The sequence below is a fragment of the Chryseobacterium endophyticum genome, assembly GCF_056333165.1.
On sequence record NZ_JBWGXE010000001.1, the window covers coordinates 769764 to 825918 of the forward strand.

General features: G+C 37.7%; 69 protein-coding genes (2 of these 69 only partly in view). 59 read left to right on the forward strand and 10 right to left on the reverse strand.

What is annotated here, in order from left to right:
• The 23 genes from rpsC to AC0N32_RS03785 all read left to right on the forward strand — a co-directional run.
• Nucleotides 1-678, forward strand: the 3' portion of a protein-coding gene (gene rpsC / locus AC0N32_RS03675) for a 30S ribosomal protein S3 (protein ID WP_476392507.1). 87 nt of this gene lie to the left of the window's left edge; 678 of the gene's 765 nt are visible here — the last part of the coding sequence; its start codon lies off the left edge, out of view; its stop codon occupies nt 676-678.
• Nucleotides 679-777: 99 nt separating this feature from the next.
• Complete coding sequence (gene rplP / locus AC0N32_RS03680) at nt 778-1203, forward strand: 50S ribosomal protein L16 (RefSeq protein ID WP_476392508.1); 426 nt, start codon at nt 778-780, stop codon at nt 1201-1203.
• A gap of 12 nt (nt 1204-1215) precedes the next feature.
• Nucleotides 1216-1401, forward strand: coding sequence for a 50S ribosomal protein L29 (rpmC, locus tag AC0N32_RS03685; RefSeq protein WP_027381309.1), 186 nt, complete (start codon nt 1216-1218; stop codon nt 1399-1401).
• A 12-nt stretch (nt 1402-1413) separates the two neighbouring features.
• Complete coding sequence (gene rpsQ, locus AC0N32_RS03690; RefSeq protein WP_042720938.1) at nt 1414-1668, forward strand: 30S ribosomal protein S17; 255 nt, start codon at nt 1414-1416, stop codon at nt 1666-1668.
• Nucleotides 1669-1670: 2 nt separating this feature from the next.
• On the forward strand, nt 1671-2039 hold the full coding sequence (rplN, locus tag AC0N32_RS03695; protein WP_007839504.1) for a 50S ribosomal protein L14: 369 nt from the start codon (nt 1671-1673) through the stop codon (nt 2037-2039).
• 19 nt (nt 2040-2058) lie between these two features.
• Nucleotides 2059-2385, forward strand: a complete 327-nt coding sequence (gene rplX / locus AC0N32_RS03700; RefSeq protein ID WP_476392509.1) for a 50S ribosomal protein L24 — start codon at nt 2059-2061, stop codon at nt 2383-2385.
• Nucleotides 2386-2398: 13 nt separating this feature from the next.
• Nucleotides 2399-2950 (forward strand): 50S ribosomal protein L5, encoded by a 552-nt coding sequence (gene rplE / locus AC0N32_RS03705; RefSeq protein ID WP_307462232.1) that lies wholly within the window; start codon nt 2399-2401, stop codon nt 2948-2950.
• Between the two features lie 3 nt (nt 2951-2953).
• Entirely contained in the window at nt 2954-3223 is a 270-nt protein-coding gene (gene rpsN / locus AC0N32_RS03710) for a 30S ribosomal protein S14 (RefSeq protein ID WP_027387207.1), read from the forward strand.
• Between the two features lie 143 nt (nt 3224-3366).
• Nucleotides 3367-3765 (forward strand): 30S ribosomal protein S8, encoded by a 399-nt coding sequence (gene rpsH, locus AC0N32_RS03715; RefSeq protein WP_039364085.1) that lies wholly within the window; start codon nt 3367-3369, stop codon nt 3763-3765.
• Between the two features lie 17 nt (nt 3766-3782).
• Nucleotides 3783-4328: a 50S ribosomal protein L6 gene (gene rplF / locus AC0N32_RS03720; RefSeq protein ID WP_476392510.1), complete on the forward strand. Its 546-nt coding sequence runs from the start codon at nt 3783-3785 to the stop codon at nt 4326-4328.
• A gap of 15 nt (nt 4329-4343) precedes the next feature.
• Entirely contained in the window at nt 4344-4697 is a 354-nt protein-coding gene (gene rplR / locus AC0N32_RS03725) for a 50S ribosomal protein L18 (protein ID WP_066434448.1), read from the forward strand.
• Nucleotides 4698-4716: 19 nt separating this feature from the next.
• Nucleotides 4717-5238, forward strand: a complete 522-nt coding sequence (rpsE, locus tag AC0N32_RS03730; RefSeq protein ID WP_149246717.1) for a 30S ribosomal protein S5 — start codon at nt 4717-4719, stop codon at nt 5236-5238.
• 11 nt (nt 5239-5249) lie between these two features.
• A complete protein-coding gene (rpmD, locus tag AC0N32_RS03735) occupies nt 5250-5426 on the forward strand; it encodes a 50S ribosomal protein L30 (RefSeq protein WP_007839493.1) in 177 nt (58 codons plus the stop codon).
• 19 nt (nt 5427-5445) lie between these two features.
• Nucleotides 5446-5895, forward strand: coding sequence for a 50S ribosomal protein L15 (gene rplO / locus AC0N32_RS03740; RefSeq protein WP_294202842.1), 450 nt, complete (start codon nt 5446-5448; stop codon nt 5893-5895).
• Nucleotides 5896-5904: 9 nt separating this feature from the next.
• The gene (gene secY / locus AC0N32_RS03745) at nt 5905-7284 is read left to right on the forward strand and encodes a preprotein translocase subunit SecY (RefSeq protein WP_066434454.1); all 1380 of its coding nucleotides are present in this window, start codon (nt 5905-5907) and stop codon (nt 7282-7284) included.
• Between the two features lie 3 nt (nt 7285-7287).
• Nucleotides 7288-7503 (forward strand): translation initiation factor IF-1, encoded by a 216-nt coding sequence (infA, locus tag AC0N32_RS03750; protein WP_029297754.1) that lies wholly within the window; start codon nt 7288-7290, stop codon nt 7501-7503.
• 65 nt (nt 7504-7568) lie between these two features.
• Nucleotides 7569-7685 (forward strand): 50S ribosomal protein L36, encoded by a 117-nt coding sequence (gene rpmJ, locus AC0N32_RS03755; protein WP_007839480.1) that lies wholly within the window; start codon nt 7569-7571, stop codon nt 7683-7685.
• 9 nt (nt 7686-7694) lie between these two features.
• Nucleotides 7695-8072: a 30S ribosomal protein S13 gene (gene rpsM / locus AC0N32_RS03760; protein ID WP_027381318.1), complete on the forward strand. Its 378-nt coding sequence runs from the start codon at nt 7695-7697 to the stop codon at nt 8070-8072.
• A gap of 12 nt (nt 8073-8084) precedes the next feature.
• Nucleotides 8085-8474 carry a 30S ribosomal protein S11 gene (gene rpsK / locus AC0N32_RS03765; protein ID WP_002983263.1) on the forward strand — a complete coding sequence of 130 codons (390 nt, stop codon included), beginning with the start codon at nt 8085-8087 and terminating at the stop codon, nt 8472-8474.
• 19 nt (nt 8475-8493) lie between these two features.
• Nucleotides 8494-9102, forward strand: a complete 609-nt coding sequence (rpsD, locus tag AC0N32_RS03770) for a 30S ribosomal protein S4 (RefSeq protein ID WP_169231317.1) — start codon at nt 8494-8496, stop codon at nt 9100-9102.
• Nucleotides 9103-9135: 33 nt separating this feature from the next.
• Nucleotides 9136-10131: a DNA-directed RNA polymerase subunit alpha gene (locus AC0N32_RS03775; RefSeq protein ID WP_476392511.1), complete on the forward strand. Its 996-nt coding sequence runs from the start codon at nt 9136-9138 to the stop codon at nt 10129-10131.
• 6 nt (nt 10132-10137) lie between these two features.
• On the forward strand, nt 10138-10662 hold the full coding sequence (rplQ, locus tag AC0N32_RS03780) for a 50S ribosomal protein L17 (RefSeq protein WP_476392512.1): 525 nt from the start codon (nt 10138-10140) through the stop codon (nt 10660-10662).
• A 66-nt stretch (nt 10663-10728) separates the two neighbouring features.
• Nucleotides 10729-12798, forward strand: a complete 2070-nt coding sequence (locus tag AC0N32_RS03785) for a T9SS type A sorting domain-containing protein (protein WP_476392513.1) — start codon at nt 10729-10731, stop codon at nt 12796-12798.
• Nucleotides 12799-12836: 38 nt separating this feature from the next.
• On the opposite strand, the gene AC0N32_RS03790 is transcribed toward AC0N32_RS03785, so the two are convergent.
• Complete coding sequence (locus AC0N32_RS03790) at nt 12837-13256, reverse strand: hypothetical protein (protein ID WP_476392514.1); 420 nt, start codon at nt 13254-13256, stop codon at nt 12837-12839.
• 183 nt (nt 13257-13439) lie between these two features.
• Between AC0N32_RS03790 and AC0N32_RS03795 the strand changes: the two genes are divergently transcribed.
• From AC0N32_RS03795 to AC0N32_RS03830, 8 genes are all read left to right on the forward strand, one after another.
• Nucleotides 13440-14072, forward strand: coding sequence for a response regulator (locus tag AC0N32_RS03795; RefSeq protein WP_476392515.1), 633 nt, complete (start codon nt 13440-13442; stop codon nt 14070-14072).
• A 7-nt stretch (nt 14073-14079) separates the two neighbouring features.
• A complete protein-coding gene (locus tag AC0N32_RS03800) occupies nt 14080-14892 on the forward strand; it encodes a hypothetical protein (RefSeq protein WP_476392516.1) in 813 nt (270 codons plus the stop codon).
• Between the two features lie 596 nt (nt 14893-15488).
• On the forward strand, nt 15489-16274 hold the full coding sequence (locus AC0N32_RS03805; protein WP_476392517.1) for a sensor histidine kinase: 786 nt from the start codon (nt 15489-15491) through the stop codon (nt 16272-16274).
• 102 nt (nt 16275-16376) lie between these two features.
• Nucleotides 16377-16577, forward strand: coding sequence for a hypothetical protein (locus AC0N32_RS03810; RefSeq protein WP_476392518.1), 201 nt, complete (start codon nt 16377-16379; stop codon nt 16575-16577).
• On the forward strand, nt 16574-17128 hold the full coding sequence (locus AC0N32_RS03815) for a hypothetical protein (protein WP_476392519.1): 555 nt from the start codon (nt 16574-16576) through the stop codon (nt 17126-17128). The genes AC0N32_RS03810 and AC0N32_RS03815 overlap by 4 nt, the downstream gene beginning before the upstream one ends.
• A 210-nt stretch (nt 17129-17338) precedes the next feature.
• Nucleotides 17339-18631 (forward strand): phosphopyruvate hydratase, encoded by a 1293-nt coding sequence (gene eno, locus AC0N32_RS03820; protein ID WP_476392520.1) that lies wholly within the window; start codon nt 17339-17341, stop codon nt 18629-18631.
• Nucleotides 18632-18717: 86 nt separating this feature from the next.
• On the forward strand, nt 18718-20004 hold the full coding sequence (locus AC0N32_RS03825) for a citrate synthase (RefSeq protein WP_476392521.1): 1287 nt from the start codon (nt 18718-18720) through the stop codon (nt 20002-20004).
• 109 nt (nt 20005-20113) lie between these two features.
• Nucleotides 20114-20548, forward strand: a complete 435-nt coding sequence (locus AC0N32_RS03830; RefSeq protein WP_476392522.1) for a hypothetical protein — start codon at nt 20114-20116, stop codon at nt 20546-20548.
• A gap of 35 nt (nt 20549-20583) precedes the next feature.
• Here AC0N32_RS03830 and AC0N32_RS03835 read toward each other — a convergent pair whose 3' ends face one another.
• Nucleotides 20584-20745 (reverse strand): hypothetical protein, encoded by a 162-nt coding sequence (locus tag AC0N32_RS03835; RefSeq protein WP_476392523.1) that lies wholly within the window; start codon nt 20743-20745, stop codon nt 20584-20586.
• A gap of 312 nt (nt 20746-21057) precedes the next feature.
• Between AC0N32_RS03835 and AC0N32_RS03840 the strand changes: the two genes are divergently transcribed.
• The 19 genes from AC0N32_RS03840 (at nt 21058) to AC0N32_RS03930 (ending at nt 38851) form a co-directional block, all read left to right on the forward strand.
• A complete protein-coding gene (locus tag AC0N32_RS03840) occupies nt 21058-21972 on the forward strand; it encodes a dimethylarginine dimethylaminohydrolase family protein (protein ID WP_476392524.1) in 915 nt (304 codons plus the stop codon).
• A gap of 94 nt (nt 21973-22066) precedes the next feature.
• The gene (locus AC0N32_RS03845; protein ID WP_476392525.1) at nt 22067-22465 is read left to right on the forward strand and encodes a four helix bundle protein; all 399 of its coding nucleotides are present in this window, start codon (nt 22067-22069) and stop codon (nt 22463-22465) included.
• Between the two features lie 101 nt (nt 22466-22566).
• A complete protein-coding gene (ctlX, locus tag AC0N32_RS03850) occupies nt 22567-23490 on the forward strand; it encodes a citrulline utilization hydrolase CtlX (RefSeq protein WP_476392526.1) in 924 nt (307 codons plus the stop codon).
• Between the two features lie 23 nt (nt 23491-23513).
• A complete protein-coding gene (locus tag AC0N32_RS03855) occupies nt 23514-23873 on the forward strand; it encodes an S-adenosylmethionine decarboxylase family protein (RefSeq protein WP_476392527.1) in 360 nt (119 codons plus the stop codon).
• A 41-nt stretch (nt 23874-23914) separates the two neighbouring features.
• Nucleotides 23915-25348 carry a DUF4178 domain-containing protein gene (locus tag AC0N32_RS03860; protein WP_476392528.1) on the forward strand — a complete coding sequence of 478 codons (1434 nt, stop codon included), beginning with the start codon at nt 23915-23917 and terminating at the stop codon, nt 25346-25348.
• A gap of 12 nt (nt 25349-25360) precedes the next feature.
• Nucleotides 25361-25549, forward strand: a complete 189-nt coding sequence (locus AC0N32_RS03865; RefSeq protein ID WP_476392529.1) for a hypothetical protein — start codon at nt 25361-25363, stop codon at nt 25547-25549.
• A gap of 8 nt (nt 25550-25557) precedes the next feature.
• Nucleotides 25558-25773, forward strand: coding sequence for a DUF350 domain-containing protein (locus AC0N32_RS03870; RefSeq protein ID WP_476392530.1), 216 nt, complete (start codon nt 25558-25560; stop codon nt 25771-25773).
• On the forward strand, nt 25766-27280 hold the full coding sequence (locus AC0N32_RS03875; protein ID WP_476392531.1) for a polyamine aminopropyltransferase: 1515 nt from the start codon (nt 25766-25768) through the stop codon (nt 27278-27280). Before AC0N32_RS03870 ends, AC0N32_RS03875 begins: the two co-directional genes overlap by 8 nt.
• Complete coding sequence (locus AC0N32_RS03880) at nt 27255-28844, forward strand: NAD(P)/FAD-dependent oxidoreductase (protein ID WP_476392532.1); 1590 nt, start codon at nt 27255-27257, stop codon at nt 28842-28844. The genes AC0N32_RS03875 and AC0N32_RS03880 overlap by 26 nt, the downstream gene beginning before the upstream one ends.
• Nucleotides 28841-29863: a hypothetical protein gene (locus AC0N32_RS03885; RefSeq protein ID WP_476392533.1), complete on the forward strand. Its 1023-nt coding sequence runs from the start codon at nt 28841-28843 to the stop codon at nt 29861-29863. The genes AC0N32_RS03880 and AC0N32_RS03885 overlap by 4 nt, the downstream gene beginning before the upstream one ends.
• Nucleotides 29864-29911: 48 nt before the next feature.
• A complete protein-coding gene (locus AC0N32_RS03890) occupies nt 29912-30268 on the forward strand; it encodes a hypothetical protein (protein WP_476392534.1) in 357 nt (118 codons plus the stop codon).
• 405 nt (nt 30269-30673) lie between these two features.
• The gene (locus AC0N32_RS03895) at nt 30674-31357 is read left to right on the forward strand and encodes a hypothetical protein (RefSeq protein ID WP_476392535.1); all 684 of its coding nucleotides are present in this window, start codon (nt 30674-30676) and stop codon (nt 31355-31357) included.
• 559 nt (nt 31358-31916) lie between these two features.
• On the forward strand, nt 31917-33659 hold the full coding sequence (locus AC0N32_RS03900) for a T9SS type A sorting domain-containing protein (RefSeq protein WP_476392536.1): 1743 nt from the start codon (nt 31917-31919) through the stop codon (nt 33657-33659).
• A 3-nt stretch (nt 33660-33662) separates the two neighbouring features.
• Nucleotides 33663-34082, forward strand: coding sequence for a hypothetical protein (locus AC0N32_RS03905; RefSeq protein ID WP_476392537.1), 420 nt, complete (start codon nt 33663-33665; stop codon nt 34080-34082).
• Between the two features lie 11 nt (nt 34083-34093).
• Complete coding sequence (locus AC0N32_RS03910) at nt 34094-35047, forward strand: RHS repeat domain-containing protein (protein ID WP_476392666.1); 954 nt, start codon at nt 34094-34096, stop codon at nt 35045-35047.
• Nucleotides 35048-35451: 404 nt separating this feature from the next.
• A complete protein-coding gene (locus AC0N32_RS03915) occupies nt 35452-35937 on the forward strand; it encodes a hypothetical protein (protein WP_476392538.1) in 486 nt (161 codons plus the stop codon).
• Nucleotides 35938-36211: 274 nt separating this feature from the next.
• Nucleotides 36212-36487 (forward strand): hypothetical protein, encoded by a 276-nt coding sequence (locus AC0N32_RS03920; protein ID WP_476392539.1) that lies wholly within the window; start codon nt 36212-36214, stop codon nt 36485-36487.
• A 121-nt stretch (nt 36488-36608) separates the two neighbouring features.
• On the forward strand, nt 36609-36902 hold the full coding sequence (locus AC0N32_RS03925; RefSeq protein ID WP_476392540.1) for a hypothetical protein: 294 nt from the start codon (nt 36609-36611) through the stop codon (nt 36900-36902).
• A gap of 191 nt (nt 36903-37093) precedes the next feature.
• A complete protein-coding gene (locus tag AC0N32_RS03930; RefSeq protein ID WP_476392541.1) occupies nt 37094-38851 on the forward strand; it encodes a discoidin domain-containing protein in 1758 nt (585 codons plus the stop codon).
• 36 nt (nt 38852-38887) lie between these two features.
• Here the strand turns inward: AC0N32_RS03930 and AC0N32_RS03935 are convergent, their stop codons facing one another.
• The 6 genes from AC0N32_RS03935 to AC0N32_RS03960 form a co-directional block, all read right to left on the reverse strand.
• On the reverse strand, nt 38888-39736 hold the full coding sequence (locus AC0N32_RS03935) for an alpha/beta fold hydrolase (protein WP_476392542.1): 849 nt from the start codon (nt 39734-39736) through the stop codon (nt 38888-38890).
• 103 nt (nt 39737-39839) lie between these two features.
• A complete protein-coding gene (locus AC0N32_RS03940; protein ID WP_476392543.1) occupies nt 39840-42125 on the reverse strand; it encodes a TonB-dependent receptor domain-containing protein in 2286 nt (761 codons plus the stop codon).
• A 319-nt stretch (nt 42126-42444) separates the two neighbouring features.
• Nucleotides 42445-42783, reverse strand: coding sequence for a DUF3817 domain-containing protein (locus AC0N32_RS03945; protein ID WP_476392544.1), 339 nt, complete (start codon nt 42781-42783; stop codon nt 42445-42447).
• A gap of 77 nt (nt 42784-42860) precedes the next feature.
• Nucleotides 42861-43448 carry a nicotinate (nicotinamide) nucleotide adenylyltransferase gene (gene nadD / locus AC0N32_RS03950; protein ID WP_476392545.1) on the reverse strand — a complete coding sequence of 196 codons (588 nt, stop codon included), beginning with the start codon at nt 43446-43448 and terminating at the stop codon, nt 42861-42863.
• A gap of 36 nt (nt 43449-43484) precedes the next feature.
• Nucleotides 43485-45197, reverse strand: a complete 1713-nt coding sequence (recJ, locus tag AC0N32_RS03955; RefSeq protein WP_476392546.1) for a single-stranded-DNA-specific exonuclease RecJ — start codon at nt 45195-45197, stop codon at nt 43485-43487.
• Between the two features lie 96 nt (nt 45198-45293).
• Nucleotides 45294-46916, reverse strand: a complete 1623-nt coding sequence (locus AC0N32_RS03960) for an ABC-F family ATP-binding cassette domain-containing protein (protein WP_476392547.1) — start codon at nt 46914-46916, stop codon at nt 45294-45296.
• Nucleotides 46917-47032: 116 nt separating this feature from the next.
• On the opposite strand from AC0N32_RS03960, the gene smpB reads away from it, so the two are divergent.
• The 5 genes from smpB (at nt 47033) to AC0N32_RS03985 (ending at nt 51741) form a co-directional block, all read left to right on the forward strand.
• Nucleotides 47033-47491 carry an SsrA-binding protein SmpB gene (gene smpB, locus AC0N32_RS03965; RefSeq protein WP_476392548.1) on the forward strand — a complete coding sequence of 153 codons (459 nt, stop codon included), beginning with the start codon at nt 47033-47035 and terminating at the stop codon, nt 47489-47491.
• A gap of 77 nt (nt 47492-47568) precedes the next feature.
• Entirely contained in the window at nt 47569-49053 is a 1485-nt protein-coding gene (locus tag AC0N32_RS03970; RefSeq protein WP_476392549.1) for an OmpA family protein, read from the forward strand.
• A gap of 94 nt (nt 49054-49147) precedes the next feature.
• On the forward strand, nt 49148-49888 hold the full coding sequence (locus tag AC0N32_RS03975; protein ID WP_042720057.1) for a YebC/PmpR family DNA-binding transcriptional regulator: 741 nt from the start codon (nt 49148-49150) through the stop codon (nt 49886-49888).
• Nucleotides 49889-49945: 57 nt separating this feature from the next.
• Nucleotides 49946-50773, forward strand: a complete 828-nt coding sequence (locus tag AC0N32_RS03980; RefSeq protein WP_476392550.1) for a UDP-2,3-diacylglucosamine diphosphatase — start codon at nt 49946-49948, stop codon at nt 50771-50773.
• Nucleotides 50770-51741: a glycosyltransferase family protein gene (locus tag AC0N32_RS03985; RefSeq protein ID WP_476392551.1), complete on the forward strand. Its 972-nt coding sequence runs from the start codon at nt 50770-50772 to the stop codon at nt 51739-51741. Before AC0N32_RS03980 ends, AC0N32_RS03985 begins: the two co-directional genes overlap by 4 nt.
• Here the strand turns inward: AC0N32_RS03985 and AC0N32_RS03990 are convergent.
• Together AC0N32_RS03990 and AC0N32_RS03995 are read right to left on the reverse strand one after the other, a co-directional pair.
• Nucleotides 51730-52020: a GNAT family N-acetyltransferase gene (locus AC0N32_RS03990; RefSeq protein WP_476392552.1), complete on the reverse strand. Its 291-nt coding sequence runs from the start codon at nt 52018-52020 to the stop codon at nt 51730-51732. The two genes, AC0N32_RS03985 and AC0N32_RS03990, sit on opposite strands and share 12 nt — an antisense overlap.
• Before the next feature lie 156 nt (nt 52021-52176).
• Complete coding sequence (locus AC0N32_RS03995) at nt 52177-52926, reverse strand: RDD family protein (protein WP_476392553.1); 750 nt, start codon at nt 52924-52926, stop codon at nt 52177-52179.
• Between the two features lie 26 nt (nt 52927-52952).
• Here AC0N32_RS03995 and AC0N32_RS04000 point away from each other — a divergent pair, with 26 nt between their 5' ends.
• The 4 genes in view from AC0N32_RS04000 to AC0N32_RS04015 are tightly spaced (at most 8 nt apart) and all read left to right on the forward strand, a layout consistent with a single transcriptional unit that may run on beyond the window.
• Nucleotides 52953-53936 carry a stage II sporulation protein M gene (locus tag AC0N32_RS04000; RefSeq protein ID WP_476392554.1) on the forward strand — a complete coding sequence of 328 codons (984 nt, stop codon included), beginning with the start codon at nt 52953-52955 and terminating at the stop codon, nt 53934-53936.
• The gene (locus AC0N32_RS04005; protein WP_476392555.1) at nt 53920-54882 is read left to right on the forward strand and encodes a DUF4013 domain-containing protein; all 963 of its coding nucleotides are present in this window, start codon (nt 53920-53922) and stop codon (nt 54880-54882) included. The genes AC0N32_RS04000 and AC0N32_RS04005 overlap by 17 nt, the downstream gene beginning before the upstream one ends.
• Nucleotides 54875-55675, forward strand: a complete 801-nt coding sequence (locus tag AC0N32_RS04010; protein ID WP_476392556.1) for a DUF4129 domain-containing protein — start codon at nt 54875-54877, stop codon at nt 55673-55675. The genes AC0N32_RS04005 and AC0N32_RS04010 overlap by 8 nt, the downstream gene beginning before the upstream one ends.
• Nucleotides 55676-55683: 8 nt before the next feature.
• Nucleotides 55684-56155 carry the 5' end (the start) of a hypothetical protein gene (locus tag AC0N32_RS04015; protein WP_476392557.1) on the forward strand. 689 nt of this gene lie beyond the right edge of the window, so 472 of the gene's 1161 nt are visible here — the first part of the coding sequence; it begins with the start codon at nt 55684-55686; its stop codon lies beyond the right edge, outside the window.

Below are 56155 nucleotides of genomic sequence, written 5' to 3' on the forward strand. Positions count from 1 at the left end.
GACAGAATCGCGGAAGACTACAAAATCAGAAGATACCTTGAAGCTAGATTATCTAAAGGTGGGATTTCAAGAATTTATATTGAAAGAACATTAAAATTAGTAACAGTTACAATTACGACCGCCAGACCGGGACTTATCATCGGTAAAGGGGGACAGGAAGTTGATAAACTGAAAGAAGAGTTGAAGAAATTAACTAAAAAGGATATTCAGATCAACATCTTCGAAATCAAAAGACCTGAGCTAGACGCAGTATTGGTTGCTGATAGCATTGCTAAGCAAATCGAAAACAGAATTTCTTACAGAAGAGCTGTTAAGATGGCGATGGCAGGTACCATGAGAATGGGTGCTGAAGGTATCAAAGTTCAGATCTCAGGTAGATTGAACGGTGCTGAAATGGCAAGATCGGAATCTTTCAAAGAAGGAAGAATTCCATTGTCTACTTTCAGAGCGGATATCGATTACCATATCGGTGAAGCATTAACTCAGTACGGAAAACTAGGGGTTAAAGTTTGGATCATGAAAGGGGAAGTTTACGGTAAAAGAGAACTTTCTCCATTAGTGGGACAGCAGAAGAAAGGAGGTCAGTCTGGAGACAGAGAAAGAAGAGACAACAGAGGAGGAGATAGGAGAGACAACAGAGGACCTAGAAGAAACAACAATAATAACAATAATAATTAAAAATTTTAGATTAGACCATTTTGAATTTTAAATTACCGTTACTTTTTTAAAATAAAAAAAATCTAAAATCTAAAATCTAAAATCTAAAATTTAGAAATTATGTTACAACCAAAAAGAACCAAATTCCGTAGAGTTCATAAGATGAAAATGAAGGGGAGTGCCCAGAGAGGTAGTCAACTTGCTTATGGAACTTTCGGGATTAAGGCGACAGAAGGTGCTTGGATCACTGCAAGACAAATTGAAGCTGCTCGTATCGCTGCGACAAGATATATGAAGAGAGAAGGTCAACTATGGATCAAAATCTTCCCGGATAAGCCAATTACCAAGAAACCAGCCGAAGTAAGGATGGGTAAAGGTAAAGGTGCCGTGGAATATTGGGTAGCTGTAGTTAAACCAGGTAAAATTATGTTCGAAATCGGAGGGGTTCCTTACGATGTAGCCAAAGAAGCTCTTAGGCTTGCGGCACAGAAATTACCGGTAGTTACCAAATTTATCGTTGCTAACGATTTTGTTAAACCTCTTTAATCTTTGAATACAATGAAAAAAGCTGATATTAAAAATTTAAGCGCGGGTGATATTCAAGCTCAATTAACTGAAGCAAAAGCTCAATATTCCAAATTGAAATTGGCTCATGCAATCAGCCCAATTGAAAACCCGATCCAAATCAGAGATTTGAGAAAAACAATCGCTAGACTAAACACTGAGTTAACTAACAAACAATAATTTCATTTTACAATGGATAGAAATTTAAGAAAAGAAAGAATCGGAGTGGTTTCCAGCAATAAAATGGAAAAAACTATTGTTGTTAGTGAAACTACAAGAGTAAAGCACCCGATGTACGGTAAATTCGTTTTGAAAACGAAAAAATATACTGCACACGACGAGAACAATGAATGCACAGAAGGTGATACGGTTCTGATCCAGGAAACAAGACCTTTGAGCAAGAACAAAAGATGGAGATTAGTAAGAATCATTGAAAAAGCTAAGTAATAATGTTACAAACAGAATCAAGATTAAAAGTTGCTGATAACACAGGTGCTAAAGAAGTATTGGTTATCAGAGTTCTGGGAGGAACCAGAAGAAGATATGCTTCAGTTGGTGATAAAATCGTTGTTACTATCAAAGATTCTACACCATCAGGAAACGCTAAGAAAGGTCAGGTATCTAAAGCTGTCGTAGTAAGAACAAAAAAAGCAGTGAGAAGAAAAGATGGTTCATACATCAAATTCGAAGACAATGCTTGTGTATTGCTAAACGCAGCGGGAGAAATGAGAGGAACGCGTGTTTTCGGACCGGTTGCTCGTGAGTTGAGAGACAAAGAATATATGAAAATCATTTCATTAGCTCCTGAAGTACTTTAATATTTAAAATTGTAAAAAAATGTCAAAGTTAAAAATAAAAAGAGGAGATAACGTAATCGTAACCACAGGTAAGAAAGGTCTTAAAGGCGGTACCGGTGAAGTTATTGAAGTGATCAAAAAAGAAGGAAAAGACCCTAGAGTAGTTGTTGCAGGACTTAACATCGTTAAAAAACACGTTAAGCCTTCAGCTTCAAACCCTCAAGGAGGAATCGTTGAAAGAGAAGCTTCTATTCATATCTCAAACGTTGCTTTAGTTGGTAAAGACGGAAAAGCGATCAAAGTAGGTTACAAGACCGAAGGAGATAAGAAAGTGAGAATCAACAAAAAAACGGGTGAAACTTTATAATTTTTAAGAACACATGGAATATATAGCAAGACCCAAAAAAGCATATCAAGAAACGATTGTTCCTGCAATGATGGAAGAATTCGGATACAAATCTGTAATGCAGGTTCCTAGATTAGAGAAAATCGTATTGTCTCAAGGTTTAGGAGATGCGACTGCAGATAAGAAAATTATCGATTATGCTGTTGAAGAACTAACGAACATCACTGGTCAGAAAGCTGTTGGTACCATCTCTAAGAAAGATGAGGCTGCTTTCAAACTAAGAAAAGGAATGCCTGTAGGTGCTAAAGTTACGCTGAGAGCTCACAAAATGTATGAGTTCCTAGACAGATTAACTTCTTCAGCATTGCCACGTATCAGAGATTTCTCTGGAATCAAGGCAGACGGTTTCGACGGTAGAGGTAACTACAACTTAGGGATCACTGAGCAGATCATCTTCCCTGAGATCGTAATCGACAAAGTGAAAAAAATCCAGGGGATGGACATCACTTTCGTTACTACTGCGAAAACAGACAAAGAAGCTAAAGCTTTATTAACTCACTTCGGTTTACCATTCAAAAAGAACTAAGAAATGGCTAAAGAATCAATGAAAGCGCGTGAGCGCAAAAGAGAAGCGTTAGTTGCTAAATACGCTGATAAAAGAAAAGCTTTAAAAGAAGCAGGTGATTATGAAGGACTTCAGAAATTACCAAAAAATGCTTCTCCTGTAAGATTACACAACAGATGTAAATTAACAGGAAGACCAAGAGGATACATGAGAACGTTCGGAATTTCCAGAGTAACTTTCAGAGAAATGGCAAACAACGGTCTTATCCCGGGAGTTAAAAAAGCAAGCTGGTAATTTATTACTAAAAAATCGGGACAATTAAGTTGTTCGGAAACTAAAGATAAAAATATCAGACCGAAATTTCTGAGGTCTGATATTTTACTCTTTAAGTCTTAGCAATACTGATTGTTCTTTAACCAATAATTTATAAAAGAAAAATGGTAACAGATCCAATTTCAGATTTCCTAACAAGAGTAAGGAACGCACAAAGCGCAGGCCACAAGGTGGTGGAAATTCCTGCATCGAAAATCAAAAAGGAGATTACTAAGATCTTATTCGATCAGGGGTATATCTTAAACTACAAGTTTGAGGATAGCGCTGTTCAGGGGACGATCAAAATCGCTTTAAAGTACGATAAGCAAACCAACAAACCGGCGATCAAGTCTATTCAGAGAGCTTCAAGACCAGGTTTGAGACAGTACAAAGGTTCTGCGGAACTTCCAAGAGTACTAAACGGTTTGGGTATTTCTATCATCTCTACTTCTAAAGGAGTAATGACTGACAAGAAAGCTAGAGAAGAAAAAGTAGGCGGTGAAGTAATCTGCTATGTTTATTAATTTTTAATCACAGGAAAATGTCAAGAATTGGTAAAGCAATTATAACAGTTCCAGCAGGAGTTACCATCACTGAAAACAATGGTGTGGTAACTGTAAAAGGTCCTAAAGGAGAACTTTCTCAGGAGCTTACAGGCGGAATTACTATAGAACAGAAAGATGGGGAACTGAACGTAAACAGACCATCTGATGCTAAACAACACAAAGCGCTTCACGGTTTATACAGAGCGTTAATCAACAACATGATTGTTGGTGTAAATACAGGTTTCGAAAAGAAACTGGAATTAGTAGGGGTAGGATACAGAGCTTCACACGCAGGTCAAAAACTTGAGTTGGCTTTAGGATTCTCTCACGGTATCGTATTGGAACTTCCAAGTGAAGTAAAAGTAGATACATTGACTGAAAAAGGTAAAAACCCAATTATTACTTTAACGTCTCACGACAACCAACTTCTAGGGATGGTCGCTGCAAAGATCCGTTCTTTCAGAAAGCCTGAACCATACAAAGGAAAAGGAGTAAGATTCGTAGGAGAAATTGTTAGACGTAAAGCTGGTAAATCTGCTTAATAAATTATAAGTATTATGGCATTAACTAAAGTAGAAAAAAGAATAAGAATCAAAAGAAGAGTAAGAGGAAAAATCTCTGGATCTTCTGAATTGCCAAGATTATCTGTATACAAAAGTAATAAGGAAATTTACGCTCAGTTAATCGACGATAACAGTGGAAAAACTTTGGCTTCTGCTTCTTCCAGAGAGAAAGGCGTTGAAGCTAATGGAACAAAGACTGAAGTTTCTGCTGCCGTAGGTAAGGCTATCGCTGCCAAAGCCATCGCTGCAGGAATCGAAAATATTGTATTTGATAGAAACGGATTCGTATATCACGGAAGAGTAAAAGCTCTTGCTGACGGTGCGAGAGAAGGCGGACTTAAATTCTAATCATTAAATTTCGGAAAATATGTTAGGACTAGATAATATAGAAAGAGTAAAACCGGGAGGATTAGAACTTAAAGATCGTCTCGTAGCTGTTAACAGAGTAACAAAAGTAACCAAAGGAGGTAGAGCTTTCGGATTTTCTGCAATCGTAGTTGTAGGAGACGAAGCGGGAACTATCGGTTTCGGTTTGGGAAAATCTAAGGAAGTTGCTTCTGCTATTGCTAAAGCGGTAGAAGATGCTAAGAAAAACTTAGTAAAAGTTCCTGTAATGAACCACACGATTCCTCACCAGACTTCTGCCAGATATGGTGGTGCTGATATCTTCTTAAGACCTGCTTCTCACGGTACAGGACTTATCGCCGGTGGTGCGGTAAGAGCGGTATTGGAGTCTGCTGGTGTACACGATATCCTTTCAAAATCTAAAGGATCTTCTAACCCTCACAACGTGGTGAAAGCTACTTTCAAAGCGTTATTGGATATCAGAAGACCTGAAGAAATCGCTAGAATGAGAGGAGTTTCTCTAAGTAAAGTGTTTAACGGTTAATATATAAAACAATGGCAACAATCAAAGTAAAGCAAGTAAGAAGCGCTATTGGAAGAACAAAAACCCAAAAGAGAACGCTTGAAGCATTAGGATTTAAGAAACTTCACCAAGTTGTAGAACACGAAGCTACGCCTTCTATCTTAGGAATGATAGCTGCAGTTAGTCACTTACTTGAAGTTCAAAAATAATTTTTAAAATAATTTTAAAATGAATTTAAACAACATAAAGCCAGCTGCAGGATCTACTTTCAATTCAAAAAGAATCGGTAGAGGACAAGGTAGCGGAAAAGGGGGTACTTCTACAAAAGGACATAAAGGACAGAAAGCAAGAGCCGGATACTCTCAGAAGATCGGTTTTGAAGGAGGTCAGATGCCTTTACAAAGAAGATTACCTAAATTCGGATTCAAAAACGTAAACAGAAAAGAGTTTAGAGGAATTAACCTGGATACGATCCAGACTTTAATTGAAAATAAATCCATCACAGGAGATATTACAAGAGAAGTACTTATCGAAAACGGTTTAATTACGAAAAACGAATTAGTGAAAATTATGGGTAGAGGAGAATTGAAATCTGCGGTTTCAATCTCTGCTGACAAATTCACTAAATCTGCAGAAGAGTTGATCTCTAAAGCAGGTGGAAAAGCAATTACCTTATAATAATAACTAATGAAAGAATTTATACAAACCCTCAAAAATATTTGGAGCCTTAAAGAATTACGGGATAAAATTATCTTTACTTTAGGGATTATTCTTGTGTATAGATTCGCATCTTATATCTCCCTGCCTGCAATTAACCTTGCAGAAGTGGGAGATCTCTTAGAGCATTATAAAAATCAAGGCGGTAACAAGCAAGGAGCAGGTCTCCTTGGCTTGCTTTCGTCGTTTACGGGGGGAGCTTTCAGCCACGCTTCCGTAATGGCGTTAGGTATAATGCCTTATATTTCTGCTTCTATTATTGTTCAGTTGATGGGGATGGCTATTCCTTATCTTCAGAAGCTTCAGAAAGATGGAGAGTCAGGTAGAAATACATTGAATCAAATCACCAGATGGTTAACGATCGGAGTTTGTCTTGTGCAGGCGCCTTCTTACTTAACGTCGATTACTCAATTATTCTTACCGTATGCTCAGTTCTCATCTGCATATTATGTAGAGCCAAATTCTATTATGTTCTGGTTGCCAAGTATTGTTATTTTGGTTGCCGGTTCAGTATTCGCAATGTGGTTGGGTGAAAAAATTACCGACAAAGGTATCGGGAACGGTATCTCTATCCTGATTATGGTGGGGATCCTTTCAAGATTGCCGGAAGCATTCGTACAGGAAATGGCAGTTCAGAACGGAAAAGGAGGAATGGGGTCGATCATGATCCTTATTGAAGTAATTTTCTGGATGCTGGTAGTTCTTTTAGCAGTGGTACTATCCGTTGCGGTAAGAAAAATCCCGATCCAGTATGTAAGCAGAGCTCAGGCAAGAGGAGGTGTAAACAGGAATCTTATGCAAGGAGCAAGACAGTGGATCCCACTGAAAGTTAATGCAGCCGGTGTAATGCCGATCATCTTTGCCCAGGCACTGATGTTCGTTCCGGGATTATTGACGAAAGTGGATGAATCAAACACTTTTCTTGCAGGTTTCAAGAATGTTTTTAGCTGGCAGTACAACGTATTGTTTGCGCTACTAATTATTATTTTCTCATTCTTCTATACTGCAATCACAATTCCGGTAAACCAAATGGCCGATGATCTGAAGAGAAACGGTGGTTTAGTACCTAAAGTGAGACCAGGAAAAGAGACCGCTGATTATTTAGATGATATTTTATCAAAAATTACCTTGCCAGGTGCAATTTTTTTATCTATCTTTGCAGTCCTTCCGGCAATTGTACACGGAAGCTTCGTTCAGACAGATGCGTTCGCCTTATTTTTCGGGGGAACATCACTATTGATTATGGTGGGCGTAATTTTAGATACTGTTCAACAGATTAATACCTATCTGCTGAATCATCATTATGATGGCTTAATGCAGTCTAAATTATCAAGAACGACTGGATATTAATTTATGGCAAAACAAAAACATATTGAACAGGACGGCGTTATCACGGAAGCACTTTCGAACGCTCAGTTCCGTGTTGAACTGGAAAATGGGCATGTTCTTATTGCTCATATCTCTGGTAAAATGCGTATGCATTATATTAAGTTATTACCTGGTGATAAGGTAAAATTGGAAATGTCTCCTTACGATCTATCGAAGGGGAGAATCACATTTAGATATTAAAAGCAATCTGCCAAATGGAGCGCATGTTCCATTTGGCTATTGTTAAAAAAAATAAATATTTTCAAATGAAAGTAAGAGCATCAATTAAAAAAAGAAGCGCTGATTGCAAGATCGTACGCAGAAAAGGTGTACTGTTCGTAATCAACAAGAAGAACCCAAAATTTAAACAAAGACAAGGCTAACATTAAATTATGGCGAGAATTTCAGGTATTGATTTACCAAAAAACAAAAGAGGTGTTATCGGTTTAACTTACATCTACGGAATTGGAAGAAGTACTTCTTCAGAAATCCTTAAAGCTGCCGGTATCAGCGAAGACAAGAAAGTCAACGAATGGAATGACGATGAATTGGCTGCAATCAGAAACTATATCTCTGAAAACATTAAAGTGGAAGGAGAATTGAGATCTGAAGTGCAATTGAACATTAAGCGATTAATGGACATAGGATGCCAACGAGGAATACGTCACAGACTTGGATTACCTTTAAGAGGCCAGAGAACGAAAAACAACTCTAGAACCCGAAAAGGAAAGAGAAAAACTGTTGCTAACAAGAAAAAAGCTAGTAAATAATCGTTAGGAATTATGGCAAAACAAACTAAAGTAGTTAAAAAAAGAAAAGTAAAAGTTGAAGCTATTGGTGAAGCGCATATTCAGGCTTCTTTCAATAACATCATCATTTCTTTAACAAATAAAAACGGAGAGGTTATCTCTTGGGCTTCTGCCGGTAAAATGGGTTTCAGAGGTTCTAAAAAGAATACTCCATTTGCTGCTCAGATGGCAGCTGAAAATTGCTCTGCTGTAGCTCACGAAGCTGGATTAAGAAGAGTAAAGGTGTTTGTGAAAGGACCAGGTGCAGGTAGAGAATCTGCCATCAGATCTATCCACAATTCAGGAATTGAAGTTAGCGAAATCATTGATGTGACCCCTATGCCACACAATGGATGTAGACCACCAAAAAGAAGAAGAGTTTAATTTTTAGAATTTATCCATTATGGCAAGATATATTGGTCCTAAAACTAAGATTGCAAGAAAGTTTGGTGCTGCAATCTACGGAGATGACAAAAACTTCGAGAAAAGAAAAAACCAACCACCGGGACAACATGGTCCTAACAAAAGAAGAGGTGCTAAAAAATCTGAATACGCAGTTCAGCTGGCTGAAAAACAAAAAGCTAAATATACGTACGGTATTTTAGAAAGACAGTTTGCTAACTTATTCGACAAAGCACACAGAAGTAAAGGGGTAACAGGTGAAGTTCTATTACAACTTTGCGAATCAAGATTAGATAATGTAGTATACAGATTAGGTTTTGCTAAAACAAGATCTGCTGCAAGACAATTGGTTTCTCACAGACACATCACCGTGAACGGGGAAATCCTGAACATTCCTTCATATTTGGTAAAAGCTGGTGACGTAATTGCTGTAAGAGAAAAATCTAAGTCTCTTGAAGTAGTTACCAATGCATTGGCTTCAAAAGCAAATTATGAGTGGTTACAATTCAACGATGAGAAGAAAGAAGGTACTTTCGTATCTGCCCCTGAGAGAATCCAGATTCCGGAGGACATCAAGGAACAGCTTATCGTCGAACTTTACTCTAAATAATTTTTTAATCAAATTTTTGCTCAACCCAATAATATGGCAATTTTACAATTCATAAAACCCGATAAAGTAATTTTACTTAACTCTGATGAATTTAGAGGTCAATTTGAATTCAGACCACTAGAACCAGGTTTCGGGCTTACAATCGGTAATGCTTTGAGAAGAGTGTTGCTTTCTTCTCTGGAAGGTTATGCTATTTCATCTATCAAAATAGAAGGTGTAGAGCACGAATTTTCAACTATTCCAGGAGTAATCGAAGATGTTACCGAAATTATTCTTAACCTGAAGCAGGTAAGATTAAAGGCTACGGCAGAAAACCAGTCGAACGAGCAGGTTGTTGCCAAAGTTTCAGGTCAGACGATTATTACTGCTGGAGATTTAGGAAAATCGATCAACGGATTCGAGGTACTAAACCCGGATTTGGTGATCTGTAACCTAAACAGTGATGTAACTTTCGAAATTACTTTCAACATTGAAAAAGGAAGAGGGTATGTGCCTTCTGAACAAAATAAGTCAAACAATGCACCTGTAGGTACTATTGCGATCGACTCTATTTTCACGCCAATCAAGAAAGTACAGTATAGCATTGAAAATTATCGTGTAGAGCAAAAAACAGACTACGAAAAACTTGTATTAGATATAGAAACTGACGGATCTATCAGTCCTCAGAATGCTTTAACAGAAGCTTCAAAGATATTGATTTATCACTTCATGCTGTTCTCTGATGAGAGAATCACGCTTGAAACAGAAGCCGTAAAAGCATCTATCCAATATGATGAAGAAACTCTTCATACAAGACAACTCCTTAAGTCTAAATTAGCAGATATGGATCTTTCCGTAAGAGCCTTAAACTGTCTGAAAGCAGCTGAAGTAGAGACCCTTGGAGAATTGGTTTCTTATAGTAAGTCTGATTTGATGAAATTCAGAAATTTTGGTAAAAAATCTTTGACAGAACTAGAAGAATTAGTGCATTCAAAAGGTCTAAACTTCGGTTTCGACGTTGCAAAATATAAATTAGACGCTGATAATTAATTAATAATGAGACACGGTAAAAAATTCAATCACTTAGGAAGAACGGCTTCTCACAGAAGCGCATTGCTTTCTAATATGGCTTGTTCTCTAATTGAGCATAAAAGAATCAACACTACTGTAGCTAAAGCTAAAGCTTTAAGAGTATATGTTGAGCCTCTATTAACAAAAGCAAAAGAAGATACTACACACAATAGAAGAATTGTTTTTTCATATCTTCAGAACAAAGAAGCAGTTACTGAACTTTTCAGAACAGTAGCTCCTAAAATCGCTGAGAGAAACGGTGGATATACAAGAATCATCAAAACAGGTTTCAGACCAGGTGATGCTGCTGATACTGCTCTTATCGAACTGGTAGACTTCAATGAGCTTTATAATCCTAATGCTGAAGAGAAAAAAGCGACAAGAAGAAGCAGAAGATCTACAACTGCTAAAAAAGAAGCTGTAGTTGCTGAAGCACCTGTAGTAGAAGAAAAAGCTGCTGAGCCAACGGCTGAAGCTGCTGATTCTACAGAGGAAAAAACTGAAGAATAAGAATATCACTTCAATAGATAGAAGAGCTTGTAGTAGTAACCACAAGCTCTTTTTTTTTAATTTATTATGAAAAAAACATTACTTTTTATTTTATTACAATTTTGCACATTCAATTTTGGACAGACTCAAAACTTAGACTGGCAGCTGGTAACCCCTTTTTTACGTCAGGAAGAAGTGCTGAAAATGGAAGTCTTGCCTGACGGTAGCTACCTTGTACGAAAAAAGAATAGCAATTATGATTTAATTATCACGGAGAACAATGGTAAAACCTGGAGACAAATCAATGATAACGGGAAGTCAGTGTATGATTTCACAATCTACAACAATAAAGCATACGCTGTAATTGGACCAGACTTTAGAGTGACAGATTCTAAGTTTTCCACACCGGGAGTTTCGTATCCATTCACAGGAAGTGCCCAGTCAATTTTTGTCTTGAACAATAATACGATATTCGTGGGTTCGGCAAATAGCAGAATGCACAAATCGACCAATGGTGGAGCGACATGGACCAGTTACACTGTTCCAACCGTATATCAGTCTAAAATTACGGGTGTATACTTTAAAGATGCCGATACAGGATTTTGCGTTTCAGATTCAACGATAGGAGATAGTTTTATTTTGAAAACAACGGATGGAGGTCAAACATGGACACAAGTATATACAAGCTCCGCAGAGTTCAGTAAGATTATTTTTAAAGATTCAATGAACGGAATTGCGACAAGGTCAGGTGGTGATCCGTTATATACGTTGGATGGCGGAAATACGTGGACAGTGGCCGCAGGAGTTGGAACTTTAAACGATATAAAACTGTATAATAACGAGTATATTGCCATAAGAAATCCAAATAAATTTTACAAGACGGCAACAGGAGAATCCTGGACAACTTCCGGAGATATGTATCCTTCGTCCTTTCACGTTTTTACCAGCCTGGCGGTTCATCCAGATTACGTTCTTGCGGGAACCAATAATGAGTCCGGAAGCAATATATTGCGTCATACCATTTTTAAGAGTACAGATTTGTTGACCTGGATTCCTTTAGATATGAAGTGGATTTATTGGGCAAATTATAAACAGGCTTATGCAGGTGATAATCTGGCGATTGTTCCTTTTAACTATTTTTCGATAGATAAAGGCATTTCGTGGGAAGAAGTAAGAAATGATTTTCCTGCAGGGCCTATGAGTATAAACCCGGATGGAAAGGGTATCGCACTAGGAAGAGGGATATCTCAATTTTGGAAAACAAATGATAATGGATTGACGTGGACTGAAGCTGTATCCCCAAATATAAGGTTAACAATTCCTGCAATGAAACCTAATGGCGATTTTGCAATTGCCAACCTTGGTACGAATGCCGACCAATTTACCGGATATATTTCTACATATTCTGCTGCAAATGGATGGACTCCGCCGGTAAACGTCGAATGGGAAGTCTCTGCGATGAAGTTTGTGGATAACAATGTGGGCTTTCTTGTAAACCGTGACAAAGTAAAAAAAACGGTAGATGGAGGATTAACCTGGACTAACACTACTTATCCCGGAGCAATAATCGATGCCAGAAATATTGTAGTTGGAAATTCAAAGGTATATATAGGAAAATATTACACTACAAATTTGGGCAGCACTTGGACGCAGGTGCCTTCACAAATGTTGAGCTTCAAAGATTATGATATTTTTGCAGACGGTCTCGGATATGCCGTAGATGGCGATAAAAATGTTTATAAGACCTTGAACTATGGATCTTCATGGCAAGAAATTATAAACACACAATTATTACTTACTCCTGGAAGTTTGATTAATAAAGTTAATTTTGCCAGAAATTATATGGTGGCAGTGGGATATTCAGGTTTCTATATTCTGGATTTTGTAACGGGTAATCTTTCTACAAATGATCCTAAAATGCAAGTGAATAGTAATAAGATAAAAATTTATCCAAATCCAACTTCTTCTACCCTGTTTTTCGATATTAAAGATGAGATAAAAAATATTATTATATTTGATATTTCTGGTCGAATTTTTAAAAATATAGAAAACCCCAAATCGAATTCAATTGATATTTCGGATTTAAAAAATGGAAATTATTTCGTAAAAATAATTGCTGAACATAAAACTTATCTCGAAAAAGTTATTAAAAAATAAAAAAAACCGTTCATCATGTTGAACGGTTTTTTTTTGGCTTATATTTTTGTCTTTACCAGCTGGATAATATTGTTTCCCTGATCCAGAATAAGGCTGTCTCCTCTTACGGTAGCTTTCATGTCCATCTTTTCGTAGACGGCTTCATTCCCTTCAGATTTTACTTTATTCAGAATAAAAGTCTTATTGTTACTTCTGATACTCATGGTCTTTTCGCCATAGTTGAACACGACTTTTGCCAGGCTGCCGTCGGTGGCTTTATACACATAATCCGTTTTTACGTACTTCTTGCCGTTAACGTCTGTTTCGTACTGAACGTTAGGATCGGCTTTTCCGTCATCGCTTAATACTACCCCGGAACTGTCTGATTTCAGCACATTTTTATTTCCGGTTTCACTTTTTTTGCAGCCTGTCAAGGATATAGAAACTATCGCGATGGCAATCAGGATCCCCTTTTTCATGATGTTAATTTTTTTTAATGTATTGGTTTGTTAAAATAAGTTCAGAAGTAAAATAAATTTTTTAAATTTAATAAAAACAAAAACTAAACCAATAAATGAAACTTAAACTTTTAAAAATTACCCGAAAGAGTAATTGACTTTCTTTTATTTTCTGGTGAAATTTGCCTTAAACAGATCATAAGCATGAGCATTTCCATAGCCATAGTAGAAGACGAAAAGAACTACAACAATGCGTTGAAGAAAGTCATCAATTATCAGGATGACATGAAGGTCGTTGCCCAGTTCTTCAATGGAAACGAAGCCTTACTACATCTTTCCGATACTTCTCCGGATGTTGTAATGATGGACATCCAGCTACAGGATATGCTTGGAATCGACATCATTGAAAAGTTGAAAAAATCTCTTCCCAATACCCAGTTTATCATGTGTACGAGTTTTGATGATGACGAAAAGGTATTCAATTCTCTCAAAGCCGGTGCCATGGGCTATCTGGTAAAAGGGGAAAGCATGGATAAGATTCTTGCTTCTATCCGTGATGTTTACAATGGGGGTGCTCCCATGAGCTTTTCAATTGCCAGGAAAGTCCTGAGCCATTTTGAAAGAAAGCTTCCCGAAATAAAAGGGTTTGATGAATTGACAGAGAGAGAAAAAGAAATTCTGGAACTTTTGTCTCAGGGACTACTTTACAAAGAAATAGCCGATAAGAAATTCATCACCATTGATACCGTAAAAAAACACGTAGGTAATATTTACAGAAAACTTCACGTCAATAATAAAGTGGAGGCTATTAATAAACTTAACCATTTTAAAAACTAAGAAAATTATGAGTGAGAATCAGGATTTAAAGAATCTAACGGGAAGAATACATCAACTTGTAGGGTATGGTATTTTTACAATTGACGAACTGAGTCAGATAAAATCCTTTTGCGATGAAGAAATTTCAAGGCTCGAATCGAGTGGATTTATAGAAAGAGAGGAAATTGATTGGCGAAAATATGAAATTAGAGAACAAAGTACCGGTGATGAAATTGATGCGGCTATGGCCAGAAGTATGACAGGCGAATTCAATAATTCAGATGATATTGCTGAAATTTACAAACAAAGGCTTGATATATCTTATGAAGTTTTAAAAGATTTATTTGAAAGTTATAAACAAATGAAAATCTTTATAGGCGCGAATGAGAAGAGACTATTTTTTTTATTCGAAGATGAAGCAGAGAAAAAATATTACACCTTAGATAACAATTTAAGAAAAGAGGAAATTACAAAAGGTGAATTTGATGATTACAAAAATGGGTATAACCAAGGACTTAAAACAGTACTAGATCAACATATTCGTTTGTATGACCCTACAACTTCAAATACCGAAACGTTTATGTTACGTAATACTTTTTATGATATACTTAATGAACAAAGGCCAAAATATCCTAATCTTGTTATCTCATTTAATCCTGCAATACATACGTCCGACGAAATGTTTGAAGTGTCTTGTACAAATGGATCTTCATTTAAAGCAAGTTATAAATATAGACTGACATTTATTATGATATTGGGATATTACCAGGGAAAAGACTTTGTCGGAATTCAAGGTAAAGGTTATTACGACAGAAACGGCCTTTGCCCTCCAGGATGCTAGATGAGCATACTCAACATAACATATTACGTCATCTTAGGTATGAACTTTATTTTTTCCATGATTTACAAAAGGTCATGGAAAAATCTTTTTCCGGTTTATTTTGCAACTACGATCATTGTAGAAGCATTGTTTGCAATCCGTGCGGGTTTTATGAAGGAAGTCGTCTATAATTATTTAGATGTCATCGGTATTGGCTATTTCGGATTTATCTATTTTAAAGAGACTCATAAAAATACCGTTATAAAGGTTGGCTGCTTACTTTTTTTAGTATTAAGTGGAATATTCATTTTTACCTCAAAAACAGATTATTCCATTGTTACAGGGTATTTGTATAGCCTTTTTTTAATTTTCATTTCTTTATTTTGGATGTATCAGAAAATAACAGAAGATCATCAGGAAGATAATATTTTAAACTTAAGTTTTTTCTGGCTGAGTATTTCACTGTTATTTTGGTCGGTATTTTACATTTTCAGAATGTTTCCGATGTATTATTTTAACAATGAAGATGAAGGATTTTTAAAAGAAATATCTAAAGTTTTTACTTTGATTAATATCATAACCTATTTATTATTCATGCGTAGCCTGTTTTGTAAAAGATGAAAAATCTCCCTATAGAAATAAAGATTGTATACATCACTGCGGCAATCGTAACGATGCTGTTTGTGGGCTTCATTGTTTTTGTCGTATTGATGTATAATCGGAAACAACTTCTAAACCTCAAAGAAAGGCAGCTCAAAGAATCCGAATACCAAAACCAGCTTCTCCAGAAAGAGCTTGAAAAACAAAAGTTAATCGAAAAAGAAAGAGAAAGAATTTCTCACGATATGCATGACGACCTCGGTGCAGGAATTTCCGCCCTAAAACTACAGGCTGAGTTTTTAAAGCAAAGAGCTGAAAATGATGATTTGAAAAACGATATCGACGAACTTCTCAAAACCTCCGAAGAAATGAATATTTCCATGAGAGAAATGCTGTGGAGCCTGAATTCCGGAAATGATACGTTGGGAAGCTTTATTGATTATGCTAAAATATACGCTCAGAGCTTTCTTAAAAAATCAAAAATTTTGATTATTACGGAAAGCCGGGATATAGCTGAAGAAACCGCGATCTCGACCGAACAAAGGAGAAATCTGTTCTTATGTTTAAAGGAAGCTTTAAATAATGCCTACAAGCACAGCAAGTCTGATCGGATTAAATTATCATTTACTCAGAAGGATAATGAATTCATCATGACGATTTCCGACAACGGGATTGGGATTAACGATGAAAAATCTGAAGGAAACGGACTTCGCAATATGAAACGCAGAATGCTTGAACAGAAAGGTCATTGCGAAATTACAACGGAAAACGGGACGCATCTGCTTTTCAGAATAGAATTATAGAAAAAGATTTTTAGTATGATTTTTTAAAATTAACTTTTGTAATAAATTGATTATTAAACTATTTTTTAAATAACTTTGATGTATATTAAAAACAAATTGATCATGAAAATAATTGTTGATTACTTATTAGAATGGAATATAACTTCAAAAAAAGGGAAAGTTATACTGAAGCTTCAAGACGCAGATCCGGAAATTATAAATAATCTGGATTTTCAGCAATTTTCTGCACTGGCTATGGTGCTTGAAAAAGGAAATGCAAGATTTGATACCGCAGATAATTCAATTTATAACGTAATGCCATGAAAATAGTTTTTTACCTAATCGTAATTTTTTCATTTGTGTCGTGTAATATACGGCATAAAGCGACATTGAAGGAACTTCCAAATAAGGGTTCAAATTATCAGATGTCCTACGATGCCACACGCAGGGGAGCGGTGGTAAGCCTTGATAATAACGGTAAAATTGATAAAATTTTGTCAGAAGTTCAACCCGATGCTGCTATAGCCACCACCACCGACATTACCAGCCAGCTGACGGCTAAATTGAAATCAGGAGCCGATGTATCTGCCGAACAAATCACCAAGATCGCCGAAACATTATCAAAATTGGGAGAAAGAACAGCTCCGGTGAATATGCTCAGGGATGCTTTGTACAGGCTTGAGGAACATTGTGTGAATTTTCCTGACCAGTGTAAAGATGATAAATATTTCAACAGTTTTAATAACGTCGTTAATGTAATAGTCGAGTTGCAGGGGAAAATTTCTGAAACTGCCGCCAGTGATGCTAGAGCGGAAGAAGCAAAGACTATAAGGGCACTCACTCCTGAAGAAAGAGCAAAATATAATTTAAAATAAAGAGCAATCACCAGCCGCATCCGTCAGATTTAGTGTATTACGTTCTTTAATTTTAAAATTATTAATTACATAACGTGTCTTTAAATTTAGATGAAATTTCAATTTAGATATTAACTAAAATTTAACTCTGAATAAACGTATAAATTCGTTCTTGTTTGCTTTCAAAAGTTAAAAATTGATTAAATTTGTCTAAACTATAAAAAAAGAACAATGAGTTACATTTCTTACATAGAAGCGAGACAAATTTTAGATTCAAGAGGAAATCCTACAGTAGAAGTAGATGTATTCACGGAAAGCGGTGCGATGGGTCGTGCAGCAGTACCTTCAGGAGCATCTACGGGAGAACATGAAGCGGTGGAATTGCGTGATGGCGGTTCGGAATATATGGGGAAAGGGGTTCTTAAAGCAGTAGAAAATGTAAGAGAAGTAATTGCTCCTGAATTGGTGGGACTTCCGGTTTACGACCAGAATCTTATCGACCAGATTATGATCGATCTTGACGGAACAAGCAATAAAGGAAATCTTGGTGCCAATGCAATCCTTGGTGTTTCTCTGGCTGCGGCTAAAGCTGCTGCTGCAGAACTGAAAATGCCTTTGTACAAATATGTTGGTGGTGTTAATGCCAACACTCTTCCTGTTCCGATGATGAATGTGATCAACGGAGGTTCTCACTCCGATGCTCCTATCGCGTTCCAGGAATTTATGATCATGCCGGTAAAAGCAGATTCTTTCTCTCATGCGCTGAGAAAAGGAACTGAAATTTTCCATAACCTGAAATCGATTCTTCATTCAAGAGGTCTTTCTACAGCGGTAGGAGACGAAGGTGGTTTCGCACCGACCTTTAAAGGAACGGAAGATGCTTTGGATACTTTGCTTCAGGCCATCGAAAAAGCAGGTTACAAACCAGGTGACGATATCATGTTGGCGCTTGACTGTGCTGCTTCCGAATTCTACAAAGACGGAATCTATGACTACAGAAAATTCCAGACTCCGGATGCTGCTCAGTTTACAAGCAGTGAGCAGGTTTCTTATCTGGCTGAATTAGCCGCGAAATATCCGATCATCTCTATCGAAGACGGGATGCAGGAAAACGATTGGGATGGCTGGAAAATGCTTACCGATAAAATCGGAGACAGAGTACAGTTGGTGGGAGACGATTTATTCGTAACCAATGTGGAAAGACTTTCAAGAGGAGTAAAAGAAGGAATCGCCAACTCAATCCTGGTAAAAGTAAACCAGATCGGTTCTCTTTCTGAAACCATGGCTGCCGTGCAAATGGCGCAGAACAACCGGTTCACATCCGTAATGTCGCACAGATCGGGAGAGACCGAAGATTCTACAATCGCTGATTTGGCAGTAGCAATGAACTGCGGACAGATCAAAACAGGATCTGCTTCAAGATCAGATCGTATGGCAAAATACAACCAGTTGTTGAGAATCGAGGAAGCTCTTGGTGAAACAGCAGTTTTCCCGGGGCTGGATGCCTTTAAAATCAAAAGATAATTAATCGAAATTATAAATAACGGCAAGCGAAATTTTTAGTTTGCCGTATTTTGTAATAAGTAGTATATTTAGAAAAAAAATAAATAATGTCAGACAAAAAAGTAATATTGAATTACGACGGTAATTCGTATGAATATCCAATTGTGGATAGTACTATCGGAGACAGAGGGATAGATATTTCAAAATTAAGAGACCAGACAGGTCTGATCACTCTTGATTTAGGCTACAAAAACACCGGCGCCACACTTAGTGAAATCACTTACTTAGACGGAGATAAAGGGGAATTGTTTTACAGAGGATATCCGATCGAGCAGATTGCGGATAAATCAAACTTCACAGAAGTGATGTACCTTTTATTAAACGGTGAATTGCCTACCCAAAATCAGTACGCTTCTTTCGAATCAAACATTAAAAAATATAATTTTGTAGCAGAGGAGATGAAAAAGATCATCGACGCTTTTCCTCGTTCTGCTCACCCGATGGGAGTTTTATCTTCTCTGACTTCTGCTTTAACGGCCTTCAACCCAAAAGCTGTTAATGTAAACTCTAAAGAAGAAATGGACCTTGCCGCAGAACTGATGATTGCTAAATTTTCTCATCTTTGTGCATGGACCTACAGAAAAACTCAGGGATTACCGCTTAATCACGGAGACAATAGCCTGAATTATGTGGAAAACTTCTACAAAATGACCTTCAGAATGCCAAACCAGGAATTCGAAATCGATCCTGTAGTGGTTCAGGCTTTGGATAAATTATTAATCCTTCACGCTGATCATGAACAAAACTGTTCCACTTCTACCGTAAGAATGGTAGGTTCTGCTCATACAGGTCTTTTCGCTTCTATCTCAGCAGGGGTTTCTGCTCTTTGGGGCCCACTTCACGGTGGTGCGAACCAGGCCGTAATCGAAATGCTTGAGCTGATCGAAAAAGATGGAGGAGATGTAAACAAATGGGTGGCTAAGGCGAAAGATAAAAATGACAGCTTCCGTTTAATGGGCTTCGGACACAGAGTATACAAAAACTTTGACCCAAGAGCAAAAATCATTAAAAAAGCGGCAGACGATATTCTTAGTGCATTAGGAATTCATGATAAAGCGTTAGATATCGCTATGCAGTTGGAAAAAGTAGCTTTGGAAGACGAGTACTTCGTAGAAAGAAAGCTATATCCGAACGTAGATTTCTATTCAGGAATCATCTACAGAGCATTGGGAATTCCTACGGAAATGTTCACCGTAATGTTCGCATTAGGAAGACTTCCGGGATGGATTTCTCAGTGGAAAGAGATGAGAATGAAAGGAGATCCTATCGGAAGACCAAGACAGGTATACCAAGGTGCTCAGAAAAGAGACTACATCGATATGGTAAACAGATAATTTTATATTACGATATATCAGTCCCAAAGCTTTGTTGCTTTGGGATTTTTTATTTCATGAAATTTTTTTAACTTAAAGTATGGAAAATGAGAAATTAAATTCACTGAAAATGACAATGAGAATAAATATTGTTCTTTATATTGTCTACGGACTTTTCCTGATGATTGAAACGTTCGATTTTCTTGAGATGCTGCATAGCAAACCTCCGGGTTATTCGCCGACATACAGTCTTGTGCACGTCATTTTCTATCAGATGGAAATGTTTATCTGTTTCTTATGTGCATTTACTTTGATCATTTTGGTCTCTACCCGGCAGTCGTTGAAAATGTTTTTTTTTATGAGTCTTGTGCTTTTAATTTTCAGAATCGGTACCGTTTATTACTTGTATTTTTATGAAACCGAAGAAAGATTTGTTCCGTTCATCTATAAAAGGGCTAATGATTTCAGTATGCTTTTCAGGAGAACTTTGGTTCCCGGCCAGCTCATCGTGGGCTTGTGGTCGCTGGTGTATTCAATAAAAGCGCGAAGAAAAGCCAAAAAATAAAACCCGCTTTTTCGCGGGCTCAGTGATTTTTTCGGTTATGGACATTGGCATCTGTCACACGTCCAGAGCGTACATGCGCCCGTTTCGAAGTCCCATTCGCAGCAGCGTCTTGCCGCTGAAGCTCCTCCGATAATTGATTTCTGTTCTTTCCTGTTTAGTTTTTGCGCTTTCTGAAGCACAGATTTTTTGGTGTTCATGATCGTTTGGTGTTTGATTGTGAATACTTTAAATTTTTAATTTCTCTTGAAATTATATCACTAAGATATGAATTTTAATTTAAATGTATTGAGTTTTTACAATAAATCATTCATAAACAGAATATTGTGAATAAATTATCTGATAAATCTGTTATTTTGAGTAAATAAGTACTTAAGTCTTGTCATCAACTGGAGTAAAACACCATCATCAGATCAATTACCAGATTAATGTAGTGCATGAAGCCTAAAAACACAACAAAAGTTTCCCAGATTCAGACCTTTACTTATATTTGTAGCATTGCATAAATCTTTATGAAACTAAATATAAAAAATGAAACCGGTAGGCTGAAATCAGTGGTTCTGGGACAACCCAATTCAATGGGCGGAATTCCCACACTTGAAGAAAGCTATGACGCAAAATCATATTATTCCATACAGCATAACATTTACCCTAAAGAAGCAGACATCATCAGTGAAATGAATGCCTTTGAATCGGTGCTGAAAAAATATGATGTGGAAGTTTTACGCCCAAGCATTATTAAAGATTACAATCAGGTGTTCGCAAGAGACGTTGCATTTGTTATCGATGACAAAATGATCATTTCCAACGTAATTGCCGACCGTGCAGATGAGCAGGATGCTTACAGGAATATTTTTGAAAAGGTAGAGTGGAGGAAGATCATCAACCTTCCGGAAACAGCCCATATTGAGGGCGGAGATGTGATCGTCTGGGACGATTTCCTTTTTGTCGGAACCTGCTTCAGTGAAGATTACAGAAGCTACAAGACCGCCAGGACCAACGAATACGCCATTGAAATTCTTAAAGAATATTTCCCTAAAAAAAGAATCATCGATCTTGAATTAAAGAAAAACGATAAAATTCCTTACGAGGGTATTCTGCATCTCGACTGTACCTTCAATCCGGTAGGTGAAGATAAATGCATCATTTACAAAGACGGCTTTGTGGATGAAAGCGACTACCGCCTCATCATCGATATTTTCGGGGAAGAAAACTGCTTCCACATCACAGCAGAGGAAATGTTTGAAATGAACCCGAATATCTTCTCAATCTCCCCTGAAATCGTTGTTTCAGACAAGACATTCACCAAGATGAACAACCACCTGAGAAATGAATGGGGAATGACCGTAGAAGAAATCCCTTACCGTGAAATTTCTAAAATGGGAGGGTTGCTGAGATGCTCTACGATGCCGCTTGTGAGAGAGTAAGTATGAGCGTTTAGAGTTGTAGAGTTTTAGAGTGTGAGTATAATTGTTTTTGTTTAAAAAAAAAATTATCTTTTTAAATTAAATACGAATGATTATGCCTACTATAAAATTTCATCAGGATTTAAAGGTTTTTCAGAAATCAGTAGAATTTGCAATGGCGATTTATGAACTTTCAAAATCCTTTCCAAAAGAAGAACTCTATGCTCTCACAGACCAAATCAGACGCTCATCAAGATCAGTTTCGGCTAATATAAGCGAAGCCTGGGGAAAAAGAAAATACGAAAAATCTTTCATTGCCAAGCTTACAGATTCAGAGGGCGAAGCAAGAGAAACTCAGACCTGGTTATTATTTGCCAGAAAATGTAATTATATAAATGAAGATCAATTTAGTATTCTAAACAATCAGTACAACCAGATAATAGGGATGTTAGTGAATATGATGAGTCAGTCAAAGAATTGGTGCACATTTTCTTCAATAAATAAAGAGAAATAATTTTGCACTAAAACACTAAAACACTAAAACACTAAAACACTAAAACACTAAAACACTCAGACTCTCAAACTCTCAAACCCAAAAACCCTCCAACACAAACTATGCAGACAACAGATACCGTATTAATGATAGAGCCGATTGCTTTTGGCTTTAACGAGGAAACCGCAAAAAACAATTATTTCCAGAACGAACAGAAAGGTTTTGATACACAGTTTAAAGCGCTATCAGAATTTAAAATGTTTGTTGAAAAACTGAGAAGCAAAGGAATTAATGTGATCACCATAAAAGATACATTAGATCCCCACACTCCGGATTCTATTTTCCCGAACAACTGGGTGAGTTTCCACAGGGACGGCCGGGTGGTTCTATACCCGATGTTCGCTTCTAACAGAAGAGTGGAAAGGAGGGATGATATTATTGAGACCATCAAAGAACAGGGATTCGAAGTTTCCGAAATCGATGACTGGTCTTTCCCGGAAACACAGGGCCATTATCTGGAGGGAACCGGCAGTATGATTTTCGATCACGACCATAAAATTGCTTACGGCTCGGTTTCCCTGAGGCTGGATGAAAATCTCTTCAGGGAATTTTGTGACAAATACGGATTTACGCCCGTGGTTTTTCATTCGTTCCAGACGGTTGGGGAAGAGCGGCTTCCGATCTACCACACCAATGTTATGATGTGCGTAGCCGATCAATTTGTGGTCATCTGCCTGGATTGTATCGACGATGAGCTGGAAAGAAATAAAGTCATCGAAACCATTAAAAATTCAGGAAAAGAAATCATTGAAATTTCTGAAGACCAGATGCATCAGTTTGCCGGAAATATGCTTCAGGTACAAAATAAACAAGGCGAAAAATTCATGATCATGAGCGAAACAGCTTATAAATCGCTGGAATCTCACCAGGTTTCTGCCATCGAAAAATACTGCGAAATTATTTACTCAGATCTCAATACGATAGAAGTGAATGGCGGTGGAAGTGCACGTTGTATGCTTGCGGAAGTTTTCCTGCCTAAAAAATAATATATTTGCTGAAAAATAATCATTTGGAATCATCAGCCAGTAAAGGTTTACATATTCTTCTGACTTTGGAAACGGAGTCAGAAGCTTTGTTAATAGACAGTGAGGGTTTTCTGAAATTTACAGAGAAAATTCTGGCCGGTAAAGAGGTGGAGATCGTAGGAATTACCAGTCATGTTTTTGATAATTACAGTTTTACTTCTGCGGTGTGCCTTAAAGAGTCTCATCTCTGTATCCATACATGGCCGGAGTTCAGACAGCTTACGTTTGATGTTTTCCTCTGCAATTATCTGCAGGACAATACCGCAAAAGTAGAAGAAATTGCTGATGAGATTGTAGAATATTTTAAAGCTAAAACCATCCGGAAACACAAAATTTACAGATAAAGATGTATTACACTTGCCCTTTATGCAAAACTGAGAACAAGATGGATGCAGATTTTCCAATCGGTGAATATGTTTGCCGCTCATGTTCAAACCTTATTGATATCCACAAAAATACATCCGTCAAAGTTGTTAAAAAACCTGTTGAAAATGTTGTTCTGGAAGTCGGTCAGAAAGGGATCATTGACCACACGGAATATATCGTGACGGGGATTATTATCAGGAAATATGGAACCAGTATTTTTTGGAGAGAATATTATCTGAAGGATAAAACGGGTAAAGATGCTTTTCTCAGTGAAAGCGACGGGCATTGGGTTCTGCTTCATTCTATTGATAAAATGGAAATCAAAAGAAAATCCTGGAATAGTATTGTTATTGAAGTGGGGGCGGTCAGTTTCAGAAGATATGAAACGACGGAATGCCATATTTATGCGGCAGCCGGTTTTTTTGAAGATAAATTAGATTTCGGCCTTTCCACCTACAAAGAATATGTTAATGGTACCCGAATGATTTCCGAAGAAAAGTCCGGGGAAAGCATACAGTACTTTTCCGGCAGCCATATTTCGAGATATAAAGTAAAGAAGGCTTTCGCGATTGATCATCTGCCCTATTATTCAGGAATAGGCATTGTGCAGCCTTTTTATGTTAATGCTAAACAGGCTGTTAATATTATGGCGGTTTCAGCTTTGCTCATTTGTCTTCTACAGCTGTATGTCGTGGTCACAAGAACCAATAAATATGTTTTTGAACAAGAGGTAAATTTTGATGATGTGCGGGGAAAGGAAATGGTTGGCAAAAGCTTTGAGCTATCCGGGGGTTCTGCACCTCTGAATGTACAGATGTATTCCGATGTTGACAACTCCTGGGCAAACGTGGGTTTAGGGCTTGTGAACGAAAAAACCAACGAAATTGTTTTCGCTTCCAAAGATATAGAAGAATATCATGGCTACGAAGATGGTGAAAACTGGAGCGAAGGAGGAAAAAGTGAAGATTTTAATTTTTGTGGCGTTGCTCCGGGAAAATATCATTTTGTGGTTTCAGCGGAAAGACAGGAAGCGGAAAAATCTCCAGTGCCGTCAAGCTACAGGTCTGCGGACGGCAATTTATTGCTGTACAGGGATAGCTATGGAAGCATTAGTGTGACAGATAATACCACCATGAAAACTGAATCTTTTGCGGATTCAAAATCAATACGACAGGATTCTGTGACTGATCTCGGCCGGCTTATTCACCAGACTTTAGGGAAAGCGGATATTGATTCTCTGCTAAATTCAGGAGTGTCCTCAGAAAATACAGTCGGCACTTATGAGAATAAATCAGTGAGGATTAAAGCAGAATGGCTTCCGGTTTCCTTCAGGAACTTTGTATTCGTTTTGCTTTTCATGATTGCGATGGTAATTGCGGTTATACTAGGTAAAAGATCATTTGAACGTTCCAAATGGTTCAACAGTTCCAATTCACCTTACACATATTCATAAACGATGGGAATCATGATTAATTACATAAAAGAAAACTGGATTCTCTGCCTGGCCGGAGCTTTTTTCCTGGGTTGGTTTACTTATCTCACTTTTGCGGGCAACCAGTTCTGCGACTGCGAAAAGACGGAAACTTACCGCGATGGGACCACCAGAAGCCATCATACTTCAGGCGTAGGTTTTTACAGATACTATCACAAATAAAATTAACTATGGATCAGATCAACTTCTTACCGGTAATCAACTCAGTAATTTATTCTTTTTTAGGAATTGGAATATTGCTGGTTTGCTACGTTATTATTGAAAAATTAACGCCGGAAAAAACATGGCACGAAATCTCACAGAATAAAAATACGGCATTGGCTATTATTTTCGGAGCTTTTATCATCGGAATTTCAATTATCATTAGCGCAACAATTCATGGATAAAAAGAGGATCCCTCTTGAGCTTTTGCTGATGTTTTCGGTGTTTATCATCGCTACATGCGGACTGATTTACGAATTGGTAGCGGGCGCATTGGCCAGTTATCTCCTGGGAGACTCCGTAAAACAGTTTTCTTTCATCATCGGGGTATATCTTTTTTCGATGGGAGTAGGATCGTATTTTGCCAAATTTATTAAAGGGAATTTAATCGACAAATTCATAGAAATTGAAATTCTCGTAGGGATTATCGGGGGAATCAGTTCGGTGGTTCTTTTTATCCTCTTTAATACTTTAGCGCATTTCGAGGCGGTTTTATATCTTTTCGTGTTTTTCACAGGCTGCCTGGTCGGTGTGGAAATTCCGATCCTAATGAATATTTTAAAAGACAGGGTACGGTTTAAAGACTTGGTATCAAATGTATTCGCTTTCGATTATATAGGGGCATTACTGGCTTCTATTCTGTTTCCGCTTGTACTGATTCCCAATCTGGGAATTGTAAAGACCCCTTTATTTTTCGGACTGATAAATATTTCAATCGCCATTTTTTTATGTTTTTATTTAAAGAAAGAGCTGTCTAAACCGGTTTCTTTGAAATTTAAATCCATCGGAGCATTTATTCTCCTTGTTGTCCTTTTTGTTTTTTCAGATAAAATTTTATCTTTTTCAGAGGAGAAGTTATATGGTGAGAATGTTGTTTATACCAAAAGCTCACCTTACCAAAGAATTGTTCTCACGAGAAACAGCCGCGAGTTCCGCTTATATCTTAATAATAACCTGCAGTTTTCTTCCGTTGATGAATACCGCTATCACGAAGCTTTGGTTCACCCCACCATGTCGATGGCTAAAAGCATTGATCATATTCTGATTTTGGGTGGCGGAGATGGTTTTGCCGTTCGTGAAGTTTTAAAATACAAAGATGTAAAAGATATTACCCTGGTAGATCTGGATGGAGAAATGACGAGTTTTTTTAAGAATAACCAAACGATGCGACAGCTTAATCACAATTCTTTATCAAGCCCAAAGCTTAAGATAATCAATAAAGATGCTTACATTTGGGTAAAGGAGAGCAAGAAAAAATATGATGTGATCATCATTGATTTTCCTGATCCTTCCAATTACAGTTTAGGGAAATTATATTCTTTACAGTTTTACAGAGAACTCGAGAAACTGACGACGCTGGATACAAAAGTAGTGGTACAGACCACTTCTCCATACTTTGCACCCAAATCTTTCTGGTGTATAGAGAAAACGATCCACCAGGTGTTTCCTTTTACTTCGGCATACCATACTTATGTTCCTTCCTTTGGGGAATGGGGATATTCGATGGCATCGTTTGAGCCGGTGAATAACAAAATATACCGGAAAATTCCTGATTTAAAATTTTACGATTATAACTTCCGGCAGCTTTCTTATTTTACAAAAGATATGAGAACCGGAGGTATTGAGGTCAATCGGTTAGATAACCAGATTCTAGTACGTTATTTTGATGAAGAGTGGGGGAAAGTACAGTAGAAAAGACTTTCTGAAAACCTTATTTTTAGGAAGTCTGATGATTCCTTTTTTACAGTATTGCCGTAAGAAAGGCAAAGTCTTATTGCTGAAGATTTCCGGGACGGATCATATTCTCGGGCACAAGCTTTGGGCAAAGGATTTTCCTGCTCCTGCAGAAGAAATTAATATAAAATATTTGATTGTCGGCGGAGGTATTTCCGGGCTCTCAGCCTGCCGGGCGTTCAGCCAGAATCATGAAAATGACTATTTACTGCTGGAAATGGAACATCATCTGGGTGGAAACTCTTCCAGCGGGAAAAATAAGTTTTCCAGATTTCCGCTGGGTGCGCATTATTTACCTTTACCCAACAAAGAAAATACAGACATTATTGAATTTTTAAAGGAATGTGAAATCTGTCAGGGCCATGATGAAAATGGAGAACCGATTCTCGACGAATACCAAATGACCTTTCCGCAGCAGGAAAGATTGTTTTTTAAAAATGCATGGCAGAACGATCTTGTTCCGCAAATTGGCATTTCCGGGGAAGCAAAAACGGAATTCGACCGGTTTTTTAAAATGATGGATGATTTCCGGGATAAAAAAGATGCAAAGGGAAAATACTGGTTTGCGATTCCTGTTCATGATTCCAGCCGTGAAAATGAAGCTTTACAATTGGAAAAGATTGTTTTTAAAGACTGGCTGAAAAAGGAAAGTTTTGCCTCGGAAGAATTGCTCTGGCTGCTGGATTACTCCTGTCGTGACGATTACGGTTTAGGAATCGACTACGTCTCAGCATGGGCAGGGATCCATTATTTTGCCGGAAGAAAAAACAACTGGAGCCAGAAATACAAAGACCAGGTTTTTACATGGCCCGAAGGAAATGCAAGGCTGGCCAGGCATTTTTTTAAATATACAAAAGGAAAATCATTACCCGATCATTTAGTTTTTGATGTGAAGATACATGATAACAATGTTGAGGTTTTGAGTTTCGACAATATATCGAAAAAGACCAGGAAAATTGTTGCTGAAAAAGTTCTATTGGCAACCCCGCAATTCGTCAATGAAAGAATTCTCAACAACAGAAAAGCGGGGAGATTCAATTATGTTCCATGGCTTTTAACAACCATTACGCTGAAAAATGATTTTGGAGGCGATGAAGAACTGGCCTGGGACAATGTCATATACGGTTCGGAAGGATTGGGTTATATTTATGACCAGCATCAGAATGTGGATCAGATTATAGGTGAGAAAGTGATTACTTACTACAGAAGTTTCTCAACGGCAGACTGTAAAAAAGCACGAAAACGGTTGTACGGTCTCAAAGAAGATCAGCTTAAAACCCTTGTCCTGGAAGACCTTCAGAAGGCACATCCGGAGATTGAAGATTTTATTGTCGAAATGCAGTTTCATAAAATAGGCCACGCCATGATCGCACCGGCTCCCAATCAGATTTTCGGATATTCAGAGGAAGGCAGACAGCCGGTAGACGGCCGGATTTTCTTTGCCCATTCCGATCTTTCAGGAATTTCTATTTTTGAAGAAGCATTTTACCAGGGGTTAAGAGCGGCAAAAGAAATGATATGAGGCAGCCGTGGATCCATAATGCGAAAACAGACGGCTGGTTTATGCTTTCACCGCCCTTGGTCATTCTTCTGGTGATTTTTCTTTTTCAGAATCAGATCCGGGGGCTGGAAGACCATTATTCATTTTACACATGGCTTTTTCTTATTGTTTTTGTTGATGTGGCGCATGTGTATTCCACACTGTTTAAAACCTATTTTGTAAAAGAGGAAATACGGAAGAGGAAACTCCTGTATTATGGGATTCCTGTATTAAGCTGGATTTTGGGACTCATTCTGTATCAGTTCGGAAGCCTGACTTTTTGGTCGGTGCTGGCACTCATTGCGGTGTTTCATTTTATCCGGCAGCAGTACGGCTTTATGAGAATTTATGCCCGGTATGAGCAGAATGGCTGGAGTAAGAGTTTGGATGGAATTGCCGTATATTCCGCTACCATTTTTCCGATGCTGTATTGGTTTAAAACGCCCAGGGCTTTCACCTGGTTTGTTGAAAATGAATTTGGCTGGTTTCGTCACGTACCGGATTACCTGCCTGCCATCACATTTCTGTACTTTTTGATTTTAATTGCCTGGCTTTCCAGGACCCTCTATGGAATAATCAGGACCGGCCGGATAAATATTCCGAAAACCGTTTTAATTTCGGGAACTTACCTGTCATGGTATTTTGGGATCGTTTATTTCAATAATGATCTGGTATTCACATTTCTTAATGTGATCTCCCATGGCATTCCATATATAGCGCTGATTTACATAAGAGAAATCCAACAAAAAAGAGTACATCAGCAAAGCAGCCTTTCGTTGTTTAAGTCCACTTCAGGAATATTTTTATTTATTTTCATCATCCTTGGGTTTGCCTTTTTCGAAGAATTTCTATGGGAAATTTTGATCTGGAACGAACATTTTTCACTGAACCTGAATGTTTCCTTACGCTGGTTTCAGTTTTTAGTCCCTTTACTCGTCGTTCCCCAGCTTACCCATTACCTGCTGGATGGTTTCATTTGGAGAAACTCAGGAAAGGAGTAGGATCCATACTCCGTAACATTCTGATCCAGGGAAGCAGACCGTTATCCAATGGAAGTAGACCGTTGCCATAGTGAAGTAGGCTATTACCCAAATGAAGCAAACCGTTACCGTAGTAAAGTAGAGCGTTACCGTTGTGAAGTAGACCATTACCATAGTGAAGTAAGCCGTTACCCAAGTGAAGTAGACCGTTACCCAAGTGAAGTAGAGTATTACCAAATGGAAGTAGACCATTACCATAGTGAAGTAAGCCGTTACCGCAGTGAAGTAGACTTTTACCCAAGTGAAGTAGAGTATTACCAAATGGGAGTAGACCATTACCATAGTGAAGTAAGCCGTTACCGGAGTGAAGTAAGCCGTTACCCAAGTGAAGTAGACCGTTACCCAAGTGAAGTAGAGTATTACTAAATGGAAGTAGACCATTACCATAGTGAAGTAGACCGTTACCCAAGTGAAGTACACCAATACCGGAGACAGCAGGAAGATTTCCTTGATTAAATTAGGTAATTTTGGATGAGAAATGGGGCCATATCAATAGGAATGAGCTTCAGCCCATTTTTTTTGTGAATAACGACCATAGGCTTCAGCCAAAATTTAACATAATATTGGCAGCCTGTTATATTCTGTAATTTCAAATCGGTCTTAAACCGTTGCAATTGATATTAAACTTACGATTTGATTTTTAGCATTTAAACAAAATCCTCATCCGAACTCAGGTTAAATTATCATCACGGGGTGAAAAAAAGTCATTGAAAATTTTTACGGGTGATCAAAAAAATATATATTTATCCCGTTTTTTAATAAAATACAGATATGAAATTACAACAAGAAGAGTACGTTCCGATGGCGGACGTTCTGTTAAGGAGCTTCAGTAGGGATTTGTCCGTTTTCGAAGCAGAAAATCATTTATTCAATTCCGAATACCTGCAGGCGATGCAGAATAAGACCGATGAGGTACGTGCGAAAGAGTCTTCCGATCTGGTGCTGGTGCAGCAGAAGCAGTGCACTTCGGATCTTTACATCCTCGGAGATCAGGTCGGCAAACCCCTCAGGATTCTCAATGTGGTCTTGAAAAAGGCTAATGTAAAAACAACGCTGGCAACCGATGTCCGGAACAAGATCAAAAAAAGGAACTTCGAGGGTGCGCTCCTGTCACTGGCTTCCCTCAGGCAGATCGTTTCTGCACAATCGGCATTATTACAGGCCAACGGGATGAAAGCCGATATGCCCGCCACACTGGAAGAAGCCTTTACGGCAATGACCGCAAAAAGTAATGAGCAGACGGCTTTCCAGCAACAGCGGAAAGCTTTCACATCAACAAACAAGAAGCTGTATAAAGAGCTGTACAAGTACATCAGTGAAGTGGCCGGGCTCGGGAAAATTATTTTCAGCGGCGAGCAAAAAGCCTCCGAGTATACCATTGACCATATTCTAGCCATGCTTCATGTATCCAGGGGAAATGGCAGCACCGGTTCTTCTCCGGAAGAAGGGGCTTAAACGGCAGGTTTAAGATTTGTATTTTTAGACATAAGCTTACAGATATCTGAAATGAATCTGCTAGGCTTATGTTTTTTCTTAAAACACAGATTTCATACGACAGGTTTTGTCGTCATGCAGCGATATCTTCGCTTCAGAAATTAATGAATTTAAATAATAACTAATTATGCATTTGGCGATATTTTTCGTATTTCATCTGTTCGAGTATTTTTTTCTAACAAAGTGAAGAAAAAATGAATCGAGAACTTTTGAGTACGTTCGACTGATAGTGCAACTTCTCGATACGACTTCTTCAAAGTCTACTCGAAGGGACGTGGCGGTAATTACATAATACGAGTGTTCGTACGTCTGTTCGAGTATTTTTTGCAGTGAAGCTGCGAAAAATGTATCGAGAACTTATTAGTATTACCGACTGGTAATAAATCAAAATGCACAGTGTTAATATGATAATATTCACAAAAAATTGACATTCTATATCTTTTCGGCGTGAAGTAAAAAGGATATTTTTGCAACGACTTAAAAATTAATAATTAATAACAACTCAAAATAGACACTAAGTATGAATAAAATCTACTCAGGAGCATTATTCTTATGCTCAGTCCTCGGCGTTTCCGCCCAGGAAGTCATCTGGCAGAAAGACATCGAATCTTCGACGCAGGATTTTCTTTCGCAGATTACCACCACCATCGACGGACAGTATCTGATAACAGGAAGCAGCATCCCTTCGAGGGCCTCAGGGACCACTCCTTCGAGAACCTCAGGGACCGCATCTTCGAGAGGTTCAGGAGTCGCACCTTCCCTTCGAGAACCTCTGGGACCAGGCCAGGACCAGGGAAAGCAGAATACCGGTTACGATTTCCATCTCGTAAAACTCAACCAGCAGGGGGAAGAGGTCTGGGAAAAATATTTCTCGGGACAGAACCATGATTTTCTTTCTGCAACGGTAAATACGCAGGAAGGTGGATTTTTACTTGCAGGAACTTCTTATTCCGGCAAAGGGCTGGATAAAAAAGACGATTCCAGGGGAGGTTCTGACATCTGGCTCATCCGGATCAATGAATTCGGGGATGAATTATGGCAGAAAACCATTGGCGGCGCCTCGGATGAAGAAGCCCGGGCGGTAATTCAGACCACGGATATGGGATTTTTTGTGGCGGGGAATACGACCGCCAGTTCCCTTCGAGAGCCTCAGGGAACTGCGGGAACGCGGGGTTACGGATCGAAAGATGTTCTGGTCTTACGGTTGGATAAGAACGGAAAGGAATTATCCCAATTGGTGTTAGGTGGAAAAGGTTTGGATGAGGTGGAGAAAATGATTCCTACAAAAGATGGCGGAGCTTTGCTGGGCGTGTATTCGAGAAGTGGATCCTCCCCCAGCCCCTCCAAAGGAGGGGAGCAAGACCGTCCAGCCCAAAATTCAAAATCAATTTCCGGTTATGCAAAGTCTACTGAAAACTTTGGTGAGGGCGATTACTGGATTATCAAGCTTTCCAAAGACGGCAAGGTGGAATGGGAAAAGAATTTCGGCGGAACAGGAGACGATCATTTGAGAACAATGGCGTTGACTTCTACAGGCTATTTAATCGGAGGTGAATCGAGATCGGAAAGATCAGGCAACAAAACCGTAGGCATTGAAGAAGGAACAGACTTATGGCTAATCTCCCTGGATGAAAGAGGCGAAGAAATCTGGCAGAAATCCTACAACTTCAAAAACCGGGATGTTTTGATGGGAATGAGCGTGATATCCTCCCCTAGCCCCTCCAAAGGAGGGGAATCCGGCAACCTGACCAAAGGCATTTTACTGGGCGGTTATACCCAGGCGGAAGGCAGAATTGAAAGTGATGATGAGACCTTCTGGATGCTGTACCTGGACCAGAATGGCAATGAGCAGTGGAGAAAACACGTTAAGGGTGAATCGAGAAAAAGAGAAGAAAGGCTTTCGGATATCAAGCTCAATAGGGACGGTTCGATTGTACTGGCCGGAACGAGTGCCGAAGAGCTGGGAAAAGAGAACTGGAAAATCGTGAAGCTGGGTGACCAACAGATCGATCAGCTGATCGAAAAGCAGGATATTAAGATTTATCCGAATCCGGTGAGTGAGTATGCGTATGTGGAGATAGGGTTTGACTTTAAGGAAGCGGATATTGTGCTGTATGATATGGGAGGAAGGCAGTTGCAGAGTTTGAAGACGAAGAATAAAGTAACGAAGATCAATACGCAGGCGCTGGTTCAGGGAGCGTACCTGGTGAGCGTGAAAACAGATGATAATAATAAAGCGAGTGCTAAATTAATTAAGAAATAAGTTATGAGAAGAATAAAATTAAACATCTTGCTAATGGGGTTGGTTGTTGGAATAAAAACTTGGGGTCAAGACAGACCTGAAGAAAGTTTGGCCTTTATAAGTGAAATCACAACCAATAGTGATTTGTATAACGGAAGTATCAGTGTAAATATTCCATTATTTACAATTCCAGTTGGAAATCTCACTTTATCTAATGAACTCTCGAACTCAGCACTTGGCTTCAGACCTACTATTGACGAAAGTATGTATGGATTACATTGGTCTTCCAATCAGTTTGGTGTTATCACAAGGGATACAGAAAAAGATTTTTTGTTGACCGGGTATTCATTTTTACGACCTGAAGATGGCATTGCGGTAATTGTCCACAACCAGTACCGGAACCACAATTTGTTCCTACGTCGGAGGGTTATTATGATTTTGTAAAAAATAAGTATATTTATAATTATACTGACCATTTAGGAAATACAAGGTTAAGTTATTTCAACAATGGCAGCAGCGTAGAAGTTCTTGAAGAAAACAATTATTATCCTTTCGGATTAAGACATGAAGGGTACAATGACTTTGATGGAAATCCTTCATACCAGTATAAATATCAAGGGCAAGAATTACAAACAGAGGCAGGATGGTATAGTTTTAAATGGAGGAATTATATGCCGGACCTGGGAAGGTTTTTTAATGTAGATCCGCTTTCTGAGAAATATGCTTACCAATCTCATTATAATTTTTCTGAAAACAGAGTTATTGACGCAAGAGAATTAGAAGGACTTGAATCGGTGGATTTTAGAAAAAATGATGGATATCAAAATCTTGTTGTAGTAGTACAAGGTTGGGCTGGAGGAGAAGATACTAAACCTAATAAAACACAAGTTCAAAATGTAGGAGGAAGTAGCAATCCAAATTTTAAAGGACAAGGAAATTTGGATTTAACGGGCATTGGTGGATTGGTTGGTTTAGCGAACTCAAATACGCGTGTTGTAGTTTTTGATGCTTCACAGAATGAAAATACTAAGAATGATATAAAAACAACAATTTTAAATTTTAACAAAGTTCACCCCGATGGTTTTGTTTCAGGTGTAGGACATAGTTTAGGTGGAGATAATTTGGTAGAGTCAGTTAACGAAAATAAAAGTATGAAAGTTGATTTACTAATTACTTTAGATATTTTAGATTCTTATTCTGATACTAAAATTCCTTCAAATGTTTCTAAAGCAATTAATTATTACCAGACAAAAGATATATATGGAGGAGAAAAAATTGAGACGACTAGTGATAATAAAACTTCAAAAATATTAAATCTACTTGCTCCAAACTCAACACATCGCAGTATTGATAATGATTTAAGAGATAAAGTAAGAGAAGTTATAAAAAGAGAATTAATACCCCAATAATGAGATATTTTATCCAAGCCATTACATTAATATCATTAATTTATTTGCTATTATTATTGTATTTCCAATACGATTATTTTTTCAAATTTATACCTGTGATATTATTGTTACAATTTGTCATTTTTTTTCTAATTCATAAAATACCTAGAAAATTTTTATATTATATCTTCAATATTATCATATTTATGATTTTAAGTTTTTATTACTGTTTTGGACTTTTTTTAGCTCAATAGAAATAAATGAATTCATCGGGATGAGCCACGTGCCCGAAACTACGATGTTTTGAGCAGGAACTTATAATAATTATAAGTACAACGGAAAGGAATTGCACACCGAGACGGGAATGTATGATTATGGCATGAGATTTTATAAAATCAATAGAAAAATATTTAGGAGAATAAAGAGTGAAATCATTAGCAGAATTACAAAATTTGTTACTATTTGAAATTCAAAATAATTTGAATAATAAAGTGATCTCTGAAAATCACAATTATTATAACGAGCATACAGTATATATTTCAGTTTTATTAGCTTCCATTCTTGAAAAAGTACTATTAAAAGATACTGATTGGAATTCTAATAGATGGATAGATGATTCTTTGTTGACAAAACTACAATTGTCTGATGAGAAATTATCTGTTTGGGGAATAATGATTTGGGGAGTTCAAAATTCAAATGAACAATGTACAGATCCATTTTATTTTGAAATTAAATTCAGAAAAGAAAGTGGAAAATTTAATAATTATACTTTTCTTTTTGGTGATTTTGATAATCCTGAAATTTCTTATGAAGATTTTGTTGATAATCGTAATTATTGGGATATAGATTATTATAATACAAAAGATTGGAATCCTTCTGATAGGAATTGGAAATATATAATTGTAAAATAGTGAAATAATGTAGTGTTCCAAATTTAGTGATAATCAATTTTAAGAATTTAATAGATTGATTTCCCCCCCCCCCCCCCCTCGCTGGCGTGAGCGCCCCGCTCGTGTCGGTAGATAAAAACTTGTTAAACCCACCGCAAAGCGGTGGGTTTATTTAGAAATAAGAAATATTTACAACTATATAGACCTTTTGGGAAATGTGCGTGTAAGTTATTTACGTAATGGCAACGTCATAGAAGTTCTTGAAAAAAACAATTGTTAGTAGATTTTTAAAATAATGGAAAATAAAAACACCGAAATAAATGAATTACTTGTAAGATTAAATGAAGAATCACTACAAGACTATAAAATTGTCGATTTTTGGGAAGCAGATACTACAGCAATAGGTATTCAAATAGGAAATAATTTAATATATATATCAACTTTTAATTATGAAAGAACTCATAAATACAATGTTATTATTGAAAAATATGATACTGGAGAAATAATTGAGGAAGAGAAAGAAAGTATATATAATGAACTAATTGAAACTATTCAAAAAATAAAAATATAAATTTTAAATATGCTTCTCAAACGGTTGTCAATGCAAATAAATACATTCGAATTTATAGTAATGTAAATGAGTATATTATTTTTAAAAAAAGAATGGGACATTAATATTATTTTATGTAAAAATGTTAGAGAAAAATATAGATATAGAAAATTTATTTAAACTTTCTTCGGAGTATATAAATAATATACTAAAAGATGAAGAAATTTTGCAAGAATTAAAAGAATCTTGTGAAAATGAGAATATAAAATTAATAAACAAGAGTATTTCTTATGTTTTATATGACAAGAATGAACTATTTAGCAATAATTATAAGATCGAAATGAATATAGAGTGTAAAATGAAAACCATTGGTTCTTATATTTTATATTTAGATAAAGACCACAATTTCATTGACGAATTTTTTATTATAAATTAAACTTTACCCGCTGGCAAGTTTATAACTTTGAGCAGATAATATAGACCCACCGCAATTTCGGTGGGCTTTGTTTATAAGTCAAAAATATTTACCTCGAGTATCTTTAACAACCATCACAAAAAAATCTACCACTCAATTAAAGAACCCGAAAAACTTACCTATTTTTGTTTTTAAAGTTAAAACGTATGAAAATGAAGAAGTACCATCTTTTACTAATGCTCCTGTTGGGATTACTCAGTACAAAGGCACAGCAGAAGACCTTTTGCAACCCGATCAATATCGATTACGGTTATACACCGTTCGAGGTTTTTTCAAAGCAGGGAAAACACCGGGCGACTGCTGATCCGGTGATCGTTAATTTTAAAAATAAATTGTTCCTTTTCTCTACCAATCAGGAAGGATACTGGTACAGCGACGATATGCTCGACTGGAAATTCGTGAAAAGGAAATTCCTCACAGACAATAAATATATCCACGACCTGAACGCTCCGGCGGTTTGGGCGATGAAGGATACGTTGTATGTTTTCGGATCAACCTGGGAACAGGATTTCCCGATCTGGAAAAGCACCAATCCCACAAAAGACGACTGGAAAATTGCTGTCGACACCCTGAAAGTCGGAGCCTGGGATCCTGCTTTTCATTATGATGAAGATAAAAATAAGCTGTATCTCTACTGGGGTTCCAGCAATGAGTGGCCGCTGTTGGGAACAGAAGTGAAAGTCAATACCTTACAGTCAGAAGGTTTTGTAAAGCCGATTGTAAGACTGAAACCCGAAGATCATGGCTGGGAAAGATTCGGAGAATACAATGATAATGTTTTCCTTCAGCCGTTTGTAGAAGGTGCCTGGATGACGAAACACAACGGGAAATATTATATGCAGTATGGCGCTCCGGCAACGGAATTCAGTGGATATTCTGACGGGGTATATGTGAGTGATAAGCCGTTGGAGGGCTTCGAATATCAGCAGCACAATCCTTTTTCGTATAAGCCGGGAGGTTTTGCCAGGGGAGCCGGACACGGTGCCACTTTCGAGGACAACTACAAAAACTGGTGGCATATTTCCACGATATTTATTTCCACTAAAAATAATTTTGAAAGACGTCTGGGGATCTGGCCGGCAGGATTCGACCAGGATGATGTGATGTACTGTAACACAGCGTATGGCGATTATCCGACTTATCTTCCGCAATATGCACAGGGAAAAGATTTTTCTAAAGGGCTTTTCGCCGGTTGGATGTTGCTGAATTATAATAAACCGGTCCAGGTATCCTCTACATTGGGAGGTTATCATGCCAATTACGCCGTAGATGAAGATATTAAAACCTACTGGAGTGCTAAAACAGGAAATTCCGGGGAGTGGTTCCAGACGGATTTAGGAGAGGTTTCCACCATTAATGCGATTCAGATTAATTATGCGGATCAGGATGTTGAGTTTATGGGAAAAACCTTAGGCAAAATGCATCAGTATAAAATTTACGGCTCCAACGACGGTAAAAAATGGAATGTAATTGTTGATAAAAGTAAGAATACGAAAGATGTTCCTCATGATTATGTAGAACTGGAAAAACCAGTCAAAGCTAGATTCCTGAAAATGGAAAATATGAAAATGCCGACCGGAAAATTTGCTTTAAGTGGTTTCAGGGTATTCGGAAAAGGAGCGGGAACAGTTCCCGGAAAAGTTCAGAACTTTGTTCCTTTGAGGGCAGATCCTAAAAAATATGGAGAAAGAAGAAGCATCTGGATGAAGTGGCAACAAAATGCTGACGCCGACGGTTACGTAATTTACTGGGGGAAATCTCCTGAGAAATTATACGGAAGCATCATGGTGTACGGCAAGAATGAGTATTTCTTCACCGGAGCCGACAGAACGGATGCCTATTATTTCCAGATCGAAGCCTTCAATGCGAACGGAGTTTCGGAAAGATCGGAAGTTTTTAAATCAGAATAAAATTAAAAATAAACGCTTTGAATTTTTTCAGAGCGTTTATTTTTTACCGATACTTTTTAGAAATTCATCTGTTTTTTGGATTAAAAATTCTGCATTGGAATCTTTTTCCCAGCCGAGATGATCGCCATTAAATTCATAAGATTCGTGATCAACATTATTTTTACTTAAAGCCGAATCTAAAATTTCCTTTTGCGACAAAGGGACAACCTGGTCGTTGATTCCGTAATATGAAAGGGTAGGCGCTGAGGTTGTACTGATCCAGTGAACCGGACTTCCAAAATCCATCAGCGTTGTTTTATTTTCAACAATTTTCGGATCGATAAGCTGTTTTTCAACAAAAGCATAATCGTCATAATTTCTAAAACCGGGATCGTTAAGATCAGCAGGGCCAACAATATTAATAACCGCTTTTACTTTTTTATCTTTATCAAATTGATAAGCATACATCATCGATAAATGTCCACCTGCACTGTTTCCGAGAAGGATAAATTTTGGTTTAATTTTTAATTTCTTCTCTAAATAATTCATTGCTCTTTTAATGTCATCTGTCTGGTTTGGAAGGGCAAAATGTGTTGTAGTAGCAAGACGATAGTCCATATTGACAAAAATGCTCTTTGGGAATTTTTTCATTAGATCAAAGGTAAAGCTGGTGAGCTGCGACCTTCTTCCGCCTCGCCATCCGCCGCCATGAATAATGATAAAAACATCTGCGTGTTCCGGCAGAATTTCAGGAATGTACAGGTCCATTACCTGTTCTTTATCATCACCATAGGCCAGGTCTTTTTCAATTTTAAATGAAGCATCTTTTCCCAGTTCGATTTTCTTCTGGTTACATCCTGAGAGAGTTAGAATTATCAAACAGGCAATGATCAGGCAATTTTTCATGAATGCATTTTTATTTTTAAACGGGAAGATACCTCTAAAATAAAAAAACTCACCGGAAAAACCGATGAGTTACACAAAAAATAATATATGAAGAATGATTGATTTATCTCGTTCTGCTCTTGATGGCGTCTGAAGCACTTTCAATGTCTCTTACTTTTTTCACTTTCTGATTTCCGAAATTGTACGTGATGCTTACATTTACGCTTCTTCTGTACATATCGTTTCTGATGTAGTTATAATTTCCGTTGGCCTGATAGTCTTCGATCTCTACCACATTTGTTCTCAGAACGTCGTTGAGATTCACGGCAAACGTCCAGTCGTTCCAGTTTTTCTTGATGCTGAGGTCGAGACTCATTAGGTTTTTCAACATTCCAAGCTCGATCTGTTGTTTGTCAACGAAGAAATAATTGACACCAAGGAACCATGTTTTCTTTTTGTCTAAACGGATGGTATTGTTACTCGTGATGACAATGCTGGTTGATTTTACATTATTTCGGTACACCAAAGGATTTCCGTCTTTATCTACAAAAGTATCTCCTGTTGTAGGATCCTGGGCCAACGTTCCGTTGTTGATGTTGTGCTGTACCCCTGCATTAAAATTCAAGGTTAAATATTGTTTAAATAAAGATTTTTGAATTCCCAGCATTGCAGACATTTCCTGCTTGTCGCCAAAGTTTGTTCTGATGTAACGCAATACATTTTGATCCCCGATCTTACCGTCCGCTGATTTCACATAACCCTGCAATGGTACTTGTGTGATCTGGTCTTTCATATAGGAATGATTAAGGATCAGGAAATAAGAACTTTTGTACATATACGTCAGCTCCTGGTTATAAGTGGAAGATGCTTTTACAAAAGGATTATTCTGAGTATAGTTAAAATCGGTGATGTAATTTCTTACCGGATTCAGCTCCCAGAAGCTCGGTCTTCGCATTCTGCTTGAAAAGGAATAGGAAAGATTGTTTTTGTCGTTGATGGCATAATTAAAGCTTAAATAAGGCAGCAGGTTATTGTAGTTTCTTTTGATTTCCTGGTAAGACGGTACGTTTTCTCTTAGACTTTCCGCAGTTCCCAGACTATTGGTAATCTCATATCTTGCCCCAACTTTCCCAGAGAATTTATCGGAAAACTTCTTTTCGAGTGTAATGTAAGCTCCGTAGATTTTTTCGTCGTAAATGAAATGGGTAAATTCAGGATTCGGATTGAGTTTGCCCGCTATATTTGTCAGGCTCCCATCGCTGTTAAATAGGTAAGTATAGTTTTTAGTATCGTTATCGGTTTTTGTTTTGTTAAAATTTCCTCCTACGGAAAATGTAAAATCATTTTTAAACTTCTGAATATAATCTAAAGTTCCTGAAAAGTTATTGATGATTTGAGGAATATCCTGGGTAATCGTCTGGGTAGGATTAAGACTTTCATTTAAGGTATTGTTTTTTGAGAACTGAAACCTCTTGTAGTTTAGGTAAGCTGCATTGGCGTTGAATTTACTGCCTAAAGAATCAAGCTTTATTTCATAATTTAAATTAACTGAATTGTTATAATTTCTGGCATCTTCCTTATTTTTAGTCCAGCTGTGCGTGGTCGTCATTACTCCATCCTTATTGGGTTGAATAAGGGTATTGTACAAATCAATCGTGGAATTATAGCTTTTATTCGCCCATGAGTTCCAGGACAGGGCCAGATTGCTTTTTTCAGTCAACTGATAATCAATATTTAAATAGCCTCCTAAGTTTTTATTCGGATCATCGATATCGCCTACGGATTCATTCTGCATTTTATCAGTTCCGTTTCTCAACACATACGATTGCGGATTGATATTTTCTCCGCCACTCAGATTGGCATTAATTCCCAGTTTGTCTTTTCTGTAATTCACGGAAAAACTTGCATTGCTCGCGTTATATTTATTCTGAGTGTTAGACATTCTCATGTTTCCGCTTGTCCCGTCACTCATTTTTTTCTTTAAAATGATGTTGATGATCCCGTCGGAAGATTCAACCTGATATTCACTCCCCGGAACGGTAATGACTTCAATTTTCTGGATGTTTTCTGCGGGTGTGTTTTTTAGAAACTGTGTAAGAGATTCTGCATCCATATTGGTTTTTCTTCCGTTGATGTAGATTAGCGCGTTGTTTTTTCCAACAATTTTCAGCGTTTTATCATCAGTGGTCGATAACAGGGGAGTCTGCTTCAGAAGATCAAAAGTGGTATTTCCCTTGGCTACCGGAGAAGCGGCAACATCATAGACGAAACGGTCACTTTGTTTTTTGAAAACCTGCTTGGTTAAAGTCACGCCTTCAATATTTTTTGTCTTTACGGTATCCTGTTTTTTTTCCTGTGCAGAAGCAAGTCCACTGAAAAATATAGCTGCAATAAGAATGGTCGTTTTCATGTTTTATTTTTTTTTGAGAGTTTAATAGCTTGTATTTGTTATTATTTAACAATGCAAAGATATATAATAAATTAAGTATCTTGCAATACAAAGTACTTAAAATGTTTTTAAACTAAATTTAAGTAATTGATTTTCAGCTTTAAAAATTTAATTCTGATTTTTAAATAATTTCTCCTTGCTATGTATTTAAGACAATTGAAAACAAAATTTCATTACATCTTCGGTGAAAAAGATGAAATAAAAAAAATGAAAAGTTGAAATTAGAATGAAAAACGAAATTTTTACATAAAAAAAGGACCTGAAAAGATCCTGTATGATTTTATTCCCGGTCGAAGCGGGCAAGTTTTTTATCGATCCAGATGGTGGCGAAAGGAAAGAAGGCAGCGATCAGTGAAAAGACACTGTCTTCATCGTCCCAGTCAAATATTTTTCTGACGGATGGTAAAAATAAAAGATAAAGTGTAAAAAATAGCCCGTGAATACTGCCGATCGTACTGATGTACACAATAGGAAAAATATCTTCAGGATTGGTACGGATCCAGATCATTGCCGTAAAAAGAAAAAACCAGGAAACCGCTTCAGCCAGGCAAATGTTCTTGAACCATCTGATCACTTTTTCCTGCGGATATTTTGAGAATAATTTTTCTAAGAAATTCATAATTTTAAATTGGTCGTCAAGATAATTAGAACAGGGTACCAGTAATCTTCCTGCATCGATTCTTTTACGGCTGCAATTTACTTATAAAAACTACTTCCGTCCAAATACTCAAAAACTTCCGGCGGGAGCATTGGCCTTACATTTTTTCCGGTTTTGATCATGTTCCGGATCTCCGTTGCCGAAAGCTCAATGACCGGAGCTTTTATTAAAGACACGTTTTCATGCTGCAGGTATTCGGAATCATTTTTCTCCCCTTCGGAGATTCTTGGATAAACAATGATGTGATGATTTTGGATCAAGGTATCAGCATTTTTCCATTTATGCAAATTTTCGAGGTTATCTTCACCCATAATTAAGCTGAAAGAATAATCAGGATATTTTTCATGGAGATAAGTCAAGGTGTCAATCGTATAGCTGGGCTGAGGCAGCGAAAACTCTACATTTGAAGCACGCATTCTCGAATAGTTTTTTACAGCAAGCTGTACCATATCCAGGCGGTTATGATCTTTCAGTAAAGATTTTTTCTCTTTAAACGGGTTTTGCGGGCTTACCACAAACCACAATTCATCCATGTCGGTGTTTTCGAGGATGTAATTGGCCAATATCAAATGCCCGATATGAATAGGATTAAATGAACCGAAAAAAAGTCCGATCTTTTTCTTCATAGATGAACGGTAAATTTTAAAATTTGAAAAGATGAATCAATCCCTGAATTTTACATCTTTAATATTCAGGTAATGCGTCACATTTCCCTTCCAGTGGTTTTCTTCCAGCGTAAAAGCAAGATCAAAACTTTTTGTCCTGAAATCATCGGCGAACTGTCCCAGCTTGAAGCCCACGCACTCAATATTTCTTCCGGTAGATTCCTGCCTGATATAAAACTTAAGGTGATTGTTGTCTTTCCCCATCGTTTTAATATACCCTGAAACTTTCTGACGGGTTAAAGCAAGAATAGGCTTCATATTGTGAGGCCCGAATGGCGCCAGTTTCCTGTGGAAATTAATAAATTCCCTGTTGATCTCGTCGATCTGTATTTCAGAATCAATCGTGATGGAAGGCTCTTTCTGATGCTCTTTAATTTTCTCGGAAACCACTCTTTCGAATTTTTCCTTGAAAGCATCAAATTTATCCTTTTCCATTGAAAGTCCTGCTGCTGCATGATGTCCACCGAATTTTAAAAAGTATTCCGAGCACATATCTAATGCTTCATGAACGTCGAAATCTGCTACGGATCTCGCCGAAGCGACCATTTCACCATTATTACCGTCTGTAAAAACCAATGTCGGCTTGTAGTATGTTTCAATTAACCGGGATGCTACAATGCCGATGACGCCCTTGTTCCATTCCGGGTGATAAACAATAGTCGTGTATTTGGTTTCCTGCTGCGATTCAATGATTTGATTTAAGGCTGAAAGGGTAGAATTCATATCCAGTTCACGCCTTTCATCATTGAGATTCATGATGTCACTTACGATCTGATGGGCATGTTTCAGGTTATCGGAAACCATAAGCTCAACCGCTGCTTTTCCGTGGGAAATTCTCCCAGCTGCATTGATTTTAGGAGCAATTTCAAAGACAATATTTGAAATCTCAAAATGCGAAAGCTTGTCTTCCGGAATTAATAACCGCAGTCCTAAATTCCTGGTTTTGCGAAGTGTTTTAAGCCCCATTTTAGCCAAAACCCTGTTTTCGCCTGTCATGGAAACGATATCGGCGGCGATGGAAATGGCCAGAAGGTCTGTGAGTTCGAATAATTCCGCTTCCGGGAGTTTGTAAATGGTATTAAGTCCCTGACAGAGTTTAAAACCCACTCCGCACCCTGAAAGTTCTTTAAAAGGATAGCGGCAGTCACTTCTTTTAGGGTCAAGAACCGCCACGGCATTCGGAATTTCTTCACCGGGTAAATGGTGGTCGCAGATGATAAAATCAATGCCTAAACTCTGGGCATAACTGATCATATCGAGTGCTTTGATTCCGCAGTCGAGCGCGATGATTAATGAAAAGCCGTTTTCTTTGGCAAAATCAATTCCTTCCGTGGAAATTCCGTAGCCTTCAGAGTTTCTGTCGGGGATATAAAAATCAAGATATTTTTTCTGAACAATTTTGCTGAGGTAAAGGTACATGAGCGCAACCGCTGTAGTACCGTCTACGTCGTAATCGCCATACACCAGTATTTTTTCTCCGTTTTCAATTGCAGTGGCAATGCGTTCTACCGCTTTCTGCATATCTGCCATTAAAAACGGATTGTGGATATCGGTAAGATTCGGTTTGAAAAATTCTCTGGCCTTTTGATAATTGTCAATTCCTCTGAGAACGAGGAGTTTAGATTCAAAAGTTCCAAAACCAAGAGACGAACTTAATCCATCCACAATTTCTTCATCGGGTTCGGGCTTGTAAATCCATTTTTGACTCATTTCACAAAAATAGGGAAATATATTTTAAAAGGAAAGTTTATTGTTGAAGGTAAATGTTAAAAAAAACCGTTCAGGTCATGAACGGTTTTTAAATATTTAAGAATACATTTTCTCTCGTAATTCTTTTACCTTTTTATCAGCAAGGTATTCGTCGTAAGACATTTCCCTGTCGATGATTCCCTGCGGAGTCAGCTCGATGATCCTGTTACAGACCGTGGAAAGCATTTCGTGGTCATGGGAGGCCAGTAAGATGTTTCCTTTAAAGTTGGATAATGAGTTGTTCAAGGTGGTAATACTTTCGAGATCCAGGTGGTTCGTCGGTTCGTCAAGTAAAAGAACGTTCGCTTTCTGAAGCATCATTCTGCTGAACATGCATCTCATCTTTTCCCCTCCTGATAGTACTTTACACGATTTCAAAGCTTCATCCCCTGAGAAAAGCATTCTTCCTAAGAATCCTCTTACAAATTCTTCATGGCGCTCTTCGTCATTTTTGGTGAATTGTCTTAACCAGTCGACCAGGCTTAAATCTTCCAGGAAGAAGTTGGTGTTATCCAAAGGCATGTGAGATTGCGTTGTAGTTACTCCCCAGGCTACTGTTCCTTTATCAGCGGGAACATTTCCGGCTAAAATTTCGAAAAATTCGGTAATGGCTAATGAGTTTTTAGACAATACCGCAACTTTATCCCCTTTTTTAAGGTTTAAGTCGATATTTGAGAACAGCAATTCGCCGTCTTTTGTTTTTTCTAATCCTTTAACATCTAAAATCTGATCTCCTGCTTCTCTTTCCATTTCAAAGATAATGGCAGGATATCTTCTTGAAGAAGGTTTAATATCATCAATGTTCAGTTTGTCGATCATTTTCTTTCTTGCGGTAGCCTGCTTGGCTTTTGCAACGTTGGAGCTGAACCTCGCGATGAAATCCTGAAGTTCTTTCTTCTTTTCCTCAGCTTTTTTATTGGCCTGCGCTCTCTGTCTTGTGGCCAGCTGTGATGCCTGGTACCAGAAAGTATAGTTACCGGTATAAAGGTTTAGTTTGGCATAATCCAGGTCACCGATGTGGGTACAAACGGTATCCAGGAAGTGACGGTCGTGAGATACTACGATTACGGTGTTTTCATAATCTGCAAGGAAATCTTCAAGCCATGAAATCGTATCGATATCAAGGTCGTTCGTAGGTTCATCGAGAATCAGTACATCCGGGTTTCCGAAAAGGGCCTGTGCTAATAAGACTTTTACTTTGTCCTTGTTTTCAAGCTCGCTCATCATCTGCCAGTGCATGTCATCCTTGATTCCCACATTGGAAAGCATGGTCTGCGCATCAGATTCTGCGGTCCAGCCTCCCATTTCATCATAGATTACCCCAAGCTCTCCCGCTTTGATTCCGTCTTCATCAGAGAAGTCTTCTTTCGCATATAGCGCGTCCATCTCTTCTTTTATCTCGAATAATTTTTTATTGCCTCTTAAAACAGCTTCCAGAACAGTATATTGATCGTAAGCAAAGTGATCCTGCTCAAGAACTGACATTCTTTTTCCAGGTTCTAAAGATACGTGTCCAGTTGTCGGGTCCTGCTTTCCTGTTAATATTTTAAGGAATGTAGACTTTCCTGCACCATTTGCTCCGATAATCCCGTAGCAGTTTCCTTTCGTAAACATAATGTTTACCTCGTCAAAAAGAACTCTTTTCCCGAATTGTAAAGATAAGTTAGATACTGTTAACATATAGTTTTGTAAATTTGGCGCAAAAATACGAAAAGAATTTGGGTATTTCGTAATAATGTAATATTCAAGTTTTTAATGTAGGGTATTTTTTATATATTTAAGAAGAAATTTTTAAGATGAAGATTGAAAAGACAGTCAATATATTAAACAGGAGAGCCCGCTTTGAGTACGAAATTCTCGAAGAATATGAAGCCGGAATGGTACTTACAGGTACTGAAATAAAATCTCTCAGATCCTCAAAAGCGTCTATTGCAGAGTCGTTCTGTCAGGTTATTGAAGGGGAATTATATATCATCAATATGATGATTGACGAGTACAAACTGGGTACATTTTATAACCATAAGACAAAAAGGGAACGGAAATTGCTGTTGCACAAAAAAGAGTTGCAAAAACTGGAGAAGAAATTAAAGGATGCCGGAAATACAATTATTCCTTTAAAATTATATATCAATGATAGGGGGAAAGCGAAGGTTTTAATTGCCCTGGCAAGGGGTAAAAAACTCTTTGATAAAAGGGAGAGCATTAAAGATAGAGAAAATAAAAGAAACCTCGACAGAATATTAAAGAAAAGTTAAAAATCATCGGAAAAACTTTGTTTATAAAGAAAAATTATATTTATTTTGCATTATCAATTATTTAATCATTTAATTCTATGAAAAATCTAAAATTAGGAATTTCAGCATTGGCGCTTACTGTCGCTTCTACTGTGTTCGCTCAGACTACCAACAATCCGTGGATGATCGGGGTTGGTGCTCACGCGGAAAACCATCTGGCACAGAGAAACAACTTCAGTAATACGTTCTCTGCTAATAATTTGACGAAGACAATGTTCAATATGAACAACTTCTCTATCACTCCGCCATTATCTAAACTTACTGTTGCAAGAAACATAGGTAAAGGTTTGGTAATCGACTGGCAAACTACTGTAGGTAATGTTGAAAACAAGAGATTTAACATGGGTAAAGAATTCATGCTGATGACAGGTCTTGGTTTCCAGGCTAAAGCTGCAGGTCTTTTGTGGGATGAAGAATCTTGGTTCGACCCGTATTTAAGAGTTGGTGCTAACTACCTGAGACATGACTACACTTCTCTTACTTTCCCTAGAACTGATGCTAACGGTGCTATGGTTACTAACGGAGACAATGGTAATGAAAACGGTAAAGCAAACTTCTTTACAGTTTCTACCGGTGCCGGTGTTAATTTCTGGGTAACTAAAAACTTCGGTTTAGGAGTTCAGGGTGATTATGTTTCAACTCCTGCTGACAAATCAAATGTTGCTAACTTTTGGCAAGCTTCTGCTTCATTGAACTTCAGATTTGGAAACAGAGACAGAGATAAGGATGGTATCCTAGATAAAGACGATTTATGTCCTGATACACCAGGTTTACCAGAATTCCAAGGATGTCCTGATACAGACGGTGATGGTGTTCCAGATAAAGACGATCAATGTCCAGACGTAGCTGGTCCGGTTGAAAATAACGGATGCCCTTGGCCAGATACAGATGGTGACGGCGTAATCGACAAAGATGATGCTTGTCCTACAGTTGCAGGTCCTGCAGAAAACAACGGATGTCCTTGGCCAGATACAGACGGTGACGGTATCCTAGATAAAGATGATGCTTGTCCTACGGTTCCAGGTCTTCCTGAATACAACGGATGTCCTAAACCTAAAACAGTAACAGCTAAAGATGTTGAAACTAAATTAGGAAGTGTATTCTTTGATTTCAACAAAGCTACAATCAAAGCTGAATCTAAACCAGCTTTAGATGATGCTGCTGAAATTATCAAAAAAGACGGAGGTAACTATCTATTAGAAGGTAGAACTGATGCTAAAGGATCTGAGGCTTACAACTTGAAGTTATCTAGAGAAAGAGCTGCTGCTGTAGTTGCTGCTTTAGATGCAAGAGGTGTAGATGCTAATGCTCTTAAATCTGTAGGTGTTGGTAAAGCTAAAGCTACTGTGCCTGCTACAGCTTCTGATGCCGAAAGACAAGTAGACAGAAAAGTAGTTGTAACTGCTGTTGAAAATGCTGATGAGTGGAACGCAATCAAGAAAAAAGATTACGAAGATGCTCCAGTGAAAAAAGCTCCGGCTAAAAAAACTACCAAGAAAAAAGTAGTTAAAAAGAAAAAATAATTAAATTTTTCTAAATATAAGTACCTCCAGTTTTCTGGAGGTATTTTTTTTTCGTTGAGTTTTAATTAATTTTGTTGAAAATTTAAAAATTAAAATGGGAAGAGCGTTTGAATATAGAAAAGCTTCTAAAATGGCCAGATGGGATAAAATGGCCAAAACTTTTTCTAAAATAGGTAAGGATATCGCATTAGCCGTAAAAGCAGGTGGTAGCGATCCTGAAGCCAATCCTGCATTGAGAAGATGCATCCAGAATGCGAAAGGTGCCAACATGCCTAAAGACAATGTGGAAAGAGCAATCAAAAAAGCAAGCGGCGCCGATGCGGAAAACTATGAAGAGATTACTTATGAAGGATACGGCCAGGGAGGAGTGGCATTTTTCGTAGAATGTACAACCAATAACCCTACTAGAACCGTTGCCAATGTAAGGGCTGTTTTCAATAAATTTGACGGCAACCTGGGGAAAAATGGAGAACTCGCTTTTATTTTCGACAGAAAAGGGATTTTCACCATTGACCTTGCTCAGATCAAAATGGATTGGGATGATTTCGAAATGGAAATGATCGACGGAGGTGCGGAAGATGTAGAAAAGGATGAAGAAGAGGTAATGATTACCACCGCTTTTGAAGATTTCGGTTCTTTATCGCATAAATTGGATGAATTGGGGATTGAAGCAAAAAGCGCAGAACTTCAAAGAATTCCAAACAATACTAAGGAAGTGAATGAAGAGCAGTTTAAAGCCAATATGAAAATGCTTGAGCGTTTCGAAGACGACGACGACGTGCAAAACGTTTATCATAACATGGAAATCACGGAAGAGCTGATGGAAACATTGTAAAAAATAATATAACATTCATATACAGTTAACTTTCAAGTAGTTTCTTTGCATAAAACTATGAAAAGAAACGTTGAATTAGTTGTCATATCGGATGTTCATTTGGGAACTTACGGATGTAAGGCTAAAGAATTACTGCGGTATCTTAATTCTATTCAGCCCAGGACATTGGTTTTGAATGGTGATATCATCGATATCTGGCAATTCAAAAAGTCTTACTTCCCTAAACCCCACCTGAAAGTCATCAAAAAAATCCTTTCACTCGCTACTAAAAATACGGATGTGTACTACATCACCGGAAATCACGATGAAATGTTCCGGAAGTTTACCGACTTCGAACTGGGTAAACTGAAAGTCTGCAACAAAATATGTTTAAACATTAACGATAAAAAAACCTGGATCTTCCACGGAGACGTTTTTGATGCCTCCGTTCAGCATTCAAAATGGATTGCCAAGCTTGGAGGGAAAGGCTATGACCTGCTGATTGTCATCAATAATGTCGTAAATTGGTTTTTGGAGAAAATGGGTAAGGAAAAATATTCATTTTCAAAAAAAATTAAAAACAATGTAAAAAAAGCCGTAAAGTATATCGGGGATTTCGAGCTTACTGCTTCTGAGCTGGCTATTGACAACCATTACGATTACGTGATCTGCGGGCATATTCACCAGCCGCAAATCCGTGAAGTAAGCAATAAAAAAGGAAGCTGCACTTATCTGAACTCAGGAGACTGGATCGAAAATCTTTCTGCCCTGGAGTATCATGATAAAGAATGGAAAATCTTTTATTATGAGGATCATAAACATTTGCTTAAAGACGAAGGGCCTGAAGAAATGCAGGATATCAACAGTGCCGAGCTTTTAAAAATAGTAACCAATTTCACAAAATGAAAATCTTATATGCCTTCCAGGGAACGGGAAACGGACATGTTGCCCGGGCGCAGGAAATTGTACCCATCCTTAAAAAGTATGCTTCTGTCGAAACATTGATAAGCGGTCATCAGTCACAATTAAAGGCTGATTTTGACGTAAACTATAAGCATCGGGGGATTTCCCTCCTTTATGATAAAACAGGCGGTTTATCCTATCGAAAAACGTTTACGGATAATAGTTTTGTTGAAGCCATTAAAGCGATCAAGGAAATAGAGCTTTCAAAATATGATCTGATCATTAATGATTATGAACCACTCACCGGCTGGGCCTGTAAGTTGAAAAAGCATCCTATGATTGAACTGAGTCATCAGGCATCGATGTTATTCAAAGAAACTCCGAAACCTGACAAAAGAGATTTTTTTGGGGAGCTTGTATTGAAATACTACGTTCCAAGTGAAAAACGGATAGGTTTTCACTTTGAAAATTATCATCCTCAGATCAAAAAGCCTGTGATCAGGAGAAAAATCAGGAATCTCAGCCCGGAAAAAAAAGGCTTCTATCTGGTCTATCTTCCCAGTTTTTCTGACCAGAATATTATGTCTGTTTTGAAGCAGATTCCTGTAGAATGGAAAGTTTTTTCAAAGTACTCGACGCTGCAGTTTCGGGAGAATAATGTTGAAGTTTTTCCTATTGATGAAATTCACTATCTAAAGTGTTTTGAAAACTGTGACGGAATCCTTTGCAACGCAGGCTTCGAAAGTCCTGCCGAAGCTCTGTTTATGGATAAAAAACTATTTGTGATTCCTATTCACAATCAATATGAACAGGAGTGCAATGCCTGTGCATTGGATAACATGGGAATTCCAAACTCCAAAGTTTTAAACCTGGAAGAAATACGGCAATGGGTAGCTTCAGACCAGCATTTAAAGGTCGATTATCCTGATGACATTGAGGAAATTCTGGTAAAAGAAGTGCTATCGCTGTAGAAAAACATCGTCTACATCTTTCATTCTCATCATCACAGATCTTGCATAAGAACAGTGAGGATAGACTTTCCAGTTGTTTTCACGGGCGAATTTAATGCCTTCCTCAATGAGATATTTTCCCATCCCGCGGCCTTCGAATTCGGGATGAACCAAAACAAAGGAAATAATCAATTTATTTTCTTCGGGAAAAATAGTATAAGTAAGTCTGCCGATTTCTTTAAGCTCATTATTTAGAGTAATCACTCCGCCGTTTCCTGACCTGTTGTTTTCAAATCTCATAACCTAAATTTTAATTAAACCTGAAAGTACAAAAAGCGCACCGCGAACGTCTTGACGTATATTTAGAAAATTCAGTGTAAATGATATGCGGATAAATTTTCTCATTTTAATGTTGAAAATTGATCTTTGATTTGCAAATGAAATTGCCCCTTTTCTTTAATTGTCTTTTCCGGTGTAATAATTATAATCTTTGATGATGACCCCTATAAACTGCCTTTCCGTCATTTTTGTAGGATCGATATCAAGCTTCAGGATGCTTTTAATTTTGTCCGAAAGCTTACTGATAATCTGCCGGTCGTCTACTCTCAAGGCTTTAAGGTAATTATCCTTTATGATTCTTATATCATTATCGCTAAGGGCTATGACCTGGGGAAAAGTAGGAACATAATCTTCACGGATATGTTCTAAAATCGTATGGGAAATATTGATCGAATTCTTCAGAGAAATAACCGCTGTTCCGGAAGCAATGTCTCCCAACCGCTGATTGTTTTTGGAAACAATCATACACACCAGTCCTACCACTCCGGCAAAAGAGGTGTCGATAATCCTGAAAACCCAACGGATCAGATAATCCCCGAAGCTTGCCTGATAACCGTCTATTTTTACCACCCTGATCTTCATGACTTTCTTTCCTGGAGTCTGCCCTTCCATAAGGCTTTCAAGAACCACCGGATAAACAACAATAGGAAACATTAAAATAATGTATACTGCCATGACAGACCACTGATCCATACCGGAAAGAACATAACCCAGATCTAAAATGCTGAAAAAAGTATAAAGCACAACAATCCCGTACGCGATTTTTATGAAAAGATCCAGTATGAACGCAATCACCCGGTCTCCGATACTGGCGACGTTGAAATTAATATTTACATTTTGTGAAGTATTAATCGCAATTTGAGACATAATTTTTATTATTTTAGCCTTAAGTTATGAGAGAAGTTTATTTCATTAAACAAAATAAAGAAAAATGGTTGGGAATCGAGCAGGTTATCCAGGGGAAAGTTAAAAAAAATCCCGATGACCTGTCATCACTGTACATTAATCTCATCAATGATCTTTCTTTTGCCCAGACTTATTATCCCAAAAGCAATACCACGGTGTATCTGAACCATCTGTCGTCACAGATCTTTCAGAAAATTTACAAAACAAAAAGAGTTGAAGAAAACCGGATTCTGTATTTCTTTAAAACAGAAGTGCCTTTGCTCATCTATCAATACCGGAGATATCTGGCGTATGCGTTCATGTTCTTTACTCTGTTTACATTGATCGGGGTGCTTTCTGCAGCTTATGATAAAGATTTTGTCAATATTATTCTCGGGGAAGGTTATGTAAACCAGACCATTGAAAATATAAAATCGGGAAATGCCGTCGGTATTTATCAGAGCGGCTCAACATGGGGAAGTACGATCGGAATTATTTTCAACAATATCGGCGTAGGCGCAAAACTTTACATTAATGGAATTTTCGGCGGAGTGGGAACGCTATGGGCCCTCTTGTCAAATAGTGTGATGCTTGGCTCATTCCAGTACTTTTTCTATGATTACGGGGCCCTGCAGGACAGCGCAAGAGGAATCTGGCTTCATGGAGTCTTTGAAATATTTTCCATGGTAGTAGAAGCGATGTGCGGACTGATTCTCGGAGCATCGATTCTATTTCCACGTACACTTTCAAGGTTTAATTCCTTTAAAAACGGATTTAAAGATTCGTTTAAAATATTCTTAAGTACAGTGCCTTTTACCGTTTGCGCCGGGATTATCGAAGGATATGTCACAAGACACGCCTTGAAAATGCCCTTATTTTTAAACTTAATCATTATCTTCGGATCTTTGTTTGTCATAGGATTTTATTATTGTATTTATCCTACGATTGTTAACCGAAAAATTAATACCCAAATCCATGATGCAGTTATATAAAAAGAGAGATTTCGGAACTTTTATCTCCGATAGTTTCGCATTCTTCAAATTATACGGAAAAAATTACTTTAGAAACTTTTTACTTATCAACGGCCTGCTGTTGATTCTAATGGTTATAATAATAGTCTTTGGTTATAAGGAGTTCTTCGGAGCGATTTTCGGATCCAATATCAGTGGGCAAAGCTATTATTTCGAGCAGTTTTTTAATGATAATCTCGGGGTGTTTATTATTTCGGGAGTATTGCTTTTTGTGCTTTCAACGGCTTTGATAACGGTTAATTTCCTGTTTCCTGTATTTTATATGAAAAGGATCGCGGAAGGAAAAACCGATATTAAGGCAGATGATATTTTAAGTGATTTCAAATCGAACAGGAAGAAAGTTTTTGCAACCTATTTCGGACTCACTTTCCTGGTGCTTCCCGGTGCCACGATTATCTTCGGAATCTCATACATTCTTATTCTGATCTTTATAGGCATTGTCCTGATGCTTTTTGTGGGACCGACTTTATTTAATATCATTACGTTTCTCTGCTACGATTATTTTAACGGGAAAAACGGTTTCTTTGAATCGCTGAGTTATGCCATACGTTCCCAGTTTTCGTATAAAAACGGAAGGGAAAATTCGCCGTACTGGAAATACTGGGGAGGAACACTCATCATGGTAATTTTATTTTACATCGTCAGCATATTTTTCTCATCCATTCCCATGATTATTTTCTTTGTAAAGCTTTCGACGACAGCGCCGGATGCACAATTTGAAAATAACCCTTTTACGGGAAGCTTCGGCATTATCTTTTTTATCCTTTACGGAATATCTTCGGTGATTTCTACTTTGCTGATGAATATTCTATACGTCAATTCAGGCTTAATGTACTACGACAGCCGTACCGATCTGCACCAGAAAGTAGAAATGGCAGAAATAGACACCATCGGAATTAATGAATAAGACTTATTTCATTTTACTGATCTTTATCTTTGCAGGAAACCTCAATGCACAGACGCAGACCGACCCTCCACCGCCGGCCGCGGAAGTGTATATTGATTCTCTGGATACCGGGCATTACAAAAATATGTACCGGGCAGATTCTGTTTTGCTGCAAAAACCGGTGACAGAAAATACCGTTTATCCTAAACAGTTTAAAGAAAATATACAGTCCAGATACAAAGGGAAAGATTTTGACTATACCACGGTAAAACCGCGAATGTCGATATGGCAAAAACTGATGGCTAAGATTACAAAAATTCTCAGCAGCATTTTTGGAGAAACTGTTTTTGCAGATTCCGGTAATGTCGCCGGAGTGCTGGTAAGGCTTTTTGCGATCATCCTTGTAGGCTTCCTGCTTTATTTTATTATTAAATTTCTTATCGGGAAAGACGGGAATTTCCTGTTTGGAAAGAAAAATAAAAAAGTTAATATCAAAGATGAAGAGCTTCATGAAAATATCCATGAGATTAATTTTCCTGAAAGTATCCTGAAATTCGAAAAATCCGGGGACTTCCGCTCGGCGGTCCGGTACCAGTTTTTATTTGTATTGAAGAAGCTCAGCGATAAAAAACTGATTGACTGGAATCCTGAAAAAACAAATAAAGACTACGTTGCAGAATTAAAAGCCGCCCACCTTAAAGAAGAATTTTTCAACCTGTCGTATATTTTCGATTATGTCTGGTATGGAGAGTTCAGCATTTCCGAAGAAAGCTATCAGAAATTTAAAAACCAGTACCAATCTTTTAAACCGTAATTTTTACCATGAATAAGACTTTCAAAATATATGCTGTAATTTTCATCGTTGTGATGATTGTTTTGGCGTTGTTTGAAGTGAACAAGACTGAAAGTACGGACTGGAGAAAAAACTTTGATATCAATCAGAAATCGCCTTTCGGTTTGTTCGTTTTTAATAATGAGGTGAATGCCCTTTTTAAAAATAAAGTCAAAAAAACAGAACAGACCCCGTATGATTACTATCAGACCCGTAAAAACCCTCACAATATACTGGTCATAGAAGAAGAAATTGATAAGCAGTCATGGAATAAAATTCTCAGCCAGGTTTCACAAGGATCCGATGCGATGCTTATCCTGAGCGACATGCCGAAAGAGATCTCAGACAGTATCGGATATTACGATTCTCAGATTTCATTTGAAGATGAAAATGTGCTGAAACTTACGGATAAACAATACCGGAATGATTTTATTCATCTGGATAAATTTCCCTCCGGTAAAG

What these genes read in the sequence shown, in the direction of transcription:
- AC0N32_RS03860 (WP_476392528.1), top strand. Translation starts at nt 23,915, where the DNA reads ATGGATGCAGATTTTCCAATCGGTGAATATGTTTGCCGCTCATGTTCA.
- secY (WP_066434454.1), top strand. Translation starts at nt 5,905, where the DNA reads ATGAAAGAATTTATACAAACCCTCAAAAATATTTGGAGCCTTAAAGAA.
- AC0N32_RS03895 (WP_476392535.1), top strand. Translation starts at nt 30,674, where the DNA reads ATGAAATTACAACAAGAAGAGTACGTTCCGATGGCGGACGTTCTGTTA.
- AC0N32_RS03795 (WP_476392515.1), top strand. Translation starts at nt 13,440, where the DNA reads ATGAGCATTTCCATAGCCATAGTAGAAGACGAAAAGAACTACAACAAT.
- AC0N32_RS03960 (WP_476392547.1), bottom strand. Translation starts at nt 46,916, where the DNA reads ATGTTAACAGTATCTAACTTATCTTTACAATTCGGGAAAAGAGTTCTT.
- AC0N32_RS03890 (WP_476392534.1), top strand. Translation starts at nt 29,912, where the DNA reads ATGGAAGTAGACCGTTGCCATAGTGAAGTAGGCTATTACCCAAATGAA.
- AC0N32_RS03940 (WP_476392543.1), bottom strand. Translation starts at nt 42,125, where the DNA reads ATGAAAACGACCATTCTTATTGCAGCTATATTTTTCAGTGGACTTGCT.
- rplN (WP_007839504.1), top strand. Translation starts at nt 1,671, where the DNA reads ATGTTACAAACAGAATCAAGATTAAAAGTTGCTGATAACACAGGTGCT.
- rpsM (WP_027381318.1), top strand. Translation starts at nt 7,695, where the DNA reads ATGGCGAGAATTTCAGGTATTGATTTACCAAAAAACAAAAGAGGTGTT.
- recJ (WP_476392546.1), bottom strand. Translation starts at nt 45,197, where the DNA reads ATGAGTCAAAAATGGATTTACAAGCCCGAACCCGATGAAGAAATTGTG.
- AC0N32_RS03790 (WP_476392514.1), bottom strand. Translation starts at nt 13,256, where the DNA reads ATGAAAAAGGGGATCCTGATTGCCATCGCGATAGTTTCTATATCCTTG.
- AC0N32_RS03785 (WP_476392513.1), top strand. Translation starts at nt 10,729, where the DNA reads ATGAAAAAAACATTACTTTTTATTTTATTACAATTTTGCACATTCAAT.
- AC0N32_RS04005 (WP_476392555.1), top strand. Translation starts at nt 53,920, where the DNA reads ATGATGCAGTTATATAAAAAGAGAGATTTCGGAACTTTTATCTCCGAT.
- nadD (WP_476392545.1), bottom strand. Translation starts at nt 43,448, where the DNA reads ATGAAGAAAAAGATCGGACTTTTTTTCGGTTCATTTAATCCTATTCAT.
- AC0N32_RS03835 (WP_476392523.1), bottom strand. Translation starts at nt 20,745, where the DNA reads ATGAACACCAAAAAATCTGTGCTTCAGAAAGCGCAAAAACTAAACAGG.
- AC0N32_RS03805 (WP_476392517.1), top strand. Translation starts at nt 15,489, where the DNA reads ATGAAAAATCTCCCTATAGAAATAAAGATTGTATACATCACTGCGGCA.
- AC0N32_RS03885 (WP_476392533.1), top strand. Translation starts at nt 28,841, where the DNA reads ATGAGGCAGCCGTGGATCCATAATGCGAAAACAGACGGCTGGTTTATG.
- AC0N32_RS03970 (WP_476392549.1), top strand. Translation starts at nt 47,569, where the DNA reads ATGAAAAATCTAAAATTAGGAATTTCAGCATTGGCGCTTACTGTCGCT.
- AC0N32_RS04000 (WP_476392554.1), top strand. Translation starts at nt 52,953, where the DNA reads ATGAGAGAAGTTTATTTCATTAAACAAAATAAAGAAAAATGGTTGGGA.
- rplX (WP_476392509.1), top strand. Translation starts at nt 2,059, where the DNA reads ATGTCAAAGTTAAAAATAAAAAGAGGAGATAACGTAATCGTAACCACA.
- AC0N32_RS03920 (WP_476392539.1), top strand. Translation starts at nt 36,212, where the DNA reads ATGGAAAATAAAAACACCGAAATAAATGAATTACTTGTAAGATTAAAT.
- rpsH (WP_039364085.1), top strand. Translation starts at nt 3,367, where the DNA reads ATGGTAACAGATCCAATTTCAGATTTCCTAACAAGAGTAAGGAACGCA.
- AC0N32_RS03980 (WP_476392550.1), top strand. Translation starts at nt 49,946, where the DNA reads ATGAAAAGAAACGTTGAATTAGTTGTCATATCGGATGTTCATTTGGGA.
- AC0N32_RS03905 (WP_476392537.1), top strand. Translation starts at nt 33,663, where the DNA reads ATGAGAAGAATAAAATTAAACATCTTGCTAATGGGGTTGGTTGTTGGA.
- AC0N32_RS03925 (WP_476392540.1), top strand. Translation starts at nt 36,609, where the DNA reads ATGTTAGAGAAAAATATAGATATAGAAAATTTATTTAAACTTTCTTCG.
- rpsE (WP_149246717.1), top strand. Translation starts at nt 4,717, where the DNA reads ATGTTAGGACTAGATAATATAGAAAGAGTAAAACCGGGAGGATTAGAA.
- ctlX (WP_476392526.1), top strand. Translation starts at nt 22,567, where the DNA reads ATGCAGACAACAGATACCGTATTAATGATAGAGCCGATTGCTTTTGGC.
- rpsQ (WP_042720938.1), top strand. Translation starts at nt 1,414, where the DNA reads ATGGATAGAAATTTAAGAAAAGAAAGAATCGGAGTGGTTTCCAGCAAT.
- AC0N32_RS03815 (WP_476392519.1), top strand. Translation starts at nt 16,574, where the DNA reads ATGAAAATAGTTTTTTACCTAATCGTAATTTTTTCATTTGTGTCGTGT.
- rpsK (WP_002983263.1), top strand. Translation starts at nt 8,085, where the DNA reads ATGGCAAAACAAACTAAAGTAGTTAAAAAAAGAAAAGTAAAAGTTGAA.
- AC0N32_RS03830 (WP_476392522.1), top strand. Translation starts at nt 20,114, where the DNA reads ATGACAATGAGAATAAATATTGTTCTTTATATTGTCTACGGACTTTTC.
- AC0N32_RS03985 (WP_476392551.1), top strand. Translation starts at nt 50,770, where the DNA reads ATGAAAATCTTATATGCCTTCCAGGGAACGGGAAACGGACATGTTGCC.
- AC0N32_RS03810 (WP_476392518.1), top strand. Translation starts at nt 16,377, where the DNA reads ATGAAAATAATTGTTGATTACTTATTAGAATGGAATATAACTTCAAAA.
- AC0N32_RS04010 (WP_476392556.1), top strand. Translation starts at nt 54,875, where the DNA reads ATGAATAAGACTTATTTCATTTTACTGATCTTTATCTTTGCAGGAAAC.
- AC0N32_RS03865 (WP_476392529.1), top strand. Translation starts at nt 25,361, where the DNA reads ATGATTAATTACATAAAAGAAAACTGGATTCTCTGCCTGGCCGGAGCT.
- rplP (WP_476392508.1), top strand. Translation starts at nt 778, where the DNA reads ATGTTACAACCAAAAAGAACCAAATTCCGTAGAGTTCATAAGATGAAA.
- AC0N32_RS03975 (WP_042720057.1), top strand. Translation starts at nt 49,148, where the DNA reads ATGGGAAGAGCGTTTGAATATAGAAAAGCTTCTAAAATGGCCAGATGG.
- rplO (WP_294202842.1), top strand. Translation starts at nt 5,446, where the DNA reads ATGAATTTAAACAACATAAAGCCAGCTGCAGGATCTACTTTCAATTCA.
- smpB (WP_476392548.1), top strand. Translation starts at nt 47,033, where the DNA reads ATGAAGATTGAAAAGACAGTCAATATATTAAACAGGAGAGCCCGCTTT.
- rplQ (WP_476392512.1), top strand. Translation starts at nt 10,138, where the DNA reads ATGAGACACGGTAAAAAATTCAATCACTTAGGAAGAACGGCTTCTCAC.
- AC0N32_RS03775 (WP_476392511.1), top strand. Translation starts at nt 9,136, where the DNA reads ATGGCAATTTTACAATTCATAAAACCCGATAAAGTAATTTTACTTAAC.
- rpsN (WP_027387207.1), top strand. Translation starts at nt 2,954, where the DNA reads ATGGCTAAAGAATCAATGAAAGCGCGTGAGCGCAAAAGAGAAGCGTTA.
- eno (WP_476392520.1), top strand. Translation starts at nt 17,339, where the DNA reads ATGAGTTACATTTCTTACATAGAAGCGAGACAAATTTTAGATTCAAGA.
- AC0N32_RS03870 (WP_476392530.1), top strand. Translation starts at nt 25,558, where the DNA reads ATGGATCAGATCAACTTCTTACCGGTAATCAACTCAGTAATTTATTCT.
- rpmC (WP_027381309.1), top strand. Translation starts at nt 1,216, where the DNA reads ATGAAAAAAGCTGATATTAAAAATTTAAGCGCGGGTGATATTCAAGCT.
- AC0N32_RS03935 (WP_476392542.1), bottom strand. Translation starts at nt 39,736, where the DNA reads ATGAAAAATTGCCTGATCATTGCCTGTTTGATAATTCTAACTCTCTCA.
- AC0N32_RS03825 (WP_476392521.1), top strand. Translation starts at nt 18,718, where the DNA reads ATGTCAGACAAAAAAGTAATATTGAATTACGACGGTAATTCGTATGAA.
- AC0N32_RS03945 (WP_476392544.1), bottom strand. Translation starts at nt 42,783, where the DNA reads ATGAATTTCTTAGAAAAATTATTCTCAAAATATCCGCAGGAAAAAGTG.
- AC0N32_RS03900 (WP_476392536.1), top strand. Translation starts at nt 31,917, where the DNA reads ATGAATAAAATCTACTCAGGAGCATTATTCTTATGCTCAGTCCTCGGC.
- AC0N32_RS03930 (WP_476392541.1), top strand. Translation starts at nt 37,094, where the DNA reads ATGAAGAAGTACCATCTTTTACTAATGCTCCTGTTGGGATTACTCAGT.
- AC0N32_RS03990 (WP_476392552.1), bottom strand. Translation starts at nt 52,020, where the DNA reads ATGAGATTTGAAAACAACAGGTCAGGAAACGGCGGAGTGATTACTCTA.
- rplF (WP_476392510.1), top strand. Translation starts at nt 3,783, where the DNA reads ATGTCAAGAATTGGTAAAGCAATTATAACAGTTCCAGCAGGAGTTACC.
- AC0N32_RS03995 (WP_476392553.1), bottom strand. Translation starts at nt 52,926, where the DNA reads ATGTCTCAAATTGCGATTAATACTTCACAAAATGTAAATATTAATTTC.
- AC0N32_RS03880 (WP_476392532.1), top strand. Translation starts at nt 27,255, where the DNA reads ATGAAGAGTGGGGGAAAGTACAGTAGAAAAGACTTTCTGAAAACCTTA.
- AC0N32_RS03800 (WP_476392516.1), top strand. Translation starts at nt 14,080, where the DNA reads ATGAGTGAGAATCAGGATTTAAAGAATCTAACGGGAAGAATACATCAA.
- AC0N32_RS03845 (WP_476392525.1), top strand. Translation starts at nt 22,067, where the DNA reads ATGCCTACTATAAAATTTCATCAGGATTTAAAGGTTTTTCAGAAATCA.
- AC0N32_RS03840 (WP_476392524.1), top strand. Translation starts at nt 21,058, where the DNA reads ATGAAACTAAATATAAAAAATGAAACCGGTAGGCTGAAATCAGTGGTT.
- rpsD (WP_169231317.1), top strand. Translation starts at nt 8,494, where the DNA reads ATGGCAAGATATATTGGTCCTAAAACTAAGATTGCAAGAAAGTTTGGT.
- rpmJ (WP_007839480.1), top strand. Translation starts at nt 7,569, where the DNA reads ATGAAAGTAAGAGCATCAATTAAAAAAAGAAGCGCTGATTGCAAGATC.
- rplE (WP_307462232.1), top strand. Translation starts at nt 2,399, where the DNA reads ATGGAATATATAGCAAGACCCAAAAAAGCATATCAAGAAACGATTGTT.
- rpmD (WP_007839493.1), top strand. Translation starts at nt 5,250, where the DNA reads ATGGCAACAATCAAAGTAAAGCAAGTAAGAAGCGCTATTGGAAGAACA.
- rplR (WP_066434448.1), top strand. Translation starts at nt 4,344, where the DNA reads ATGGCATTAACTAAAGTAGAAAAAAGAATAAGAATCAAAAGAAGAGTA.
- infA (WP_029297754.1), top strand. Translation starts at nt 7,288, where the DNA reads ATGGCAAAACAAAAACATATTGAACAGGACGGCGTTATCACGGAAGCA.
- AC0N32_RS03875 (WP_476392531.1), top strand. Translation starts at nt 25,766, where the DNA reads ATGGATAAAAAGAGGATCCCTCTTGAGCTTTTGCTGATGTTTTCGGTG.